General features: G+C 41.9%; 51 protein-coding genes (1 of these 51 only partly in view). 13 read left to right on the forward strand and 38 right to left on the reverse strand.

Annotation, left to right across the window (positions count from 1 at the left end; genetic code table 11):
* The 4 genes in view from thrH to thrA are tightly spaced (at most 38 nt apart) and all read right to left on the reverse strand, a layout consistent with a single transcriptional unit that may run on beyond the window.
* Positions 1-574: the 5' portion of a bifunctional phosphoserine phosphatase/homoserine phosphotransferase ThrH gene (thrH, locus tag VK179_03850; protein ID HLO57848.1), read on the reverse strand. It extends 38 nt beyond the left edge of the window; the window shows 574 of its 612 coding nt (coding positions 1-574); it begins with the start codon at positions 572-574; its stop codon lies off the left edge, out of view.
* 38 nt (positions 575-612) lie between these two features.
* Positions 613-1,983 carry a threonine synthase gene (thrC, locus tag VK179_03855; GenBank protein ID HLO57849.1) on the reverse strand — a complete coding sequence of 457 codons (1,371 nt, stop codon included), beginning with the start codon at positions 1,981-1,983 and terminating at the stop codon, positions 613-615.
* 18 nt (positions 1,984-2,001) lie between these two features.
* On the reverse strand, positions 2,002-2,667 hold the full coding sequence (gene hxpB / locus VK179_03860; GenBank protein ID HLO57850.1) for a hexitol phosphatase HxpB: 666 nt from the start codon (positions 2,665-2,667) through the stop codon (positions 2,002-2,004).
* A 10-nt stretch (positions 2,668-2,677) separates the two neighbouring features.
* Complete coding sequence (thrA, locus tag VK179_03865) at positions 2,678-5,107, reverse strand: bifunctional aspartate kinase/homoserine dehydrogenase I (GenBank protein HLO57851.1); 2,430 nt, start codon at positions 5,105-5,107, stop codon at positions 2,678-2,680.
* A gap of 286 nt (positions 5,108-5,393) precedes the next feature.
* On the opposite strand from thrA, the gene VK179_03870 reads away from it, so the two are divergent.
* Complete coding sequence (locus VK179_03870) at positions 5,394-5,933, forward strand: hypothetical protein (protein HLO57852.1); 540 nt, start codon at positions 5,394-5,396, stop codon at positions 5,931-5,933.
* Positions 5,934-6,089: 156 nt separating this feature from the next.
* Here the strand turns inward: VK179_03870 and VK179_03875 are convergent, their stop codons facing one another.
* The 9 genes from VK179_03875 to VK179_03915 all read right to left on the reverse strand — a co-directional run bounded on the left by VK179_03875 (position 6,090) and on the right by VK179_03915 (position 13,527).
* The gene (locus tag VK179_03875; GenBank protein HLO57853.1) at positions 6,090-7,010 is read right to left on the reverse strand and encodes a TerC family protein; all 921 of its coding nucleotides are present in this window, start codon (positions 7,008-7,010) and stop codon (positions 6,090-6,092) included.
* Between the two features lie 117 nt (positions 7,011-7,127).
* A complete protein-coding gene (locus VK179_03880) occupies positions 7,128-7,703 on the reverse strand; it encodes a YdeI/OmpD-associated family protein (GenBank protein ID HLO57854.1) in 576 nt (191 codons plus the stop codon).
* A gap of 6 nt (positions 7,704-7,709) precedes the next feature.
* On the reverse strand, positions 7,710-8,270 hold the full coding sequence (locus tag VK179_03885) for a cysteine hydrolase family protein (GenBank protein ID HLO57855.1): 561 nt from the start codon (positions 8,268-8,270) through the stop codon (positions 7,710-7,712).
* Positions 8,267-8,617 (reverse strand): DUF308 domain-containing protein, encoded by a 351-nt coding sequence (locus VK179_03890; protein ID HLO57856.1) that lies wholly within the window; start codon positions 8,615-8,617, stop codon positions 8,267-8,269. The genes VK179_03885 and VK179_03890 overlap by 4 nt, the downstream gene beginning before the upstream one ends.
* A gap of 107 nt (positions 8,618-8,724) precedes the next feature.
* Positions 8,725-9,204 carry a hypothetical protein gene (locus VK179_03895; GenBank protein ID HLO57857.1) on the reverse strand — a complete coding sequence of 160 codons (480 nt, stop codon included), beginning with the start codon at positions 9,202-9,204 and terminating at the stop codon, positions 8,725-8,727.
* A 118-nt stretch (positions 9,205-9,322) separates the two neighbouring features.
* Positions 9,323-9,667: a cupin domain-containing protein gene (locus tag VK179_03900; GenBank protein HLO57858.1), complete on the reverse strand. Its 345-nt coding sequence runs from the start codon at positions 9,665-9,667 to the stop codon at positions 9,323-9,325.
* Between the two features lie 177 nt (positions 9,668-9,844).
* Positions 9,845-11,629: a DUF4139 domain-containing protein gene (locus tag VK179_03905; GenBank protein ID HLO57859.1), complete on the reverse strand. Its 1,785-nt coding sequence runs from the start codon at positions 11,627-11,629 to the stop codon at positions 9,845-9,847.
* Positions 11,630-11,721: 92 nt separating this feature from the next.
* Positions 11,722-12,906: a serine hydrolase domain-containing protein gene (locus tag VK179_03910; protein ID HLO57860.1), complete on the reverse strand. Its 1,185-nt coding sequence runs from the start codon at positions 12,904-12,906 to the stop codon at positions 11,722-11,724.
* A gap of 3 nt (positions 12,907-12,909) precedes the next feature.
* The gene (locus VK179_03915) at positions 12,910-13,527 is read right to left on the reverse strand and encodes a hypothetical protein (protein ID HLO57861.1); all 618 of its coding nucleotides are present in this window, start codon (positions 13,525-13,527) and stop codon (positions 12,910-12,912) included.
* A gap of 98 nt (positions 13,528-13,625) precedes the next feature.
* Between VK179_03915 and VK179_03920 the strand changes: the two genes are divergently transcribed.
* Together VK179_03920 and VK179_03925 are read left to right on the forward strand one after the other, a co-directional pair.
* Positions 13,626-15,068 (forward strand): alpha-L-fucosidase, encoded by a 1,443-nt coding sequence (locus tag VK179_03920; protein ID HLO57862.1) that lies wholly within the window; start codon positions 13,626-13,628, stop codon positions 15,066-15,068.
* Between the two features lie 288 nt (positions 15,069-15,356).
* Positions 15,357-17,231, forward strand: a complete 1,875-nt coding sequence (locus VK179_03925) for an ABC-F family ATP-binding cassette domain-containing protein (GenBank protein HLO57863.1) — start codon at positions 15,357-15,359, stop codon at positions 17,229-17,231.
* Between the two features lie 151 nt (positions 17,232-17,382).
* On the opposite strand, the gene murQ is transcribed toward VK179_03925, so the two are convergent.
* Complete coding sequence (gene murQ / locus VK179_03930) at positions 17,383-18,201, reverse strand: N-acetylmuramic acid 6-phosphate etherase (GenBank protein ID HLO57864.1); 819 nt, start codon at positions 18,199-18,201, stop codon at positions 17,383-17,385.
* Complete coding sequence (locus VK179_03935; protein ID HLO57865.1) at positions 18,198-19,037, reverse strand: hypothetical protein; 840 nt, start codon at positions 19,035-19,037, stop codon at positions 18,198-18,200. Before VK179_03935 ends, murQ begins: the two co-directional genes overlap by 4 nt.
* 97 nt (positions 19,038-19,134) lie before the next feature.
* On the opposite strand from VK179_03935, the gene VK179_03940 reads away from it, so the two are divergent.
* The 9 genes from VK179_03940 (at position 19,135) to VK179_03980 (ending at position 33,885) form a co-directional block, all read left to right on the forward strand.
* Positions 19,135-22,197 (forward strand): hypothetical protein, encoded by a 3,063-nt coding sequence (locus VK179_03940; GenBank protein HLO57866.1) that lies wholly within the window; start codon positions 19,135-19,137, stop codon positions 22,195-22,197.
* The gene (locus VK179_03945) at positions 22,194-23,663 is read left to right on the forward strand and encodes a glycosyltransferase family 2 protein (protein HLO57867.1); all 1,470 of its coding nucleotides are present in this window, start codon (positions 22,194-22,196) and stop codon (positions 23,661-23,663) included. Before VK179_03940 ends, VK179_03945 begins: the two co-directional genes overlap by 4 nt.
* Positions 23,664-23,691: 28 nt before the next feature.
* Positions 23,692-24,657, forward strand: coding sequence for a DUF4922 domain-containing protein (locus tag VK179_03950; protein ID HLO57868.1), 966 nt, complete (start codon positions 23,692-23,694; stop codon positions 24,655-24,657).
* Positions 24,644-25,987 (forward strand): SpoIID/LytB domain-containing protein, encoded by a 1,344-nt coding sequence (locus VK179_03955; protein HLO57869.1) that lies wholly within the window; start codon positions 24,644-24,646, stop codon positions 25,985-25,987. Before VK179_03950 ends, VK179_03955 begins: the two co-directional genes overlap by 14 nt.
* Before the next feature lie 105 nt (positions 25,988-26,092).
* The gene (locus VK179_03960) at positions 26,093-27,760 is read left to right on the forward strand and encodes a hypothetical protein (protein ID HLO57870.1); all 1,668 of its coding nucleotides are present in this window, start codon (positions 26,093-26,095) and stop codon (positions 27,758-27,760) included.
* Positions 27,757-29,280, forward strand: coding sequence for a family 10 glycosylhydrolase (locus VK179_03965; GenBank protein ID HLO57871.1), 1,524 nt, complete (start codon positions 27,757-27,759; stop codon positions 29,278-29,280). Before VK179_03960 ends, VK179_03965 begins: the two co-directional genes overlap by 4 nt.
* Positions 29,277-30,413, forward strand: a complete 1,137-nt coding sequence (locus VK179_03970) for a dipeptide epimerase (protein ID HLO57872.1) — start codon at positions 29,277-29,279, stop codon at positions 30,411-30,413. The genes VK179_03965 and VK179_03970 overlap by 4 nt, the downstream gene beginning before the upstream one ends.
* Before the next feature lie 11 nt (positions 30,414-30,424).
* The gene (locus tag VK179_03975) at positions 30,425-33,163 is read left to right on the forward strand and encodes an FAD-binding and (Fe-S)-binding domain-containing protein (protein HLO57873.1); all 2,739 of its coding nucleotides are present in this window, start codon (positions 30,425-30,427) and stop codon (positions 33,161-33,163) included.
* Positions 33,164-33,228: 65 nt separating this feature from the next.
* Positions 33,229-33,885 (forward strand): hypothetical protein, encoded by a 657-nt coding sequence (locus VK179_03980; GenBank protein ID HLO57874.1) that lies wholly within the window; start codon positions 33,229-33,231, stop codon positions 33,883-33,885.
* A gap of 65 nt (positions 33,886-33,950) precedes the next feature.
* On the opposite strand, the gene VK179_03985 is transcribed toward VK179_03980, so the two are convergent.
* From VK179_03985 to VK179_04005, 5 genes are all read right to left on the reverse strand, one after another.
* Positions 33,951-34,877 carry an NAD-dependent epimerase/dehydratase family protein gene (locus tag VK179_03985; GenBank protein HLO57875.1) on the reverse strand — a complete coding sequence of 309 codons (927 nt, stop codon included), beginning with the start codon at positions 34,875-34,877 and terminating at the stop codon, positions 33,951-33,953.
* The gene (locus VK179_03990) at positions 34,874-35,149 is read right to left on the reverse strand and encodes a helix-hairpin-helix domain-containing protein (protein HLO57876.1); all 276 of its coding nucleotides are present in this window, start codon (positions 35,147-35,149) and stop codon (positions 34,874-34,876) included. The genes VK179_03985 and VK179_03990 overlap by 4 nt, the downstream gene beginning before the upstream one ends.
* 35 nt (positions 35,150-35,184) lie before the next feature.
* A complete protein-coding gene (locus VK179_03995) occupies positions 35,185-37,509 on the reverse strand; it encodes a PAS domain S-box protein (protein HLO57877.1) in 2,325 nt (774 codons plus the stop codon).
* 176 nt (positions 37,510-37,685) lie between these two features.
* Positions 37,686-38,168 (reverse strand): GyrI-like domain-containing protein, encoded by a 483-nt coding sequence (locus VK179_04000; protein ID HLO57878.1) that lies wholly within the window; start codon positions 38,166-38,168, stop codon positions 37,686-37,688.
* A gap of 345 nt (positions 38,169-38,513) precedes the next feature.
* A complete protein-coding gene (locus VK179_04005) occupies positions 38,514-39,197 on the reverse strand; it encodes a hypothetical protein (GenBank protein HLO57879.1) in 684 nt (227 codons plus the stop codon).
* Between the two features lie 152 nt (positions 39,198-39,349).
* Between VK179_04005 and VK179_04010 the strand changes: the two genes are divergently transcribed.
* Positions 39,350-39,982, forward strand: coding sequence for an AcvB/VirJ family lysyl-phosphatidylglycerol hydrolase (locus VK179_04010; GenBank protein ID HLO57880.1), 633 nt, complete (start codon positions 39,350-39,352; stop codon positions 39,980-39,982).
* Between the two features lie 206 nt (positions 39,983-40,188).
* Here VK179_04010 and VK179_04015 read toward each other — a convergent pair whose 3' ends face one another.
* The 18 genes from VK179_04015 to VK179_04100 all read right to left on the reverse strand — a co-directional run bounded on the left by VK179_04015 (position 40,189) and on the right by VK179_04100 (position 57,289).
* On the reverse strand, positions 40,189-40,584 hold the full coding sequence (locus VK179_04015; protein HLO57881.1) for a zf-TFIIB domain-containing protein: 396 nt from the start codon (positions 40,582-40,584) through the stop codon (positions 40,189-40,191).
* 18 nt (positions 40,585-40,602) lie between these two features.
* Positions 40,603-41,034, reverse strand: a complete 432-nt coding sequence (locus tag VK179_04020; GenBank protein ID HLO57882.1) for a hypothetical protein — start codon at positions 41,032-41,034, stop codon at positions 40,603-40,605.
* Positions 41,035-41,092: 58 nt separating this feature from the next.
* The gene (locus VK179_04025) at positions 41,093-43,102 is read right to left on the reverse strand and encodes an FAD-dependent oxidoreductase (protein ID HLO57883.1); all 2,010 of its coding nucleotides are present in this window, start codon (positions 43,100-43,102) and stop codon (positions 41,093-41,095) included.
* 106 nt (positions 43,103-43,208) lie between these two features.
* A complete protein-coding gene (locus VK179_04030) occupies positions 43,209-43,886 on the reverse strand; it encodes a hypothetical protein (GenBank protein HLO57884.1) in 678 nt (225 codons plus the stop codon).
* Between the two features lie 160 nt (positions 43,887-44,046).
* On the reverse strand, positions 44,047-44,475 hold the full coding sequence (locus VK179_04035) for a hypothetical protein (protein HLO57885.1): 429 nt from the start codon (positions 44,473-44,475) through the stop codon (positions 44,047-44,049).
* A gap of 71 nt (positions 44,476-44,546) precedes the next feature.
* A complete protein-coding gene (locus tag VK179_04040) occupies positions 44,547-45,098 on the reverse strand; it encodes a YdeI/OmpD-associated family protein (protein HLO57886.1) in 552 nt (183 codons plus the stop codon).
* Between the two features lie 193 nt (positions 45,099-45,291).
* The gene (locus VK179_04045; GenBank protein HLO57887.1) at positions 45,292-45,717 is read right to left on the reverse strand and encodes a GNAT family N-acetyltransferase; all 426 of its coding nucleotides are present in this window, start codon (positions 45,715-45,717) and stop codon (positions 45,292-45,294) included.
* A 12-nt stretch (positions 45,718-45,729) separates the two neighbouring features.
* Positions 45,730-46,185: an SAM-dependent methyltransferase gene (locus VK179_04050; protein ID HLO57888.1), complete on the reverse strand. Its 456-nt coding sequence runs from the start codon at positions 46,183-46,185 to the stop codon at positions 45,730-45,732.
* Positions 46,186-46,295: 110 nt separating this feature from the next.
* Positions 46,296-46,679: a hypothetical protein gene (locus tag VK179_04055; GenBank protein HLO57889.1), complete on the reverse strand. Its 384-nt coding sequence runs from the start codon at positions 46,677-46,679 to the stop codon at positions 46,296-46,298.
* A gap of 31 nt (positions 46,680-46,710) precedes the next feature.
* Positions 46,711-48,366, reverse strand: a complete 1,656-nt coding sequence (locus VK179_04060; protein HLO57890.1) for a T9SS type A sorting domain-containing protein — start codon at positions 48,364-48,366, stop codon at positions 46,711-46,713.
* Positions 48,363-48,671, reverse strand: coding sequence for a choice-of-anchor tandem repeat GloVer-containing protein (locus VK179_04065; protein HLO57891.1), 309 nt, complete (start codon positions 48,669-48,671; stop codon positions 48,363-48,365). The genes VK179_04060 and VK179_04065 overlap by 4 nt, the downstream gene beginning before the upstream one ends.
* 240 nt (positions 48,672-48,911) lie before the next feature.
* Positions 48,912-49,346 carry a VOC family protein gene (locus VK179_04070; GenBank protein ID HLO57892.1) on the reverse strand — a complete coding sequence of 145 codons (435 nt, stop codon included), beginning with the start codon at positions 49,344-49,346 and terminating at the stop codon, positions 48,912-48,914.
* Between the two features lie 165 nt (positions 49,347-49,511).
* On the reverse strand, positions 49,512-50,681 hold the full coding sequence (locus VK179_04075) for a 6-bladed beta-propeller (protein HLO57893.1): 1,170 nt from the start codon (positions 50,679-50,681) through the stop codon (positions 49,512-49,514).
* A gap of 108 nt (positions 50,682-50,789) precedes the next feature.
* Positions 50,790-52,028, reverse strand: coding sequence for a hypothetical protein (locus VK179_04080; GenBank protein ID HLO57894.1), 1,239 nt, complete (start codon positions 52,026-52,028; stop codon positions 50,790-50,792).
* A gap of 333 nt (positions 52,029-52,361) precedes the next feature.
* Positions 52,362-52,727: a hypothetical protein gene (locus tag VK179_04085; protein ID HLO57895.1), complete on the reverse strand. Its 366-nt coding sequence runs from the start codon at positions 52,725-52,727 to the stop codon at positions 52,362-52,364.
* Between the two features lie 163 nt (positions 52,728-52,890).
* Complete coding sequence (locus VK179_04090) at positions 52,891-53,928, reverse strand: acyltransferase (protein ID HLO57896.1); 1,038 nt, start codon at positions 53,926-53,928, stop codon at positions 52,891-52,893.
* Between the two features lie 235 nt (positions 53,929-54,163).
* A complete protein-coding gene (locus tag VK179_04095; GenBank protein HLO57897.1) occupies positions 54,164-56,155 on the reverse strand; it encodes an SBBP repeat-containing protein in 1,992 nt (663 codons plus the stop codon).
* 195 nt (positions 56,156-56,350) lie between these two features.
* On the reverse strand, positions 56,351-57,289 hold the full coding sequence (locus VK179_04100) for a T9SS type A sorting domain-containing protein (GenBank protein HLO57898.1): 939 nt from the start codon (positions 57,287-57,289) through the stop codon (positions 56,351-56,353).
* Positions 57,290-57,671: the final 382 nt, after the last annotated feature.

Raw genomic sequence — 57,671 nt, forward strand, 5'->3', positions numbered from 1 at the left:
CGTATTCATGGATTACCGGAAATTCGGGGTAGTCATTGATTACATTCTGCGGAGGCCTGAACAGAACGCCCTGGTCTGCTTCCTTAAGCATGTTGATGTCGTTGTAAGAGTCGCCGAAGGCAATCACTTCGTAATTCATACCTTTAAGAGCAAGGATAGTTTCACGCTTTGCATTTTTCTGCCGCAGGTTATACCCGTTAATAATGCCGTTGCCGTCCACTTCAAGCGAATGGCAGAACAGGGTAGGCCAGTCGAGCTGTTCCATCAGCGGTTCGGCAAATTCGACAAACGTATCCGAGACCACAATGAAGCGGGTAACCCGTTTAAGCCAGTTGATCATATCGGGGGCACCATGGAGAGGCCTGATGGTGGCGATTACCCTTTGTATATCGAGCAGTGTGAGATTTTTTTCCTTAAGGATCTTAAGCCTGTGATGCATGAGTTCATCATAGTCCTTAATATCGCGGGTTGTTAACCGGAGCTCAGGTATGCCGGTTCTTTCAGCTACATTGATCCAAACCTCGGGAACCCAAACACCTTCAAGATCAGAACATACCGCGTGCAGTTTCTTCATACCGGATTATTAATAAGGGAGCGAATATAGGAAATATTTTAAAGATAACGGCTGAGTAAATACTGTTTAAAGTCCTTATAATCATTATGAATCCTGTCAAATGATTCATCAAGCTTTTCAAGATCCTTCATGGATGCGGGTAATTCCGGTTCTATGCCAAGCAGGCTACGAATTTCCTGAGGGAATTTAGCAGGATGCGCGGTTTCAAGGCTGATAGCCAGTTTGCCCGGGGCTGAATCCCGGGGATTCTGTTTAAAATAGTACTGTAATCCTCCCCAGCCTGCAGCTCCGTGAGGTTCAAGTAAAACCCTGTGATTTCTATACACATCCCGGATAGTTTGTTCCGTTTCCGCATCGGTTATGCTCACCGTAAAGATATCCCTGTGCAATGCCTCCACATCAGGCTCGGTGGTTATAGTGCCTTTTTCATCCATTACACCGCCGTACAATGAAACCACACGAGCCATGTTGCTTGGATGTCCCACGTTCATGGCACTCGATATGCAATTTCGCGAGGGAACAATGGTCTTGTACTGCCCGGTTTTCCAGTACACAGGCACTTCATCGTTTTCATTGGTTGAAATAACCAGTTTACCTATCGGTAGTCCCATTTTTTTAGCGAGCAAAGCACCCATCATATTCCCGAAATTTCCCGAGGGTACCGAAAAAATGACAGGTTCTTCCGCATTCCTCGCCAGTTGTGACCATGCATAGAAATAGTAGAACGATTGAGGCAACAGCCTGCCGATATTGATTGAATTGGCCGATGAAAGTTTCAGTGTATCAAGGTCAGGATCGGTAAAAGCCTGTTTGACAAGGGCCTGGCAATCATCGAATTTACCGTTGAGCGAAAGAATTGTAATATTCTTTCTCAGCGTGGTCATCTGCTTGCGCTGCCGGTCGGTCACTTCATTTTCAGGAAAAAGGATAACAACCTTAATATTGTCAAGGCCATAGAAGGCATTGGCAATGGCGCTTCCCGTGTCGCCTGAAGTAGCCGTAAGGATAAGCATAGTGCGGTTTTCCTTCTGAAGGAAATGCTGCATCAACCGTCCCATCATACGGGCGGCAAAATCCTTGAATGAGGCTGTAGGTCCCTGGTCGAGCCTGAGAATATATTTCCGGTCATACACCTGTTCAAGGGGAACAGGGTAATCATAGGCGTCGGTTACAATCCGTTGTATTGAATCCTTATCGATTTCATCGCTCAGCAGGTGGCTGGCTATTGTGTTGGCGATAAAGGGATACTCCTTGCCGATCATGCTGTTAAGCTGATCCGTCGAAAGCGAAGGAATATGATCAGGAATATACAGGCCTTTGTCCGGAGCCAGTCCCTTAAGCAGCGCTTCACTGAAGCTTACTTTAACGGCCTTACCATTAGTCGAAAAATAGCGGATGCTGTCAGACATAAAAATCAGATTGGAGGGCTAATTTAGTGAATTGAGGTTTTCAAAATTTTTCTCTGTAAAATCCGACAGGGAAGCAATCTTAAGATCGGCAAAATCAAAGCGGGTCGACTTAAAATCATGGCTGTCGGGTACAGTCACGAGTTTCATGCGGGCAGCCTTTGCCGAAATGGCACCGTTGAAAGAATCTTCGAAAGCCAGGCAGTGAACAGGATCAACGCCTAGTTTTTTAGCGGCACCCAGGTAAAGGGCAGGGTGGGGTTTCCCGAATTCTTCATTTTCGGCAGAGCTGATGATTTTAAAGAATTCAAAAAGGTGAAATTTTTTCAGTGCGGTGGTGATCAGCTTCAACGGAGAAGATGAAGCAACAGAAACAGGGATTTTTTTATCAACGAAAAGCTGGAGGACATCCAGGAACCCGTCTTTCAGATCGGCGCGTTCAAGGATCAGGGTCTGCATGGATTCCATGATTTCTTTATAAAGCTGAAACGAACTTTTGCCTGTCCATTTATACACACCATACCAGTGCTGTATAGTGTCCTGGGTATTCAGTCCTGTTGTCTGCCTGCACAATGCGGGCGACAGATCGACTCCGACCGATTTGAAAACTTCCATTTCAGCTTCAACCCACAAAGGTTCTGAATCAATGATGATCCCGTCGAAATCGAAAATGATTGCTTTTATCATTTGAAAAATTTTATACGTTGGCAACCCTTATAATATCAGCAAAAACTCCTGCCGCAGTCACATCGGCGCCAGCTCCGTAACCTCTGATTACCATGGGTTGTTCGTGATACCTCAGGGTGGTGATGAGAATGATGTTGTTACTGCCTTCAAGCGGATACGCCGGATGCGACATGCCCACTTCCATCAGTTCAATGGAGGCTTTGCCGTTATCGAGCATCGCTACGAATCGCAGCTTCTTGTTTTCAAGAGTAAGTTTCTTTCGTCTCTCTTCAAATACTGAATCATATTTTGAAACCGCATTCCAGAAATCATCAGGAGAACCTTCAAAACATTCTGCCGGAAGAAAGGGAATAACGTCAATGTTATTGATTTCAAGCGGGTACCCGGATTCGCGGGCCAGGATCAGCAGTTTTCGTTTCACATCAGTGCCGCTGAGGTCAATTCGCGGGTCAGGTTCGGCGAAACCGGCTTCCATAGCCATACGGATGGCCTTGCTGAGTGTGATCTTCTCACTGATTGTATTGAAAATGAAATTCAGCGTGCCTGATAGAACGGCCTCTAGCCTGAGGATTTTATCTCCACTCCGGATAAGGTCGTTAAGCGTGCTGATGATGGGCAACCCTGCACCCACATTGGTTTCATACATGAACTTTACATTCTTCTCCCGGGCTGTTCTGCGAAGCATATTGTAGGACGTGTAGGAAGAAGAGCAGGCAATTTTATTGGATGTTACAACCGATACAAATGAATTCAGCACTTTCTGATAAGTGGCTGCAATGGTTGCATCGGCTGTGCAGTCAATGAAAACACTGTTGCGAAGGTTCAGGAACTGCATTTTCTGGATGAAAAGTTCGATATCAGCCTTTTCGCCGAGCTTTTCCATTTCTTCTCGGTAACCTGAAAGGTTGATTCCTTCGGGATTAAGCAGCATCAGTTTGGAACGGCAAATGCCAATCACATTGACCTTCAGATGATGATCACGCAACAGAATCTCCTGCTGGTTCTGAATCTGCTTAAGCAGATTTCCGCCAACAGTGCCGGCTCCCACGAGGTACAGATGCAACTCACGGTAATGCGAAAGGAAGAATCCTTCGTGAATAACATTCAGCGCTTTGTTAAGGCTTTCCTTTTTAATGACTATTGAAATATTCAGCTCCGAAGAACCCTGGGCGGTGGCAATAACGCTGATACCGTTGCGGCCAAGCGATGAAAACAGGTTGGCCGAAATACCGGGAGTGTTCTTCATCTGTTCGCCGACAATGGCAATGATTGAAAGATCTTTTTCAATAACGATATTCAGTTCGTTACGGACTTTTATTTCTGTTTCGAATTCAGATTGCAGTGCTTTCCATGCCCTTGATGAATCTCCCGGGTTCAGGGCAAAAGTGATGGAATACTCGGATGATGCCTGTGTAATCAGAATAATATTGACATCGGTGCGGGCCAGGGCACTGAAAAGTCGCGCCGAAATTCCTTTTACACCAACCATCCCAGCGCCCTGCAACGTTATAAGGTCAATATCATCAATGGAAGAGATTCCCTTGATCAGTGATTTTCCTGAATCGCCGGAACTTTTCGATATAAGAGTTCCCTTTCCGGCCGGATTAAATATGTTTTTAATTACGACCTCAATATTTCCCTTGTAAACCGGGTGGATGGTGGGCGTATAAACCACTTCAGCCCCGAAATGCGAGAGTTCCATGGCTTCGGCATAACTCAGCGACTCGATAGCCAGTGCTTTCTGAACTTTTTTAGGATCAGCGGTCATGAATCCGTCGACATTGCTCCATATTTCAAGACGTTCTACTTCGAGGGCGGCTGAAATGATGGCAGCTGTATAATCGGAGCCGCCACGGCCCAGGGTGGTGGTAACATTATGTTCGCTGCTGGCAATAAAGCCAGGAACAATGCCTGTTTTCCTGTACCGGTTAAACTGGGCACGGATAAGCCGGTTTGTAAGAGGAAAATTCACATGGGCATTGCCATAGTTATCGTCGGTTTTAATAAGTCCCTTGGCATCCACAACTTCCGCATTACTTATGTAATGGCTTATTATAAACGATGACATGATTTCTCCGAAGCTGAGGATCTTATCCTGTATTTTCGGGGTTACGTCGTTTAACTGGTAAATACCGTTTATGATACTGATGAGATCTTTCAGGAGCAGGTTGATACGGCTGGCCACTTCGGAACGTACAGGTTCTTCAAATAATTCGTTGATGAGGCCTGTATGCTTCTGTTCGATATCGTTGTGGATACGGAAGAAATTTTTATCCCGGGCCGCTGCCATTTGCGAAAGCTCAAGAAGCTGGTCGGTAACACCATGCAGTGCGGAAACAACAACGATTACCGGAACGGTTTGAGATTCGATGATCTCTTTTGCCTTGCGGATATTTTCAGCAGTGTCAATAGCATATCCGCCGAATTTGAGCACTTTCATAGGTCCGATGAATTTTTGATAAGAGCCCTTAAAAGTACTACAGAAAACCAGAATAATCAAAAAAGAATGGGAGAATGGAAGAATAGAAGAGTGTAAGAATGAGTAAACCAGAGCGTTAGAGAGTTATGTAAGAGCACACATAATAATGATTTTTATCAGGTTTCGTAACTTTTAAAAGAAGATCACGTTTTAAAAGGTAAACCAAAATTAAACCTCTCAAACCCTGATACTTCTGGATTACACTATCTTCCAATTTTCATATTTACTAATTAAAACCACATCTAACATGAAAAAATCAATGTTTTTATTTGCATTACCCATGCTTGCCGTAGCCCTTTTTATCGGTTGTGAAGGTGACCAGGGCCCCCAGGGTGATCAGGGCGACCAGGGAATCCAGGGTGAACAAGGTGTCAAGGGCGATCCGGGAACAGCCAATGTAATATATTCCGAATGGGCTGTACTTGATGGTGTTTGGCGAGATACAAGTATGTTCGGCGGCAATTTTAAGGTAAATCATCTTATTGCTGCAGATCTTACACAGGATGTGATTGATAATGGCGCTGTTCTTTGTTATACCCGGTATGCAGGCAGCGTAACTCCTCTTCCGTATTCAAACCTATCCTATACGTTAGCTTTTCAGCTTGACCCTGAAAGAGTTTTGTTTACTACGTTGAAACCAGATTTGAGCGGGGGGGTTGAATTGATCAATTCGATGGAATTCCGGTATATCATCATCCCCGGTGGCACAGCAGCCACAAAGTCGGCAGTGGATTTTAATTACATGAGTTACCGGGAAGTATGTGCAATGTTTAGTATCCCTGAATAGACGAACATATAAACCTGATTAAGTCCGCCAGCAATGAGTTGGCGGATTTTTTTATTCCTGGCCTCGACAAGCTCGGCACACCCAGTTGGCTTGCCGAAGCCCGTTTACCAATAATGAAATTACACACCCAGTTGGCTTGCCGAGGCCCGAGCCGGCTCATTGAGCCTGTCGCCTCTTTATCCTCAGCGACAGCACAACACTTCCTGCAATGACAAGGGCGATGAACAAAAGTGACCACTCAATGGGTAATTTATAAACGTCTACCATCATCATTTTAATTCCTACAAAAATAAGGACAATGGCCAGCCCGTAACTTAAAAGCCAGAATCGGTGAACCACACCGGCCAGGGCAAAGTAAAGGGAACGTAATCCAAGTATGGCAAAAACATTGGAGGTATAAACAATAAATTGATCCTGGGTAATGGCAAGAATGGCAGGGATGCTGTCAACGGCAAAAATAAGGTCAGTTGTTTCAATGAAAATCAATACAAGGAACAGGGGCGTTGCCAGTCGTTTCCCCTCCCTTTTAATAAAGAATTTGTCTGCTTCAAGACTTTGTGTGACCGGAACAAACTTCTTAAAAAACTTTAAAACAGGATTTTTACCGGGATCAATCTTCGCATTATTATGATTGAACATTTTAATCCCAGTAAAAATCAGCAAGGCACCGAAAATGTAAATAGTGAAATGGAATTTTTCAAGCAACGCCACACCGGCAAAAATAAAAATCACTCTCATGATCAGGGCGCCGATAATGCCCCAGAAGAGAACCTTATGCTGGTAGGCAGGCGGTATCTGAAAGTATGAAAAGACCATAATGAACACAAAGATGTTATCCACGCTTAATGCCTTTTCAACCAGGTATCCGGTAAAGTACTCCATCGCCTGCTGCTGTCCTTTCCAGAAATAAATAATTACATTAAAGATCAGTGCCAGAAAAATCCAAACAAATGTCCAGATCAGCGCCTCTTTAACCGACACATCATGACTTTTACGATGGAAAACACCGAGGTCGAGCGACAACATCAGAACGACAAATGCGTTGAAAATAACCCAGAAAATGATTGGTGTTGTCATAAATTGCTTTCTTATAAAGCAATATTATCCCTTTTTTTGTTTAAAAACAGGGCATAAATTATTGACATTATTGTTGAACCGACGCATTTGGTTAACTTCATTGGAATAATCTAAGATTCAAATAGTTTTCAGGTTTCTTTCTGCCGTTTCTACAATTTTCTCAATCCTCTTTTGCCTGGTTTCCGGCCGCTTCGCCTGCCTGAGCCATTCAAGGACCATTCTGCGGTAGGAGGGAGAAAACGCGTTGAAGTTTTTCAATGCTGTTTTATTGCTTTCGAATAACTCCTTTAAATCATCAGGGATTACAAGGTTTAATACATCGTTAAGCGCATCCCATGTACCGGTCTCTTTTGCCAGGTCAATCATTTTTTGTCCTGCCGCGGTCATCATTCCCTGGCTAATCATTCTTTCGGCCCGCTCCTTATTGATATTGCTCCAGTTGCTTTTTGGATTTCTGGGTGAGAAGGAGAGATAAAAGCTTTCATGATCTCTTTTCTTTGCTTTGCTGTCAATCCATCCGAAACAAAGCGCTTCTTCCATGGCTTCATCAATCTTTACAGAGGGAACACCGCTCTTCTTATGATAGATTACGAGCCATACCTTGCTTTCACTCAGATGATTTTTATTGAGCCAGTTCCGCCATTCCTCCCTGTCAGCAGCACTTACTGCTTTTTTCCCTTCGAATACTTCCATACTTTTTCAGGTCAACAGATAGTTACTGGTTACCTCAATTTTTGCATAGGTTTGATTCAATGCTGCCAGGAAACTTGTCTGAACATCTGCCGCTTTGGCTTTATTGCCATTTAATTCAAGATCTTTTGTGGCACAGGCATCTCCTATGAGAGTTATTGTGAAACCAAAATCTTTTGCGGCTCTCACAGTGGCATCTACGCACATGTGTGTCATCATACCGCAGATTACCAGGTCAGTTATTTCTGATTTTCTTAAATAACCTAGCAATTCAGTCTCCCTGAAACTATTGGGGAAATGCTTCACGATTACTTTTTCCTGTGGTGCCGGTTTTACATAATCATGAATTTCAGCGCCCTTTGTTCCGGGAAGAAAAAATGTTGCGGTGGGTTTTAAGGCAATGTGTTGTACATGCAATACAGGCAGTTTATCATTCCTGAATTTTTCAAGTATCCATTTGGTATTGTTACCTGCCGTCTCTGAACCAACCAACGCCATATTACCGTTTTCAAAATAGTCATTCTGGATGTCAATCAGCAATAGGGCTGTTTTTGTATTTTCCTTGTTCATGGTTTCAGTACTGTTTTGGTTCTGGTTAGTTGGGTGTTAATTATAATAATTAAACAACAAACGATCGCAATTATTTCCATGGCTTTAAACAAAGCGGAAACGGATGCTAATTCCGGAATGCCGAATTTAATAATTGACAGGGTCATTCCGATCAACGGAATGAAAATTCCCAGGTAAACGGGGTACATTTTGCTGTTAAGCAGGAGTGCTCCGATGATACAGTACACCACTCCGAATGCCAGAATGCCGATACTGCCGGGGATTTCGGATTTATTAAAATATTCGACAAAATGTAAAACTCCTGAAAACAGCAGGAGTATAGCTGCAAGGATTCTTAGTGTTTTCATCAGGTTTATAATTGAATTTGGTCTAAACTTCTAAACTTCTAAACTTCTAAACTTCTAAACTTCCAAACTTCTGAACATCAAACCTCAAACCTCAAACCCCAAATCCTTCACTTCCCAGGCCTGTCGGCATCAATCACCTGTCTTAACCAGATAAAATAATTACTCCGGTTGTACCTGATCATTAAATCACAAATCAGCAGGTTTAATTTATAATCCGAACCATGTGCCCAGGCGAGGCTGCGTCGCAGCGAATCACCGTCAATGATCACCCAGCTGGTGTCATTAAGAACTTTTGTATTATAATATTCCCTGGTTATTGCGCCCTGCAGAATACTTGGTTTATGAGGAAATTCATACGTTTCCAAAACAGAATTCAACAGAGCGCAATCTTTCTGGCTGACCTTTCTCTTAGTGAACCGGCTTGTTCCGTCTTCATTAATCAGCATAATGCCGTTATTATCCTTTCTGTCGATGAATACGGTGTAGCCTTTATTAAAAGAAGGCCATATCTGCCATTTGAACATAAAATCCTGGCAATACAACGAATTACAGATAAAGGCGATCAGGACAGAAGTGATGAATCGCATAATCGGGTGTTGGTTTCTGTAAGCACAATTTATCAAAATTTCCGCTTTTCAAATAACTGTTTGTCAATTTTATAACCTGATGCGTCAAAACAAACCTCAAACTTCAGACCTCAAACCCTCAAACCACATCTCTTACATGATGCTCAAACTCCGCCTCCCATGCCGGGGCTGTTATGCAAACCTGCTTTAGTGAGCCTTTGTAATAAAACCGTTTGCCCGGGGGAATTAAAAGCACATCACCGGATTCCACGGCAAAGGGTTCGTCTTCAATGTACCATGTTCCTGAACCTTCAATGATATAGAAAATAAAATTGCTTTTACTGTGATAGAATTCTTCATGGTGGCCGGTCTGGGTTTCCTGGTATACTACGGCTGCTTCCGGGCATTGGTCTTTGGAATTATATACACGCATTTTCACGCCCTGTTTTTCGAATTCTATGGCCTGGTTTTTTTTTATCAGCATGGTGGGGTTGTTTTTTTTCGGTCATCTCATTGCAAGATACAAATTATTGCCTTAATCATTGCGGCTGCCTCAGAAAACACACAGCCTCTCACCCCTCGCCCTCTAAGAGCCTGTCCCGCTTTGGCGGGAAGAGAGGCTGGGGTGAGGTGTGTTGAATAATTGGCAAAGAAGCCGGTATTATTCTAAAACAACCCTTTTATCCTTCGGGTATTTCACGGAATATTTAATGATCAGTTCCTTCGATTCATTCGGATTTAGCTTGACATTCCATGATAATTTGCCGGATTCGGAATCAAGCACACCTCCTGATATTTCAAGAATTTCCACCTGGATATCTTTTTGGTTGGAAACCGGAATTTGGTCAATTACTTCGGCACTTACCGGGTAAGATTTATTATTTCGAATACTAATCTTATAACCCAATGTCTCCTTTTTATTGGAACCAATAATTCTGCTTTCAGAAAAAGCACTTACTTTTTCACGTTTGATACTGATATTATTGTCAATTCCAAATGATAATTCTAACGTATCACTGAATTCTTCAGTGTTGATTGTTGTTTGGCCCACATAAGTGTTTTCAAGGTATATGTTTGATTCCCCATTAATAAATTCTGCCTTGTACCATTCAGGTATTTTGGCAATCAAGAATACATTTTCGGCATTTGCCGGCAAAGATTGATAATCAAATTCGGCCTGAAGTTGAGATTCTTTAAAATTAACGGTAACAGGCGTGTTATTCGATTGTATGGTCTGAAGTTCATCCACTTCATATTCATTTGAGGTTTCCCTTTTTGTAATAACAACAGGAGGCGCTGAAGATTCTTCCCTGCCTTTTTTAGTTGTAACAAGTATTACACCATTAGCAGCCCTGTTTCCATATATAGCTGTAGCTGAAGCGTCTTTAAGAACCTTCATTTCGGCAATATCATCAGGACTCAGAGCAGAAATATCACTTATGGGTTCCCCATCTACCACATATAATGGACTATAATCGCGATTGTATGAATTGATTCCCCTCACTTTTACCTGTTCTGAAGTCCCCGGGGCACTATCTTCCATAACCTGAATACCGGCCACCCTTCCCTGCAATGCAAGAACTACAGGATTATAAAACTGCAGGTAATAAGGACTGAATTCAGGTATTTGCGCTGACAAATCCGTTTTTGCTGTTGACAGGGCAATCCTGACATTTTTCCAATCGACGCCGGTGTTTTGATTGATGGTTGCCTTGTAGCTCACGGCCAGTGGTTTGTCTGTGCCATTAAACCGGATATCATACGAGGGATACCAGGAGGCATTGTCGACGAGATAGGAAAACAGGATGGCTGTGTTTTTATTTTGTTTCGCATCAATTGTAAGTACAATGGTTCCCGAAGGCAAATTACCGCTTGTATTCAGGGAAATTATCTGGTTATTCAGTTTATCCAGTTCTTTTTTATAGTCTGAAATCACTCGTTGCCTTTTTAAAATTTCAAGATTAAGGAACTCCACATTATCTCCATAAAGGTTATTCAGGGTTTTAAAAGTTTCAGGATTCACGGCCTGTTCTTTTCCCGTTATGTCTTTGTTCGCATCTAAAAAATCAAGCTTTTTCTGCATGATCTTTATCCTTACTTCTTCATCCTCAATCTTATATTGAGTTTCCGTATACTCATTTTTGAGATTGGCTATTTCTGTGTTTTTATCCAGTTCATTGATGTAATCCGTTTGTTGCTGTACATTAAGAATGGTAAAGGAACCATTTCCGGTCACCCTGATGCTTTCCTTTTTTATATAAGGTGACAGACCGGTGAATTTTAGCGTCAACCTGCCTGGGGTCAGCACCAAATTGGCTTCACTTTCAATTTGTGCACCCCGGGTGTATACGGTAACTTTTTTTATTGTAGAATTCACTTCCCGTGTTTCCTGCGCATATGCTTTGCCAACGCAAAGGATAAATACTGCAAATACTATTTTTTTCATGAGAATGGATTTTATGGATAAGGTGCAGGATGCTCATAAATTCCATAAAACTGAATCCTTTTTTCCCATCCTCCAGAAAACGTATGCTATGCCTATTGTACCGATAACACGGTTTCAAATATTTTCTCCATTGCTTTTCTTGATTGCACCAGCTCATCCAGCTTTCCATAATTGCCATTAACAGCCCAGGTTATGGTTACCCCGGGTTCGGGAAAATAAACCATGGAAGCACAGTACCCGATGGCATCGCCACTATGTATATAGGCAGGACCGAATTTGGTATTGATTCTGAAAATACCGAGCCCAAAGGAAGTCTCAAACTCATTTTCATCGTTTTTTGGATTCTGCCATTTCAACATTTCCTCCATAGAGGTTTTTGAAATGATCTGTCCGTTGAAAAGTCTGGTCAGGAAAACATTCAGATCATAGGCATTAGAAATCAACCCGCCATCTGCGGTATAATAATCCCATCCGCTGTAATATGTAGAATTGATCAGGTTCTTTTTGCTGTAAAAATCAACATAACCCCGTATTATGCCTTCAGGCACCGGGTCGGGTGCGGCACAATGGGTATGGGACAGTCCTAAAGGACGAAATAATGTCGTTTCAAAAACTTCATAATAAGGTTTCCCTGTCACCTTTTCAATGATCATACCCAGCAATACGTAATTTGTATTGGAATAACGCACATCACTTCCCGGTGAAAAGTAGGGATCCTGTCCCCTGGCGTAATCAAGCAGTTCTTCAGGATGCCATATCTTTGTGAGGTTATTTAATGAAGCTGTCTGGAATTTAAGATTTTGGATATAATTGTAAATGCCGCTGGAATGCTGCAATAACTGCCGAATGGTGGATTGGCCGGAATTCTTTAAATCTTCGGTTTCTTTATCCGGAAGATACAGTGATACCGGATCATCGAGGTTGAGTTTGCCTTCTTCCTGCAATTTCAGTATGGTTACAGCAGTAAAGGTTTTTACTGTGCTGCCTACCCTGGTGACCTGGCAGGGTCTCAACTCTGCTTCAGAGGCCAGATCGGCATATCCTGCTGCACCTGACCAATAGCCGTTTGCTGAATCATGCACGGTAAGCATGATCCCCGGGATTCCCGAATGAACTATGTTTTGCAGAAGATCCTCAATATACTGGGCACGCGGATAGGCGGGATTGTTTTCTTCCAGGGGAACACGGCAATCATAATATGATGAAGGGAAGATTTCATCCTTGGTACAAGTCCAGATTACCGGAAACAAAAGTAATGCAGTCAATACCTTCTTCATGGTTCATGGGTTTTTGAACGGATACAGCTTAACACCAAGATGAACATCAGAATGTGACATTAACGGGATAAACCCCGGTGAGTAAGGATACTCAATCCATGATTTGTAAAGCACAAAAACTTCCGGGGATGAAAGATCTGATGTTTTTAAATTGTAACCTAAGCCCAGCGTAAAAGAGGGCATCAGTCGCGAATTACCTTTATCAGAGGATGGCTTATATCCATTTCCGGTAAAACCGTATTCCTGCTGGGTGTTAAAGGTGCGGAGATAACCCAAACCTAACCGGCTTTTGAAATTCAAACCAAAATTCGTTTTCACATCAAATGCCAGTTCAATATTCATATATAATCCCTGGAATAAGTTCTTGTGAAACATATAACCTACGTTTACCGTGGGATATAGGGCAAAATGTTGTCCCTGCTTCCATTGAAATTCAGTACCTGCCTGTATACCCGGGTGAACTGGTGAGTTGAAGAAGGTAGTGTAAGGAATGGATGTTGATTCATTAAAAAGTGAAATGGTTAAGGGCTGTTGGGCAAATGTGAAATTGCTGTGCAAAATGTTAAATACAAAAAGTAATACAAATAACCCCCTTTTAATCAGCCTGTTTAAAAAGTTCATGATTGTATTGTTATTCTGCATACGTCAAAATTAGGTTAATTAAATCGATTTCATGAATTTTAACTATCTTCATTACCCTCTAATTATATATATCAACCATGAAAAAAATATTGTTCTTCTGCATGGCTGTAAGCGTTGCTGTTTCCGCTTTTTCTCAAAGTTATGAATCGAAATGGGCAGCCATCGATTCGCGTAAAGCGCCTGCCTGGTTTGCCGATGCCAAGTTCGGCATCTTTATCCACTGGGGTGTGTATTCGGTACCGTCCTATTGTGCAAGAGGCTATGCCGAGTGGTATTGGAAACATTATACCGATCCCGGCCAAAAGGACGACTATGCCTCCTCCTTGAAATTTCATAACGAAACGTATGGAAAAGATTTCCAATACTTCGATTTTGCCCCCATGTTTAAAGCTGAACTTTTTAATCCCGATGAATGGGCTGATATCTTCCAGCGTTCGGGTGCAAAATATATTGTTCCCACATCGAAACACCATGACGGATTTTGCCTTTGGCCCAGCAAAGAGGCCGATGAAAGCTGGAGAAGGCCATGGAACGCGGTTTCAAACGGACCGCATCGCGACCTGATGCAGGACCTTTCAACAGCAGTCCGCAATAAAGGGTTGAAATTCGGGTTTTATTACTCGCTGTATGAATGGTACAACCCGCTCTGGCTGCAGGATAAGCAAAAATATATCTCAGATCACATGGTGCCCCAGTTCAAGGATGTGGTCAACCGCTATAAGCCATCGGTGATATTTTCGGACGGTGAATGGGAGTTGCCCGACAGTGCGTGGCACAGTGTGGAACTGCTTACCTGGCTTTTTAATGAATCGCCCGTAAAGGACGAAGTGCTTGTTGACGACCGCTGGGGCGGAAATACAAGAGGCAAACACGGCAGCTATTTTACTTCGGAATATGGTTCGGGCATGGCCCCCGGAGTGTTATGGGAAGAAAACAGGGGAATGGGGTATTCCTATGGATACAATCGCGTGGAACGACTGGCTGATTACCGCACAACCCGGGAACTTCTTGTGATGCTTTGCGATATTGTAAGCCGCGGAGGTAATTTCCTGCTTGATATCGGTCCTTCAGCCGATGGAAAAATTCCAGTTATCATGGAAGAAAGGCTGCTGCAAATGGGCGACTGGCTGAAGACAAACGGTGAGTGCATTTATGGTACACGGCCATGGAAACAAAGCTACCAGTACAGCCAGGGAAAACTCCCGGAGTACAAGGAAGCCAATTACGCATCCGACTTTGACATTAACAAGATGATCATCCCTAAGAACGACGGAACCGCCAGCGTTGAAGCCTTTTTCACAACCAAAGGAAAAACGCTGTACTGTATTCTTCCATGGTTCCCTTCACAAGGGTTCACAATTAAAGATTATACCCTTGCCCCGGGTGCAAAAATCAGCCTTATAGGGTATAGTTCCAGAATTGATTTTCAGCAGAAGGGGAAAGATCTTCTGGTTAAAATTCCTGCATTAAGTCCGTCTGAAGTACCGCCTTCCGGAATTTATGTATTAAAAGTGGAGTAATCGGGGTCGGACCAGATTATGGTTCAGTAAATCAATCTAATAAGTCCAAAAAAGAACCGTTTTTTGCTCTTAGAGGACCATTTTTGATGCCAAAAATGGTCCTCTAAGAAAATAATCGTAGCACATTCTGCTCACGAATTTATTAGAGGCTCATTTTTAGGCCTAAAAACAGGCCTCTAAGATTTAAAATTAGCTTAAATTAGAGGTTAATTGTCAATATATCAATATTTTAGTTTGGTCCGACCCCGAATAATCCTTTTTGCCTATCTTTGTGCCCTTTGAATGTTTATGAACGTTTACCTCCAGGTTGAAAATGCAAGTAAGAATTTCGGGGATATAAACCTGTTTTCAGGGATCAGTTTTACTATAAACGAGGGACAAAAAGTTGCACTCATTGCTAAAAACGGCTCAGGGAAAACCACGCTGCTGAATATTCTGAAAGGCCTCGATACCTTTGATTCCGGGGAGTACTATATAAACAGGGACATTAAAACCGGTTACCTTCAACAGGATCCACAATTCAATCCTGAACGTTCTCTCTTTGAAACTATTTATGATGCCCCGGGTGAATTATTGCTCGCAGTGAAGAATTATGAGCAGGCTCTTGCTGAACACAACCACGATAAACTGGAGGCTGCCAATGCCCAAATGGATTTTCATAACGCCTGGGATCTGGATGCCCGTATAAAGCAAATCCTAACCATCCTTAACCTGCATGATGAAAACCAGAAAGTGGGTACCCTTTCCGGCGGACAGGTAAAACGCCTGGCGCTGGCGGTGGCATTGATCAATGAGCCTCATTTCCTGATCCTCGACGAGCCTACTAACCACCTTGACCTCAATATGATCGAATGGCTCGAGGAGTACCTGATGAAATCAAGGATTACGCTTCTGATGGTCACCCACGACAGGTATTTCCTCGACCGGATATGCGACCAGATCATTGAAATCGATGAACATTCATCCTACAGCTATACCGGCAACTATTCCGCTTTCCTTCAGAAAAGGGCGGAGCGGATTCTGAACAAAGCATTAAATGCTGAAAAGGCTCAGAATTTAATGCGTAAAGAATTGGATTGGATGCGCCGTATGCCTAAGGCGCGCACTACAAAAGCAAAATACCGGATCGATGCGTTTTATGATCTGAAGGAGAAGGCCGAATATCGCAGGAAAGATTCACAGATGGAAATTGACGTGAAGTCGTCAAGGCTTGGTAATAAAATCCTGATTATGGATGAGATATCCAAGAAGTACGATGACAATGTAATTCTTGACCATTTCAGTTATAAGTTTTCAAAGGGTGAAAAAGTCGGTATCATCGGTCCGAACGGGGTAGGTAAGACCACATTTCTGAATATCATAACCGGTGCCATACAAGCCGATTCCGGTCGGCTTGATCATGGCGACACAGTTGTTTATGGCTATTATAAGCAGCAGGGCCTCACTTTCAAGGAAGGCAAAAGGGTAATCGACATTATACAGGATATTGCCGAAGTGGTTTATACAGGCAGTGACAAACAGTTTTCTGCTACCCAGTTTCTCAACCGGTTCCTGTTCAGGCCTGAAATGCAATATGTACAGGTTGAAAAACTCAGCGGGGGAGAGAAAAGGCGTCTTTACCTGATGACAGTGCTTATGCTGAATCCGAATTTCCTGATTCTTGATGAGCCTACCAACGACTTTGATATCCTTACCCTGAATGTACTTGAAGAATATTTGGCTGAATTCAAAGGCTGCCTGATCCTGGTTTCGCACGACCGGTTTTTCATGGATAAGCTGGTGGATCATCTTTTCATTTTTGAAGGAAATGGTGAAGTATATGATTTCCCCGGAAATTACAGCGAATACCGTGCATCGCAGAAAATGCAGGAAATTGAAAGCCGGAGGAATAAGGATCAGGATACGGCAAAGAAAGCAGATGTTCACGAAAATAAACCGGCAACAACTGCGACCAAAAAATTAAGCTTTAAGGAAAAGAAGGAGTTTGAAACACTTACTGCTGAAATTGAAGCGCTTGAAAAAGAAAAGCTTCAGCTTGAGAATTCATTGGGCAGCGGCAATATGAAGCCCGACGAACTCATTAAGGCATCCAACCGGATAGCAGAGGTTATAAAATTAATTGATCAGAAAACGGATCGGTGGCTGGAGTTGAGTGAAATTTGAAGTTATTACATTAACTGTCGGTCAGACGAAGTCGGAGACTTCGCCTAGCATTGCTTCGTCTTATCCAGTATCCAGCATCAACCAGAACTTCTTAAATCGTAAATCAGTGTTCGATGTTCGGTGTTGTTTTTAGTCTGTCAGCATCCAGCATCTACTTCTTCACCCCATCCAGCGCCTTCCTCACCGATCCATACTTCATCAGCAGCTCATGCGCCGTATCATAATCGAGTGAAAGCTCTTCCATGATCATCCGGGTGCCCCGTTTTACAAGCTTTTTGTTGGTGAGCTGCATGTTCACCATTTTATTGCCCTTCACTTTCCCAAGTTTAATCATCAGGGTAGTGGAGATCATATTGAGGATCATTTTCTGCGCCGTGCCTGCTTTCATGCGTGTGCTGCCTGTAACAAATTCGGGACCTGCAACCGCTTCCACCGGGCATTCTGCCGCTTTGGCAAGCAATGATCCGGGATTACAGGTAATACACCCTGTAAGGATCCCGTTTTCCCTTGCCTGCTGAACACCTCCTATCACGTAAGGAGTGGTGCCTGATGCGGCAATGCCGATCACGGAATCATCCTGGTTAATCTTGAACTGCTGAAGATCTTTCCAGGCCTGGTTCGGATCATCCTCTGCATTTTCAACAGCCCTTCGGATGGCTGTGTCGCCACCGGCAATGAGTCCGATTACCAGTTCATGAGGGACACCATACGTCGGCGGTAATTCGGAAGCATCCAGGATTCCCAGCCGGCCGCTTGTACCAGCGCCAATATAAAAAAGTCTTCCTCCGTTTTTCATTTTCTCCAGTACCCTGTCAATGAGGACCTCAATTTGTGGTAACACTTCATGAATAGCCCTGTGAATCGAAGCATCTTCACGGTTGATGCCCGTTATAAGCTCCTTTACAGTCATCTGTTCGAGATTCTGAAAATGTGAAGGCGACTCTGTGACGCTTTCCTGTGTGGTTTTCATGATTGCTGCATATGATATTCAATCAACCCGTCAACCGGACTTTCAGTAATGATTCCGGCAGTATAACCCAGTTGGAGGGCTGTTTCCTTTAAAATTCTGCTGAAATGGAAGGCAACGCCTCCTGTAAAATGAACAGGAAGTTCCCTGGCTTCAGGATATTGCCTCACATTCCTGTTGAAGAATTCGGTAAAGCTGCTGCGAACCAGGTTTTGCATATATTCATCATTGATATTGTCATGGATAAACCGGGTAAATGCGGCCAGAAAACGATTCGGGAAAGGTTTCTTATATACATGATCCATAATTTCAGCGGGCTTGTAAGAATACACAGTGTAAAATTTCTCCTTTAACGGTTCAGGCAATTGATTTTTAAGCAAATCAGCAACCAGCTTCTTTCCCATTACCGCCCCGCTGCCTTCATCGCCGAGCATAAAACCAAGCGGGGATACGTTCTTTACTATTTTTACACCGTCGTAATAACAAGAGTTCGAACCGGTTCCGATAATGCATGCAATTCCGGCCTCATGTCCGCAAAGGGCATGTGCCGCCGCCATCAGGTCAGTGTCGACAAACAGTTCGTTGCATTGAAAGTACCTGGACAATGCGGTTCTTACAGTCTGATTTACATGCTGGCTGATGCACCCTGCACCGTAAAAGAATATCGCTTCAGGCCTGATTTTTTCAGGGAAATCCTTTTGGAGTAAACTTAAAATGGTTTCATCATCCTGGTACATCGGGTTAATTCCCGGAGTATGAATCTTATTCACAGTGCCTGACTTGGTGTCGGTAATACACCATGTGGTTTTCGTTGATCCGCTGTCGGCTATGAGTATCATGTGATGCAAATATAGCAATTGTATAAACACGGGCCTGAGGGTTGTTAACAACGCAATATCATTGTGAAATAACGCCTGAATTAATAAATTTGGATTTATGCAAAAACCTAATTCACCTTCAATGAAAACCGGGTTTATAATTATTATCTTTTTTATTCTGTTTGTCCCGCTGAATGCACAGGATGTCCGTTCAGTAAGGCTTGAAAAAAAAGCCATGCGGCGCTCGGTTTTTATTCCGGGTATGTTTTCGGAATGGAAGCACACCGGTGGTGTGAATGTCGATAGCATCCGGGTTTACAAAGCGGAAAAAACAATTTACTATTTTTTCAACCCGTCAACAACCCACATACCGGTTCGCAATGAGTGGGAAACCAATTTGCGCATGCGAATTAAACAGGCGCTGGGAAAACGCTTCAATGATTACACCATTCATTTGCTTGCCCGCAACAGGGAATTGGAAGAATATATTCCGAATGCATACCGTGAAACTATACAAAACACAGATAAGAAACGCACAGCGAAGTCATACCCCGGCCCGGCACTTGTAAGACGCCTGGATCAGCCAGTTTTCCGAAACGGTCTTTCAGATCATCACATTGCGATCTGGCCAAGTCACGGTTTCTTTTTTGATCAGCAGCTCGACCGCTGGCAGTGGCAAAGAGCACGGTTATGGCAAACCGTTGAGGATATTTTTCCATGGTCCTTTACCTCGGCATACCTTGTACCCATGCTTGAAAATTCGGGTGCTGTTGTCATGCTTCCGCGCGAAAGGGATCCCCAGGTTCATGAAGTGATTGTGGACAATGACGGAAGTACAGGCCTGTCTTCGATTTCAACAACCGGTAGCTGGACCTCCAATCAATATAAAGGATTTAAATGGGCAGATATTCTCTTTTCCAATCAGAACCCGTTTCTTGACGGAACCAGCCTGTCTTCATCCTCCCATACTTCCTCGGTCACTTATATCCCTGATATTCCTGAGTCCGGCGATTATGCGGTTACAGTAAGCTATGCAAAAACAGAGGCATGTGATACCGGTGTTAGGTATACTGTTCATTACGACGGAGGATCTGAAACCTATACTGTTAACCAGTGCATGGGTACGGGGACCTGGATTTACCTCGGTACCTTCCATTTCAGGAAAGGACAGAATCAACGGATTGGTTCAGTTACCCTTACCGGATCCGTACCGGGTGCCATACTCTCAGCCGATGCAGTCCGTTTCGGCGGAGGAATGGGAAATGTAGCCCGTAAGCCGGGAGACGAGGTGATTGCAAAACAGCGTTCATCTGTCCAGGGAGTGCCCGATGTGATAGCTACTCCGGATACGTCTGTTTTTAATTATGTATTGAGCGGAAAACCACGCTGGATGGAAGGGTCGAGGTATTATCTCCAGTATGCCGGTATGCCTGACACGCTAGTTTATACCTTGAGCAACGGAAAGAACGATTACAACGATGATTATATGTCGCGCCCCGAATGGGTGAATTATCTCATCGGACCTGCACAGGCCCAGTACAGCCAAAAATATTCCTCCGGCCTTGATATTCCCCTGGATCTATCACTGGCTTTCCATACCGATGCCGGCGTTTCATGGGGAGACACCATTATTGGAACTCTTGGTATTTACAGCACTACCCGCAATGAAGGTTTTTTCCCTGACGGCCGTTCAAAAATGACAAGCCGCGACCTGACCGACCTGGTTCAGACCCAACTTGTAAATGATATCAGGAGAGAAATCAATCCCATTTGGACCCGAAGAGGAATGTGGGACAGGGAGTACTCGGAAGCCTGGAGGCCTGTGGTTCCTTCAATGCTTCTGGAATTGCTTTCACATCAGAACCTGGCCGACATGAGGATGGGACTGGATCCCCGTTTTAAATTCATTGCATCAAGGGCAATTTACAAGGGTATTCTAAGATTCCTGGCCACTGAACAGGGTTATGATGCCGTAGTTCAACCGCTGCCTCCTGACCACATGGCTGTAGAATTGATCGGTGGAAAGCAGGTCCGCATAAGCTGGCAGCCGGTTGCCGATTCTCTTGAACCTTCGGCAAATGCCGAAAGTTACAGGGTATACGTTAAAATTAACGACGGAGGTTTCGCACCGGGTGTTCCGACAGCACAAAAAAGCATGGTGTATGAGCTACCCGAGTACAATGCAGTTTACAGTTTCAGGGTTACAGCCGTGAATAAGGGTGGTGAAAGTTTTCCTTCAGAAACGATTTCAGCAGGCATCCGACCCGGTGATAACCACCCGGTTCTCATAGTAAATGGCTTTGACAGGGTAAGTGCTCCTGCATTTTTTGACAAGTATGATATGGCAGGAATAGCATCCTGGCAGGATGAAGGAGTGCCTTATAGTTATGATCTGAGCTTTACGGGCAGCCAGTATGATTTCACCAGGAATTCAGAGTGGATAAACGATGACAACCAGGGATGGGGAGCCAGTCATGCCAACATGGAAGCATCAATGATACAGGGAAATACATTTTCGAATCCTGCTGTCCATGGCAAATCGTTACTGGATGCAGGCTATTCTTTTGTTTCAGTAAGCGATGAAGTTTTCGAATCACCCCGCTTTATAAAAGCCGTGTATCCGGCTATTGATGTAATCTTCGGCGAAGAACGAGGGGTGAAATCCTTACTCTCAGATTCCGTCGCAGATTTCAGGCTGTTTACCCAGGATTTTATAAAGGCGGTTCAGGAATATACCAGTATCGGTGGCAACCTGCTCATTTCCGGCGCATATGTTGGTACCGATATGGCTGAGAACAGCGATTCAGCCGCCATTCATTTTGCCTCCGACGTCCTTCATTTTTCATGGCGTACGAATCATGCCACCACTATAGGTCTTGTTCAGGCAACTGATGCAGGTTCTTCGCTTTTGCCTTCCTCGTTTGAGTTCAATACCGGATGGGATAGTCCCGTTTACAGGGTAGAATCCCCTGACGCCATTGAACCATCAGGAAAAGGAGCTTTCAGAATATGTCGATATGCCTCAGGGAGCACCAGTGCCGGCGTTGCCTATTCAGGTAATTACAGGACAGTTATTTTAGGTTTTCCATTAGAAACAATTACAGACGAAAGGCAGAGGATGGAGGTTATAGGCCGCATTATGCAATTTCTTACATCCCAAACTGCCATAAAGAAACTATGAGTACACTTACCATTTTTATTCCTGCCGGTGAATCCGTTGATCTCAGGCAAACTATAGCCGCATTAAAAAGCACCGGCGTTGACATGCAACTATTTCTGCTATCAGGTGAACCCCTGCCGGACGAATTCTCTGAGTTTTCCCGGCTTCCGGTTACATCGATCTTGTCTACCGAAGGATTGAAAAAAATTTCGGTTCACATCAATACTCCGTATACTGTTCTCTACACAAGAAAAGAACCACTGATGCCGGGGCCGTATGTCTTTCAGCGTATGATCCAGGTAGCAGAGGCCACTTCATCGGCCTTTGTATATTCGGATTATTATGCGGTGAAAAACGGGCAGACAGTTGCGAATCCACTCATCGAATATCAGGAAGGCAGCCTCAGGGACGACTTCAATTTCGGTTCACTGCTTCTGTTTGAAACCGGTGCCTTTCTTGATGCGGTATCCGGGATGAAACATAATTACCGTTTTGCCGCGCTGTATGATCTGCGTCTTAAGCTGGCACAAAAATATAGCTTTTTCAGGGTCGCCGAATATTTGTATACCGAAACCGAAACCGATTTACGAAAATCAGGGGAGAAACAATTCGATTATGTAGATCCGAAAAACAGGGAGGTACAGATCGAGATGGAAAAAGCATGCACCGAATACCTGAAGGAAACGGGCGCATGGCTTGCTCCTGTTTTCAGGAAAATCCGTTTTGATGAGCATCCTTTTGCCATGGAAGCATCCGTAATCATTCCGGTTAAAAACAGGGTAAAAACAATTGCAGATGCTGTGAATTCTGTGCTTATGCAAAAGCCATCCTTTCCGTTTAATGTCATTATTGTTGACAACCATTCTACCGATGGTACTACGGAAATCCTGCAGTCGTTTGCAGCAAAAGATGAAAGGGTTGTTCATGTAATCCCTTCACGGAATGACCTGGGGATAGGAGGGTGCTGGAACGAAGCGGTTTTTCACCCTGCCTGCGGCAAATTCGCCATCCAGCTCGACAGCGATGACCTGTATATCGATGAAAATGTTATTGCCCGGATCATTGATGAATTTTACATTCAGAATTGTGCAATGCTTGTTGGTTCCTATAAGATGGTCAATTTTAAACTTGAGGAAATACCTCCCGGAATTATTGACCACAGGGAATGGACACCTGAAAACGGCAGGAACAATGCCTTGCGGATAAACGGACTGGGTGCACCGAGAGCTTTCTATACCCCGGTTTTGAGAAATATCAGGGTACCCAATGTCAGCTATGGAGAAGATTACGCTCTGGGAATCACGATCAGCCGTTATTACCAGGTTGGCCGTATTTATGAGCCGGTTTACCTGTGCCGCCGTTGGGAAGAGAACTCTGACGCGGCTCTTGACGTGATAAAATTAAATACATACAATTATTATAAGGATAAATTAAGGACCATTGAATTAAAAGCCCGTCAATTGTACATTCAACAGGGCCAGGTCTGAAAATCTGCATATTTTTAAAAATTCTACTTTGAAAGAAATCAATGAATTATATAGTCGGCAACTGAACGAATGGGAATTTGCACGACAGAACTATGAGGGCTTGAAGAATGTTACTATTAAGACATTTCAAATCAGCCGGCATAATTGGCATGTTCAATTTAATCCGAAGCGTATCATATCCACGGCAGCAAAAATAGATCAGAAATCGCTGAACGACAGGCCATGTTTTCTTTGTGAGAACAACCGTCCTCCTGAACAGGAAGCCTTTTCCTGGCGGGAATATGTTGTCCTGCTCAATCCTTACCCGGTATTTGACAGGCATTTTACAATTCCGACAACCAGGCATATTCCTCAACTTATCCATGGCAGGTTCAGGGATATGCTTTCACTGGCAGAAGAGCTGGATGATAGCGTTATTATTTACAATGGGCCCAAATGCGGGGCTTCAGCGCCTGATCATATGCATTTCCAGGCTATTCCCCGAAACTTATTACCCGTTGAAACCGGTTTCGATACAGCGATTCAGGAGGCTGTTTGCGGAAGTACAAGATTGTACAGGTGGGAAGATTTTTTGTCACACCCGGTCACCCTTACCAGCAATGACCCGGAAGAACTGGCCCTGATATTTGAAATGGTTTATCATTGGCTGAAAAGGTTAATAATCCAACCAGTTGGAGTCCGCCTGGACCTGACAGAGTTTGATCATGAACCCATGATAAACATGCTTGCACTTTACAATCATAACCGCTGGGTTGTACATGTTTTTCCGAGAAAGAGCCACAGACCCCGCCAATACTTTGCTGAAGAACCTGAAAAGATTTTTATCAGTCCCGGCACCATCGACATGGGAGGCGTACTGGTAATGCCCAGGGAGGAAGATTACAATAAAATATCGGCATCCGATATTATCGATATTATGGAGCAGGTTTGCATGGATGAAGAGTTCATTATAAAACTGATCAACGAAATAAAAAAAGAATATGATTCAATTTGACAGAGCTCCCGAAGTGTGTGTGGGAATCCTGACGGCAGAAGAGATCCGCCTGGAGTTTAAAGGAAACTATTACGATGACAGAAACGATCTACAGCTTTCGGGTCTGTTGACAGCGCGCAATGAAAACGGGCGAATTCTGTTACGGGGCGACTGCACCAGTTTTGTGCTGGACAAGGAAGTCTGGCTGAGGCATGAAAATGCCGGTGATACCTTCAAAGTGTTCCAGGTTTCCATTGGAATAGGCTTCCATTGGGAAACGAACGAAGAACAGGTTTTCAGAGGCGGGCTTAAAATATTGGTGAACGGGAAAGGCCTCACCATAATCAATGTGATTCCCGTTGAGGATTACCTTGTCAGCGTAATTTCTTCAGAGATGAGTGCCCATTCATCGACTGAGCTTCTTAAAGCTCATGCAGTGATATCAAGGGGATGGCTGCTCGCCCAGATTGAAAAGGGCAGGAAACTGAAGAAAAAAAACGAGGCGTACAAATCGATTTTTGAAAACGAGAATGAGCGTGTTAAATGGTATGACCGCGAGGATCATGAAGATTTCGATGTTTGTGCCGATGATCACTGCCAGCGCTACCAGGGTATAACACGGGCTGTCAGGCCCGAGGTCGATCAGGCCGTGATGGATACATGCGGCGAGGTGCTTATATCCGACAATAATCTTTGCGACACCCGTTTTTCAAAATGTTGTGGCGGGGTTACCGAAAAATTTGAAAATGTTTGGGAACCTGTCACACATCCTTACCTGCAACGCATCTATGACAACAATGGAACTTCCGCTGACACGGCCGGAGATCTGAGTGACGAGGAAAATGCACGCCGGTGGATCAAATCGAATGACGAAGCATTCTGCAATAATACCGATAGTAAAGTGCTTTCGCAGGTGTTGAATGATTATGACCAGTCGACTCATGATTTTTACCGGTGGTCGGTCACATTGAAAGGCAAAGAACTCGGTGAGCTGATCCGTAAAAAGATAAACATTGATTTCGGTGCGATAGAAGATCTTGTCCCCGTTCAGCGGGGCGCTTCAGGCCGACTGATCAAACTGAAAATAATCGGTTCAAAAAAGACAATGACTATCGGTAAAGAACTTGAGATCCGCAAGGCTTTATCTCCCAATCATCTTTACAGTTCAGCTTTTGTGGTTGACAAGCGTAAGCTTGATGATGACAACGAATTTATTCTACATGGTGCAGGCTGGGGCCATGGTGTAGGCCTCTGCCAGATCGGCGCCGCTGTTATGGGCGAGAAAGGCTATAATTATAAGGAAATTTTGAATCACTATTTCAGAGGTGCAGAATTGACAAAAGTTTATTAATTTCAAAAACCTGACAGCGTCGGAGACCTGTCAGCGTTTTTGAAATTTAATATAACGCTGACAGGTCCTTCGGACGCTGTCAGGTTATAACAAACACGAATTTTCATGTCAAAAAATCAATCCTCGATAAATCCATGGTTATGGATTCCAACCTTGTATTTGCTTCAAGGTATTCCCAACGCCATCGTTCAAACCACATCAGGCCTGATCTATACAACCATGGGAATTTCAGTGGCGGCACTGGCCTTCTGGACCAGCGTCATCTATCTTCCCTGGGCTATCAAACCGCTTTGGAGTGCTTACGTTGAGGTCATCTCAACAAAAAGAAACTGGATTATAGTTACCCAGATCCTGCTCGGGGCTCTTTTTATTGCCGCCGGCAGCGTGATGCCGCTTAAATTTTTCTTCCCTGTATCCATCAGCATATTCGCCATCATTGCATTTACATCGGCGAGTCACGATATAGCAGCCGACGGTTTCTACATGCATGCGCTCGACCAGCACAACCAGACTTTCTTTGTCGGCATCCGCAGCACATTCTATCGCATCGCCATGCTTACGGCCACCGGCTTTATCCCTTTGCTGGCAGGGTTAGTGCAGGAGAAAACAGGACTGGATCCGGTCATGATCAAAGTGGATGCGGTGCAGGTAAGCCGGTATCAGCCAATCGATGCACCGGTGCTTACTGATTCCGTTGCAACCGGCAAGCCGTATATTGTGCTTCATCCGGCTGATATTACAATACCGCTTGTACAGCCCGGGATTTCTGAGTCGGATACCGCCGTTACCTGGGTTACTCTTTCTGCACCCCCTGAAGAGGGAAAGAGAATTGTGCTCAACCTTACTTTCAAGTCAGGGAGCAAGGATATAAAACTCTCCAATAAGTCGGGCCGGTTTGAATTCACCAGTCAAAACTGGAATAAGCCGGTTAAGGTTCTTTTCAACATAAACCATAACCTTGATAAAACTACCACGGCTTCTTTCAAAGTCACTGCAGGCAATGTAGCTTTCAGCTGGACCGCATCACTTATGATGCTGGGCATCTTCCTGATTTTACTGGCAGTTTACCATAAGTTCATACTTCCAAAGCCTGTTGAAATTAAAACGGCGAATTCAGTGAATCTGAAAGTTTATGGTGAGGTGTTCATTTCATTTTTTAAGAAGCCAGGAATTGTGCCTGCTCTCCTGTTTTTCCTGCTTTATCGTTTCGGCGAGGCTCAGTCGATCAAAATAGTAACCCCGTTCCTGGTAGCATCAAGGGCATCGGGTGGTATCGGACTTACGCAGGTTCAGTTTGGCATTGCCTATGGAACCATTGGTATGATTGCCCTTACACTGGGCGGAATTCTCGGAGGGATGTATGCTTCAAAATACGGTTTGAAGAAGCTCATCTGGATCATGGCGCTGAGCATGAACTTACCTAACCTTGGACTTTTGTTTATTGCCACCACTCAACCCATGCCGGGCGATTGGTCGGTTTATGGAGCCATTGTCCTTGAACAGTTCGGCTATGGCTTCGGATTCACGGCGTACATGCTGTACATGCTGTATTTTGTGGGCGACAGTAAATATAAGGCAGCTGAGTACGCTTTCGGCACTTCATTAATGGCCATAGGCGTCATTCTGCCAGGGATGCTTTCGGGATATATGCAGGAATGGCTGGGCTATCACGGGTTCTTTGTCTATATCATGTTCTGCACGATTCCCGGCATGCTGCTGATTCCATTCCTTAAGATCAATCCTGATTTCGGTATCAAGAAAAGCAAGTCATGAAACGGTATGAGTTATCTTTTCTATTGCTGGTAAGCCTTTTCCAGCCGTTTGTTTTGCATTCTCAAACCGCTCCTATAAGGGAAATGCGTGCCGTTTGGATTGCCACTGTTGAAAACATAGACTGGCCCTCATCACAAACATTAACAACAGAACAGCAGAAGAATGAAATGATCTCGCTGCTCGATCTCGTTAAGGACTATCATCTCAACACCGTTGTTTTCCAGATAAGGCCCTGCGCGGATGCCTTTTATTCTTCATCGTTCGAACCCTGGTCGCAATGGCTTACCGGCACGCAGGGAAAGGCCCCTGACCCATTTTATGACCCTCTTGAATTTGCAATAAGCGAATGCAGGAAAAGAGGCATTGATATTCATGTATGGCTTAATCCTTACAGGGCTGTTCGAGATACATCACGGAACTTTACATCGCCGTCTCACATTACAAACACTCACCCTGAACTTTTCATTGATTATGGCTCCACGCGGTATTTTAATCCCTCCTTGCCCGAAACACGTGATCACGTATCCCGGATAGTTGCTGATATAACCCGGAGATACGACATCGATGCCATTCACATGGACGATTACTTTTATCCGTACAGGATAGCTGGTGCTCAGTTTCCCGATGACAGTTCGTTCAACCGCTATCATGGCACTTTTTTAGCGGAACAGCGCGATGACTGGCGAAGGCACAACGTGGATCTGATCATACAACAGATCCGTGACAGCATAAAAGCTATTAAACCATGGGTTGAATTCGGAATTTCACCATTCGGCGTATGGCGCAATGCGGCCCGTGATAGTACAGGTTCTGCAACGAGAGCAGGCCAGACCAATTACGACGATCTATTTGCCGATATTCTGAAATGGCAGAAAGAAGGTTGGATCGACTATGTGGTCCCACAATTATACTGGCATATCGGTTTTGAAGTAGCCGATTATGCTGTTCTGGCCAGGTGGTGGAACGACCATGCCTATGGATGTCCGCTTTACTTAGGGCAGGCGTTTTACAGGATTGATAAAAAGTCAACCACCAAAGCGTGGCGAAAAGCAATCCAGATAACCGACCAGGTTCAGCTAAACCGCCGGTTACGCAATATCAGTGGCAGCATGTTTTTCAGTGCTAAATACCTGCGGACGAATCCTCGGCATCTGAAAGAGAAATTGCTGAAAGAAGTATACCGTTACCCCGCTCTGAACCCTGTAAATAACCGGATAACTCCCATAATTCCTGCTTCTCCCGTTGTAGCACAACTGAGGACAGTAAATGATTCAATATACCTTGAATGGAGTGAGGAAGAGAATGCAAAGAATTATGTTATATATAAATTCCGGCACAGGAAAAAGCGCGATTATACCAACCCATCCAACCTGTTCTTTGTAACTTCTGAAACCTCGTTGTCTTTAAAAAGGACAATAAAAAATACTCCTCGAAGATGGTATTATGTAATAACTTCGCAAAGTAATACAAATACTGAAAGTGAACCGGTTGACTTTTCTGAATTACCTTATGGCATATGATAAATTCACGTCGGAATTTTCTGAAATCTATCGGTCTTATGGCAGGAGCTGCAAGTTTACAGTCGTTTGATTATGAAAAGTTGAAAAATCAGCCTTTCCCGGTTTCAAAAGACCCGGTTTTAAAGCTTCAATTCCAACCTTATGAGTTGCAGTTAAAACATGTTTTCACCCTGGCTGCCGGATCAAGGAAGACAACCCCTGTAATGCTTACCACGGTCAGCTGGAATGGCATCCAGGGTTTCGGTGAAGCTTCCATGCCTCCCTACCTGGGCGAATCGCACGCCACTGCCACTGAGTTTCTGTCGAAAGTAGACCTGTCACGTTTCCGCAGTCCTTTTCTCATGGAGGACATTCTTGAATATGTAGATGGTCTGGCACCGGGAAATCATGCTGCCAAAGCCTCAGTTGATATAGCTCTGCATGATCTCACCGGCAAACTCATGAGTCAGCCATGGCACAGGATATGGGGATTAAACCCTCTCCACGCACCCGATACTTCTTATACTATAGGAATTGATAATCCCGAAATGGTTGCCAATAAAACAAGGGAGGCATCTGCATTTAACATCCTTAAAGTGAAGCTTGGCGGAGGGAACGACAGGGAGATGATCCATGCTGTGCGATCGGTTACCGATGTGCCTTTAGGAGTGGATGTGAACCAGGGATGGAAAGTAAAAGAGGAAGCCCTTGAAATGATTCAATGGCTTGCCGGACAGAATGTGATTTATGTTGAACAGCCAATGCCCAAAACAATGCCCGATGACATTGCATGGATAACCGCTCAAAGCCCGATTCCTGTGATTGCTGATGAGGCAGTGCAGGTTCCGGCCGATGTTCCGAAGATGGCAGGAGTGTACAACGGCATAAATGTTAAGCTCATGAAATGCGGTGGCCTTAGAGCCGCTTTCACCATGATAAGCATGGCCCGTGCATGCGGATTGAAAGTAATGATCGGATGCATGACAGAAACCTCATGTGCCGTAAGTGCAGCATCGCAGCTTTCGCCATTGGCCGATTGGGCTGATCTCGACGGAAACCTCCTGATCAGCAATGATCCCTATAAAGGAATTCTGATTAAAAAGGGGAAAATAGTTATTCCCGGAGATGCCGGAATTGGTATTGAAAAAGTTTAGAGAGGAAGGATTTGAAAACACGTTACGCTCAAATAGCCCATGAGTTGAAGAAATCAGGATATGCTTCGCCTGTCTTCACTGATCCGCTCTATACCCTGGCAAAGGGAACAGATGCCGGGCTCTACAGGCTGATCCCAAAACTTGTGGTCCAGGTGAACAACGAACAGGAGGTCCTCCGGGTTTTGGAGTTATGCCGCCAGGCACGAGTGGCAGTGACATTTAAAGCCGGCGGTACAAGCCTTTGCGGTCAAACCATATCCGATTCTGTGCTTATAGAAACCGGTCCTTCATTTAATAAATACACAATAGGCCATAAGGGTTCTGAAATAAGCCTTCACCCCGGAATAACAGGGGGACTGGCAAACACAGTCCTGAACCGGTTTCATAAAAAAATAGGACCGAGTCCTGCTTCCATTGCCTCTGCCAAAATAGGAGGTATCATTGCCAATAATGCAAGCGGTGCCAGTTATGGAATCGCAACCAACAGCTATAATACACTGAAAGGTTTGCGGATTGTGATGGCCGATGGAAGTATTCTGGATTCACGTGATGTAATTTCGCGGAACCAGTTTGCAGCAGCACATCCGGAAATATTAAACGGACTCAAAAGGTTATCAGAAAAGGTTAAGTTTAATGAGAAACTTCATTCTTTTATCCGTCATAAGTACGTGCTGAAAAACACAACGGGATACGGGCTCAATTCGCTCATTGATTTTGACGATCCTTTGGATATGTTATGGCACCTGGCTATCGGATCCGAAGGAACGCTGGGTTTTATATCAGAAGCTACTTTCAACACGGTTGAAAGCCATCCTTTCAGTGCAGCAGCCCTTGTATTTTTGCCGGATATCCGCGAAGCATGCCGCGCCATAATTCCTCTCAGAAATTGCGAAGTAAGCGCAGCTGAGCTGATGGACCGGAATGCCCTCCGATCAGTCACCCTGAGCGGAGTCAAAGGGATAATCAGCGAACTCCCTGAAACCGCCGTAGCACTGCTAATCGACACTTCTGCACCCGATAAGGATATACTGAAGGAACAGGCCACCCAAATTACAGGTGTTCTCAAAGGAATCCGGACTCTTTACCCGGTTGAATTCATTTATGATCCGGTTGAATACTCCCGGATATGGAAGGTAAGGAAAGGGTTGTTCACTTCAGCTGCCGCCACAAGGCCTCCCGGCACAGCGTGCCTGATTGAAGATGTGGCCTTCAGCGCGGAAGTCCTGGGTGATGCTGTAGTTACCTTAAGACAGCTTATCAGCGATTTCAATTACGCCGGCTCGGTCATGTGGGGTCACCTGCTCGACGGGAATGTGCATTTTGTGATTATGCCTGATTTCAGAAAGCCTGATGAAGTTGAGAAATACAGGCAATTCATGGAAAAACTGGCTGACCTGGTGGTGAATGATTTTGACGGCAGTCTGAAAGCCGAGCACGGTACCGGCAGGAATATGGCCCCGTTTGTTGAAAAGGAATGGGGCCCCGGTTTATATGGCGTCATGAAAAATATTAAAAAAATTCTTGATCCCTCAAACATGCTTAATCCCGGGGTGATCCTGAACTATGATCCTGCTATCCATATTAAAAACATCAAGCTATTCCCGGTTGTCCACGAAACAATCGATCAGTGTATTGAATGCGGATTCTGTGAAAACGACTGTCCTTCAAAAAACCTGACATTGACTCCACGACAGCGGATTGTCGCTTACCGTGAAATTTCATCTGGCCATCCATTGAATTCCCGGCTCATGGCAAAAGCATTTAAGTACAACGGGGAGCAAACCTGTGCAACCGATGGTTTATGCGGACTGGCATGCCCGGTTGAGATCAACACGGGTAAACTGATCAAGGATCTGCGGTTTAACTCCCACGGTGCGCTTGCCAACTTTACAGCCGACACAGTTTCAAAACATATAGCATTTGCTTCCTCCTTAGTTCGCAGTGCGCTTAATGCAGCGGCTTTATTTCATATTCCGCTTCTGAAGGGACTTATGCCTCATGGCAGGCATAAGATCAGCCATAAATCAAAGGAATCGGAATTAAAGGTTGTGTATTTCCCGACCTGCATTAACCGGAGCATGGGTAAATCTTCGGATTACGGCCGAGATCAATTGGCACTGGTGGAGAAAACAATCAACCTTCTGGAAAAGGCAGGGTATGAAGTGATTCTCCCCGCAGGACTTGATAATCTTTGTTGCGGTATGGCCTTTGAAAGTAAAGGCTTTTTCAGCCAGGCTAAAAAGAAAGCGGATGAACTTGAGAAGGCTTTACTTGAGGCAAGCAGGGGCGGCCAAATCCCGGTTTATTGTGATATGAGTCCCTGTTTGTTTCACATGAAAGAAACGCTGTCACCAAAACTGAAAATGTATGAACCGGTGCAGTTCATTCTTGAATTCCTGGTGCCACGATTGACTTTTTCTAAATTGTCCAAAAGAGTTGCCATCCACAGCACATGCAGCACCATAAAAATGGGCATTGGACCGGAATTAGTGAAGCTGGCCTCAATGTGCTGCATCGAGGGAGTTGTGCCTGACGATATTGGTTGCTGCGGTTGGGCAGGCGACAGGGGATTTACAAAGCCCGAACTCAATAAATCGGCTTTGAGTACATTAAGGATAAAAATCCCTGAGGATATTAAAGAAGGTTACAGCACAAGCAGGACCTGTGAAATCGGGCTCTCTCTCCACAGCGGAATCACCTACAAATCGATAGTTTACCTGGTGGATGAAGCCACCACGCCATTATACTGACAAAACAGTGCAACCCCTGCGCAAAACCGTTGTCTTTTAAAGTAAACTATCCAAAATTTCAGCATATGAAAAAGTTAAATCTTATAATAGCACTTTTGCTTGTAGCCATGTATTCACAGGCACAATCTGTCGAGGATTTATTTGAACGAAGCGATGTTTCGGTGACGTATCTGGGCATTGATTTTTCACACGTTAAGCTTATCGGCAATTTTGCTGAATTTGCCGATGCCGGCCGGAAAAATGTGATGGAAATACGGGATATCTATTTTCCGAAATGGAACATGGTAGTGGTGAATGAGCGGGAAAAATTTGACCTGGCTGGGATGTTAAGAAAAAGCGACATTTATTATGACACTGATATAATGAGTGTTGTGAATTCCCAGACCCGGCTTGACGAGATGGAAGCGATGAATACAGTTAAATTTTCCGATGAGGACATTGCATCCTTTATATCGCAGTACGATCTCTCGGGCAAAGTGGGCATTGGTATTGTATTCATTGCCGAGTGCCTCAACAAGAGCGCTGAAGACGCCATCTTTCATTTCGTTGCATTTGATATGAAAAACGGTAACCTGCTGTTTCACCGCCGTTTACATGGCGATCCGAACGGTATTGGACTCAGGAATTACTGGGTCAACTCGCTCTACCGCATCATCAATAACATAAAGTTCTTTTATTTTGATGAGTGGAGGGTGACGGCGCTACTTCGTAGCTATTCGTGAATCCATGATCGTCATATCATTGGGTGATCCTTAAAAAGGTGTTCTTACTATTAATGACGTACTTTTTATTTCCTCAAAAATTCAATCGTTTCCCTTATACCATCTGCATAGGATTTCGGAGTGAAGGCATACCGGGTATTGAACTTGGTGGAGTCAAAATAGTAGGGATATTGATTTTGGTAAAGCATTTCGTTGATTTCAGCTATTGTACGGTCAAAAATACTGCCTATCCTTACCATTGTTTTGGATAACACCATATGTTTTGGGGCTACACCGAGTTCTTTTGCCGTCATTTCAATGAATGTTTTGCCATCAGGTGCTGGGTTACTGGTAGGCATATGCCACACCTGGTTAAATGAAATCGGATCATTTGCCAGCAGATACAGGGCATCGGCACAATCGGCAGTGTAGGTGTAGGAGTGAGGTACATGATCATTCACAAGCCATTGGGCTTTCTTGCCGTTCATCAGGTTGTTAAACACCATAATCCAGGGAACACTCGATTTAGTTGACCATGGTCCGTACAAATCAGCAGCCCGTGCGATGATGGCTGTAATATTCTTCTTAACAATTTCTTCTTCGAGCATCCTGGCTATTTTAGCCCTCACTTCGCCTTTCTTACTGCATGGATTTATTGGTGTGGTTTCGGTCATTTTACCTTCCACTTTACCATACATGTACACATTGTCAAAAAAGATCAGCCTGGATCCTGCTTTTTTACAGGCATCAATGACGTTCCGCATGATTTTGGGCCATTCCTCGCGCCATACGCGGATATCATATTTAAGTCCGGCACAAAGGTATGTTACATCCGAATGAGCCACGCTCTCAGCCGTTTCGTCATAATTGGTGATATCTGCTTTTACAGTTTCAGCACCACTGATTGAAAAACCGCTGCGGGACACCAACCGAAGGTTTTCGCCCTTTTCAATCAGTTTAAAGGCCAGGGCATTTCCAATGGATCCACCGGCACCGAGAATTGTGTGTTTCATATTTTCCAGTTCCACCATTTAAGTTTTTCTTTATCCTGAAGATCCGCCGGGGTTTCCGCAAAGTAGACAGCACAGCGGAAAACATAAAGCAGGCAGCGGTCCTGTGTCATACCAGCCAGTTGATTCGATTGATCATATAACACTTCCGGATCCCTGCCTTTTAAATCAGAGACATTCCGGATTCCGATATCCCATAAATCGTTTGCGATGGATTTGCCCACTCCGGGTATAACCCTCAGGGCTTTTAAGGCCTGTGATTTGTCTGCCGGCATTTTTAGCCTAAAGTTAGGCCATTTTAACCTATTTTTTAACCTGATACAGGTATTTCAGGTAAGGTGAATGTAAAAGTTGAGCCTGTATTAATTTTGCTTTCTATGATGAACTTTCCCTTATTCTGAGTAATGAAGTTCCTGCAGAGTTTCAAACCCAGTCCTGATCCTTTTTCATTGGCAGTGCCTGACGTACTGTAAAATACATTTTCTGACAGGATTTTTGAAATGTTTTCATCTGAAATTCCGGTTCCGGTATCACTTATTTTGACTTCAACAGTATGATTGGTTTTTTCAAGCTCAATGCGAATTGACCCGTTTCTACCGGTGAATTTGAGTGCATTTGAAAGCAGGTTGCGGATCACCAGTTTAACCATATCCTCATCGGCAAAGGCGCTGTATGAATCAGTGAATTCGGATACAAGGGAAATTCCTTTCTGCCCTGCACGGAATTTTATACTCGTCAGATTTTCATCAATTATGGTGTTCAGGTTGATGGATTTCGGCTTGAACTGAATGCGTTCACTGTTAAACCGGGCCCAGTTCAGCAGGTTTTCAAGTAACTGAAAAGTATTCTCTGTAAGTTCTTTTTGTGAATGCAGAAAATTATAAAGGGTCTCATCATCCATTCCTCCCTTTTCAGTTACCATTTCTGAAATTTGCATCATGGTTCCGATAGGACCCCGCAGATCATGGGCTATAATCGAAAAAAGCTTATCCTTTGTCACATTCAGATTCCGCAGTTCCTCTTCAATCGCCTTCTGATTGCTTATATCTATGTGAGTGCCTATTGCCCGTTTCGGTTTTCCGTTTTCATCGAATTCAATTACCTTTCCTTTATCGATCACCCATTTCCAATCACCAGTTTTGGTAAGTAAACGATGGGTCGACTGGTAAAATTCAGTTTTGCCGTGTAAATGCCGGTTAAGGGTTTTAAGCACAGAAGGCAGATCATCGGGATGCAAAAGTTCTTTCCATGATTTTACACTTGGTTCTATTTCATAATGAGAATAGCCCAGCATGTTGCACCAGATCTCGCTATAATAGACATCACCGGTCTGTATATTCCAATCCCACAAACCGGCCTCGGTGTTTTCAAGTGCCAGCTTCTGACGAATCTCACTTTCAGTCAATTGTTTCTGGAAGGTCTGTCTTTCAAATGAGTTGGAGATAATACCCGCAATAGTTCTGAGTAATTCCACTTCTTCCTCTTCCCATTCCTTATCGTGTTCACATTCATCGAATCCGATAAAGCCAAAAAAGCGGTTCTGCACAAAAAGAGGAAAGACAAGAATTGATTTTATACCCTGTGGTTCAAGAGCAGCAACCAAATCGGCAGGCAGTTCTTTAATATGAGTGGAGAATACCTTGCCGTTTTCATTCAGAATTTTCTTCCATGAAGGGACAAGTTCATAGGGCATCTGAAATCCCTCGATTTGCCCTTTCAAACCGGGTTTGCACCATTCAAACGTATTGCAGGTCTGAAGTCCGTCCGGTAGGTCCTGAAAAATATACACTCGACTGACGCCAGTATGTTCCCCCAAAAGCTGCAATGTATTCCTGATTTTTTCACAGAAACGATCAAGTGAAAGAAAATTCTGGGAAATGTCGGCCAGGAGCCTTTGCTGCTCGAGATTCCTTTTAAGTTTTCTTTCTGATAAAACAAGGGATGAAATATCAATGGCCGATGTCAGAAGGTATTGATAGGTCTGAATCTGGATACGGGTGATTGAAAAGAGGCAATGTAAAGGCCGGCCGTCCTTTGTCCGGACAATGACGTGCTCATTTTCAATTACTGAGTTTTGCCTTGATTTTTCAGCAAGCTTTTCCCTCTGTTTGTAATCATAAAAAAGATTCAGTTCCTTTGAATTCCGCCCAATAATTTCTGATTTTTCAAAGCCCAGTACATTCAGGAAAACCTTGTTAACGTTAACAAAGATTCCGGATTCAATTTCTGAAACGGCCATGAGAGCCTGGCTGTTATCAAACACGCTGAAGAACTTTTCTTCAGAAAGGGCAATATCCGACATATTTCGGCTTATGCCTATCAGCACCTGTTCATCATTCCAGTGACCATGATATATTTTGGTTTCTACAGGAATATGCTTACCTGATTTGGATAACAACGGAAGAGGGCACTTTTCTGCAAGTCCTGCCAGCATCTGACCTACAATTTCAGCGGCCTTTTCCCTGTATTCGGACGGATGAACAAGTAAAACGCTTTTCCCTTTGAGATCAATGTTATCATAACCCAGGAATATGTTGACGGCTTTGTTGACTTCCAGGATATTACCCTTCAGGTCAAGGATAAATAGAAAGTCGTGTATGGCATTGAAAAGGTTTTTAAAATTTTCTGAATCCATGCTCCGCAATCTTTTGAATATAAGTATATACAACTTCACTTCTTTCTGAATTCCCAGAAGAAATCCTTTGTCAGAGATGGGTAAAAATGGTGCTAAAACTCAGATCAACAGGTTGTACGGAAATGATCCCGATTTATTTACAGTTTAGGTCAATTAATTTTAACTATTAGTCAACTTTAAACCTTCTTCACAATTGGAATCCAGATATCTTCCTCAGATGCCGGATCATTATTTTTATATTTATCGCCAAGTACCTCAAAATGCGGACGGTTATCCAACACATACCCTGAAGCAGGAAGCCATGTCGTATAAATATATGAAAAAATGCTGCTGTCACTGCTCAGTCCTTTGTAATGAAAAACGGCATAAAGTCCTCCGTGCAATTCGAAGAATTCAAAACCAGCGGGTAACGGCCCTTTTTCTGTAACCTCGACAAGTGCAAGCTTGTCAAAATTCCTGGCCGGATTAAAATGGACAAAATACAGTGGGTCGTATATTTGAAGTGAATATAGAAGCGATGAAGCCCTGTTAGTAATCCCGGATATATGGGGCATAAATCCGGCCCATAACTCACCGGTGCGGTTATTCGCAAAACTCATCGTAAGGCGTTTCCCGGCCATGAGTTTGGGTAAGATTGTTTTTATAATGGGCTCAATCATAAAATTAATGTTTCAGCAATCCAACATCAGCATCCAGCATCAACTTCTTAAATCAGAAATCGGTGTTCGGTGTTCGGTGTTTTTGTAAGTCTGTTAGTCTGTAGTCTGTTAGTCTGTTAGTAAAACTTCTTAATTCTTAAATTGGTGTTCGGTGTTCGGTGTTATTTCTGGGACCTTAGGGACTCTAGGGACTCTAGGGACTCCAAGGTCCTCCAGCCTGCCTGCCGGCAGGCAGATATCCAACATCCAGTATCCAGTATCCAACATCCAGTATCTGCTTCGGCAAGCTCAGTCATGCCAGTATCCAGCATCCAGTATCCAGTATCCAGCATCCAGTATCCAGTATCAGTATTTAAAATACGTGTAATTCTTCACATCCCTTCCACAGAAAATGGTATCGGTAATTCGCTTTATTTCTCCCTGGCGGAATAGTTCCCAATGAACAAGTGTTTGTTTTTCGGCATATACTTTAGTTTTAATGGCCGATTCAATATTTCCACCGATCCATCGGAGTTCTACTTCGTTCGAATTGCCATGGTGACCATAATTGTTTATTCTGTAGGGATACAGTTTTCGTCCGTCAATTCCATCGGATTCCCAGGTTACATACAGCGTGTCGTTATAAGTTGTCCGGCTTCTCCTTTCAATAGCAATGGTGAAATCGGTAAGTTTTGTCAGGGAAAATGTAAGAAATTTTCCATATCTCTTAAGATCGGTCAATCCCAGGGTATTGCCCGAAAAACCATAAACTGTATCACCGACAACACTGAAATTATACAGGTAAATATCTTTGTGCCTGTTCAGCAAGTGTTTGAAGTGCCCGGTGCTATCGGTCAGAAATTCGTCAGTGCTCACCGCAATCAGCCTGTTTTTGCCCTGTACAAGTTCCTGCACCACAACCTTGCGGTTGGGTACATTTTCATGCGTCTTTTCATCCACCACATTTCCTTCAAGCTCAAATTTTCCGGGATTGATGCAACTGCAAAACACAAGGCTTATGAATATAAGCTGCCATGTATTCCGATTCATAGGCCTGATTCAGATTTGAGTGTTAAAAACAACGTAAGTTAAAATTTATTTTGGACAACCCTGGCGGAACCAGCTTGTTTCTTTATTAAAACTAAATTTAACGTGTTTTTAAATCAAAATGTATGAGGGAATTGCCTGTAATAATTTCTATATTGATCTCCTTGCAAGGATTTACTCAAACCACATTGCCTCTTGTTGAATCTCCTGTTACAGCCAAACACAATACAATGGTCATTTTTTTCAGTGGTGACGGGGGATGGAGGGAACTTGACCAGGCAGTGACAGCTTACCTGAACTCAAAAAATATCCCTGTTGTCGGGGTGAACACGAAAAAGTATTTGTGGGAAGAAAAAAAGCCGGCTGAAATCGCTGACGATATTCAAACGCTGATTAAAAAATACGGAACCCTTTGGAAAGCTTCAAATGTCGTTCTCTTGGGCTATTCAATGGGCGCTGAAATTCTACCCCATTCAGTAAATGAACTGGAACCGGCTTATGCAGAAAAGATAAAAGATATGATTTTAATTGCCCCTGCACAGAATGCATGCTATGAAATAAAGCTGATATTTTATGCCTATGATACAAATGAAGGAGAGCCCATCATCGATCAGCTTAAAAAACTAAAAATTAAAAATGCATACTGCATTTGTGATGATCATAAAATATCCCTGTGCAAATCGGGACTTGACGGAGTAATCGACCATACCGAGCTTACCGGCGGTCATCATTTTGACGGGGATTATGATGTACTGTGCGGTGTGATAGGGAAGAGGCTGAATTTGTGAAGAAAGGTTAATAGGCTAATAGGCTATTAGGCTATTAGGCTATTAGACTGTTAGTCTGTTAGTATTTCATAGATTTCAAACAACCTTGAAACAACCTTGAAACAACCTTGAAACAACTTTGAAACAACTTTGAAACAACCTTGAAACAACTTTGAAACAACTTTGAAACAACCTTGAAACTTCTTTACTCCTGAACTCCTGAACTTCTAAACCTCTTCAGAGACCAGCCACTTAAAAAACTTTCCGATCACAAAAACCCAGTTCTCTTCGCGGATGGCTTCAATTTCGCCCGTATCAAGCCAGATTCCTTTGCACTGTGTGCATAAGTCAATAATAACATGGTTATCCCTCCAGTGTTGAAGCTTCTGCAACGGCTCTGTATTACTGCATGAAGGACATATTACAGGTTGCAACTGCACTTTTTGAGAGGGAATTTTCCGGATCTCATAAAAAGTAGGTTCGATCGTTTTTTCAAGTCTTTCCATTTCACCCTTGTCGAGCCAAATACCTCCGCACGACTCACAGTAATCGATATTCAGAAAGTACTTGAAGTCGAGGATAGTTTTATTTTTCAGTTCAACGGTACATCGCGGGCAGTTCATGGTTGCTAATAAATCGGGTTAAACCAGCTTTTTATAATCTGCATCATTGAATTCGCTTTCATCAAATGTAAGGTGCAGAAAACTATTACAGGCAGCCAATGTAGTAAATACTCCGATAATGTGTCTGAAATAGGGATCTTTTTTAATAAGCATTGACATGGTAGTCTGTTTTGGCTTATCCGTAAGAATAGCCCATCGGAATCCCGTTTTTTGATCTGATAACTGCAACATGGGTATCAGGGTCTGCAATTCATTCACGGAAAGTCCCGGATCTGCGTTCACAGCGTTTGTGAGGGCTTTATGGACGTGTATGAAATCCGGATCAGAAGATTCAGAAAAAAAAACATCCCGCAGGTCTTCTAAACGTACATGATTTTCAATTACATCAACCAGAAGATTGCGGTCCTGATAAATTTTATACCGGATACTGGCTTTTTGAAATTCTGACATGAAAATAATGGTTAACTAAAGTTAAGATTATTTTCGTAATAATCAAATGGTGAGTGTATTATCTGTTCCGCATCATTTGCATAATTCCGCCTCCGTTTTTAACACGTGAATAACCATTCTGATTCAGAAACTGCATAGCGTAGGAAGAACGGGCGCCCGATGCACAATAAACTATAATTTCCCGCGTGAGGTCGCCCACTTCAGAGAGCCGGTGGGGCAGGGTATCCAGGGGAATATTCACCGCTCCCGGGTAGGCGCCTGATCTGAATTCCTGGGGGGTGCGGACGTCAATTATAAGGGCTTCGTTTGATTCTACAGGGATATCGGTTTTTGATCCCTTGCTGATTTCTTCATCATTTTTTTTCTCTTTCGCCAAAGATTTTGAATCAACGGGTAAAAGATCAATTCTGACTTTATTAAAACCTGCTGCACGGGCGTATCGTTGTAGTGAAATGTGTCCGCCTGAAATATTATACACCTGATTAAAACCGGCCCCGTTTAGCATCCGTAAAGCCTGGTGTCCCTTCTTGCCTGATTCATCATAAACAATAAAAATACGGTCGGCCGGCAATTTATCCAGGTTTGATGAAAGCAGTTCAAGCGGAATATTGACCGCTCCCCCGATGTGCGATTTTTTAAAAGCAAAAACATCACGGACATCAATGAAGACGACATTTTTATCCGTAAGGAACGAATCAAGTTCCGATACGCTAATGGCCGGACTGAATCCCGATATCCTGTTTTCGGCCGCATAAGCCGCCATATTGAGGGCATCGTTTGCAGTACCGATCGGTGGAGCGTAGGCAAAATCCACATCAGCCAGGTCGCTCACAGTTAATTTCGAAGCAACGGCTGTCGCCAGGACATCCAGTCGCTTATCGGCACCTTTGTACCCTGCTGTCTGTCCGCCAAGTATAATACCTGTTTTCCTGTCATACACCAGCATAACCGTTACATTTTCAGCACCCGGGTAATAAGAGGTATGATGTTCCTTGTGAACAACAACTGCCTCAGCATCAAATCCTGACTTTAATGCCTGTTTAAGCGATAATCCTGTAATGCCTGCCACCGCTTCAAACACGCGTACAACCGATGTGCCCTGGGCTCCTTTGTACGTATGCTTGCCTCCCAGAACATTTTCAGCAGCAATTCTTCCCTGTCGGTTTGCGGGACCTGCAAGCGGGATTCTGACTTTGCGGTTATTGACACGGTGCTCAATTTCGATCATGTCACCGGCTGCGTAAATAAAAGGATCGCTGGTTTGCAGGAAAGAATTCACAAGCAGCCCTCCTGATTCACCGGTTTCGAGTCCTGATTCCTTTGCCAGTTGAAGAGTGGGCTTTACGCCGATCGACATCAACACCATGTCGGCCTGTATTTCAATGCCGTTGTCAAGATAAACCGATTTGCCTGTAATTTCCTTAACAGCTGATTGAGTATGGATTTCAACACCATATGATTGCAGCTCGGTTTCAAGGAAACCGGCAATCTCCGCATCCATGACACTCATTACATGAGGCATCATTTCGGCAATATGAACCCTGAGGTCTTTTTTTACAAGGGCTTCAGCCATTTCAAGTCCGATAAATCCACCACCTGCTATTACAGCTTTCTGCGGTTTTTTCTCTTCCATGAAACGATGGATTTTATCCATATCTTCGAGCGTCCACAGTGAAAAAACATGGTGCAGTGAGGCACCCGGGATTTCCGGAGTAACCGGCCTGCCGCCCTGGGCAAGGATGAGTTTGGTATATTCAAAAGTTTTCTGTTCCCCGGTGCGGGTATCTGTTGTTCTTACGGTTTTAGCTTTCCTGTCGATTGATGAAACCAGGGTGTGGGTATGAACTTCCACATCATATTGTTCTTTAAAACTTTCGGGACTCTGGAGGATCAGTTTGGAACGGTTTTTTATGTCACCGCCTATATAATAGGGCAATCCGCAGTTGGCAAATGAAATATCCGGTCCTGCTTCAAGCATGGTGATTTTTGCAGTTGATGAGATTCTGCGTGCTTTGGCTGCTGCAGTGGCTCCGGCAGCAACACCTCCTATGATAACTATCTTTTCCATAAAATTATTTTATGTTGCAAAGGTAGTGGCATGCTTTCATAAAAAAACGCAGTCGCCCCCGGCCCGGGACAACTGCGTTATTGAGATAGGACAAGTTTTTTATTGTTTAATACTTGAAATAGGTGTAATTATCCACGTTGCGATTACAGATAATGGTATCATTTATTTCATTGATTTGTCCCTCACGGAAAAGTCTCCAGCGAATGATAGTTTTTTTATCAGCATACACTTTGGTCTCAATGACCGATTCTATTTTCCCACCGATCCATCTGAATTCCATACTGTCACAATTGCCGGTTTCCGTGTAGTTTTTAATCTTATAGGGATATATGGTTTTCCCGTTAATTCCGTTGGATTCCCAGGTAAAATAAAGCGTATCGGTTAAATTGGTAATATCTTTTCGTTCTATTATAAATGTCAGGCCGGTAAGCTTGCGAACACCAAGAGTCACCTGATTCCTGTTCAGGTAAAAGTCACGGCAACTCAGCCTGTAGTTGGAAAATCCATACAGTGAATCACCCACAACGTAAAAATCATAGAAAACCCGTCCGTCCGGGTTAAGAGTATAGTTGAAGTGGCCTGCGTAATCGGTTCTCAACAGGTTTGTGCGGACAGGAACAAGTTTATGGTCTGTTTCAATCAAATCATGAACTATTATTTCCTGGTTCGGAACCGCCTCGCGGGTAAGTTCATCCACAACCCTGCCTTCGACATGATTATCCACAGGGTCAAAGCAACCGGCAGATAGCAGGAGTATGGATCCGGCTATGAAGATTGGTTTCAAGGTTGAAAATGGTTTCTGTTCAGATGTTACACAGAGAACCACTGAGGAGGCACAAAGAACCACTGAGAGAAGTTTCCCTCTCTGTGAAACTCTGTGATACCTCTGTGAAACCCTGTGAAAATAAGTTGTAATATTACACAACCCTCGATGCGAAGCAATTTTACACGATTTTGTAGTCAGAATCGCTGAATTCTGTTTCTTCGAAATTAATGTCCAGAAAATGGGTGCATGCTTCAAGCGTCGTAAAAACGCCGACTGTATTGGCAAAGGAAGGAGCTTCTTTAATAAGCATTGAAAAAGCGGTTTGAAACGGTTCATCAGTCAGTATGGCCCATCGCAGGTTTGAATCATGTTTTTCTGATTCCACAAGGGTGACATAATGCTGCATTTCTTCAAGTGTAACCAGAGGTTTGGCAAGAATTACATTGGACAGTATTTTAGTAACTGTATTAATTTTTTCATCTGATATTTCACTCAGAAAAAGTCTTTTGAGATCAGCAAGTGCAATTTCCTTTTCAAGGATATCAACAAGCAAATTCCGGTCCTCGTAAATCTTGTATCGTATGCTGGCATTTGAACTTTTTTTCATGTAAACGTATGGCTTTAAACTGAATTGCCCAATCACAGGCCAAATATACTGTTTTTCATTTCGGGCAACACTTAAAACAATCTCTTTTTATCGCTGCTTGCTTCAATCAGTTTTGATAACCGGTTCTGCCGGGTGGTTTCTGTTTTAGCGCTGAGGATCCAATGAATGACTGTCCGGCGGTAAGAGGGAGCCTGCAGGTTGAAGAAATCCCATGCCGCAGTTTCTTTCTTAAACTGCGATTCCATTTCCGGTGTCAGTTGTCCGGGCTTATTCTCAAAACTATAAATTCCTGATTTTTCAGGTTTTCTTTTATTGAATGCATCCAGTCCTTCGGGGGTCATCAGTCCTTTTTGTGTGAGTTCCTCAACTTTTTTTATATTGATAGAGCTCCATACGCTGTTCGGATTGCGTGGGGTAAACCGGATGCTGTAGGAAACATCATCAATGGATCGGCGTATGCCGTCAATCCATCCGAAACAAAGTGCCTGGTCCACCGATTCACTCCATGTCATGGAAGGTTTCCCGGTTTTTGTTTTGTAAAAACCCACAACCAGCTCCTTTTTGGTTTTATAATGGTTTTGGAGCCATTCCCTGAATTCGTCTCGATTTTTGAAAAAGATCATTTCTTGTTGTTTTGGTCTCTATCGTCTCTATAGTCCCTATGGTCCCTGAAAATTCAAACGGCGAATCTTTAATAAAGTACTACCTGTGCTGGCAGATTGCTTCACCCCGTAGGAACCGGGGTTCGCAATGACGGCTGTTTCAAACGGCGAAGCCTTCAAACAGCGAAGCTTTCAAACGGCGAAGCCATCCAAACTACCGATCCGGTCTGTTATGTCTGATTTCCATCCAGTTTTCTGGTTGCGCTATGGGTTTAAATCCCACTTTGGAATACACTCCATGAGCGTCTTTGGTTAATAAAACCCATTGATATACATCCTTTAATTCCGGGTGTTTAAGGATAAAACTGATCATTGCCTGTCCGATGCCTTTTTTACGGTATCGTGTATCAACCACCACATCCATGATATAGGCAAAACGAGTCTTGTCAGATATTACCCGTGAATACCCGATCTGCTCATTATTCGCATCAAATGCTCCCACAATCAACGCCGAATTCTGTGCTCCCTGCATGACCTCCGCTTTGCCGATTCCCGGGCTCCACCAAACATCCTTCAGCATCAGGGTCACCTTTTCAAAATCCATTTCGTTGTAGCTGTATTTCAAAGTAAATTCTGTCATTGTTTAAATTTTTCACCAGTAATTTTTCATTATATCACTTGACCAGTTGGGTTGTTTTACATCTCCTTTCGGAAGATATTCGTTAAATACCGGTTTAATGTCAATAACCGGGGTTCCGTCAATTGCATCAAGATTTTTAACAATTAACTTTCGACCATCGCGGTAAATCAAATTTACAATTGTGGTTCCGATATGATTTGGCCTGTCCTTTTTTCTCTGGGCGAAGATACCGACTTTAGGATAAGCTTTGTTTTCCCTTGGATGTTCACTCCCGACAAATGTTTTTGATGATTTATTAAAATAAAAGATTATCTCTAGATGGGAGAATTCTTCGATCCCATCCAGGCATTCATCAGGTAAGTCATCAGCCAGTAAAAAAGTGGATTCAACCGACGACCAGTTGTCATCAATCGGATCAGTCCTGTCATTTTTGACAAAACCTATGGGTTTAATAACAATTCTTCCCATAATCTGAATTCTCTACCAAAATGTCGCCCCTGATGAATGAATGAAAAATGAAGAATGAATGAAAAATGAACATTACTTCATTACTTCATTACTTCATTACTTCATTACTCCTATTTCTTTACTTTTTTGACATCCAGGGGCAACGATCCGCCGTTCTGCGACCAGGTTCCGGTAATGGTGGAATCGTTCACCACAGTTCCGTCATACTGCCCGTTGATATCCGGTGCTTTAATGATAATTTTCTGTCCTTCCACGATAACGGGTCCGGCCGGTATGCCCGATGCACCCTGGTCGGGACTATCCAGGGTAACTGTAAGACTGTCCGGCTGTACAAGAGTCAGGTTAAAAACAACCCGCAATTCCATTCCCTCCGGTGAGAGTTTGCCCATCCAGGATCCGGGTAGAATGGTATTTTTAACCTTGTCCTGGGCATTCAGGGCACCAGATGTCGATAGGGCAACAATAGCAAGTAAGCAAAATATTGATTTTTTCATTTTATAGGGTATTGATTACCAGTAAATATAATTATTCTCTCACAATCTTTTCTGAAATGATTTCTATCCCTTTTTGAATATGCAGGATATAAAGGCCACTTTTAAGGCCGGAAATATTTACGGGTTCATTTTCCTGTAATCGAACTTTTTCATAGGCTATTTTCCCAAACATATCCGTTATCCATAGCCTGTCTATCTCACCCGATCTAAAATCCAAAAACTTTAAACTGATACTGTTTTTGAAGGGATTGGGATAAATAAGCACCTCCTGCTCATGTTTCTCAATGCTAACAGGGGCAGCAGGTTCATCCGAAAGATTCAGAACAAATATATCACTTGCCCCGTCGCATTCTAAATGAACATTATCAAACCAGCTATTTGAACTGTACATTCCTGTTATGTAAAGATTGTTTTCATAACATGTCAATCCAAAACCGATATCATTCATAGGACTATCGCCACCGTATGATTTGAACCATTCGAAATTCCCATCGGGGTCCATTTTGAATACAAAAATATCATGATAAAAGGGAACAGTGCTGTAATAAAAGGTAGAGCCCCACTTAATTACTCCCCTGAAATTGCCTGTAATATAAATATCATTTTCATTGTTGATTGAAAGATCAAAGCAATCGGAATACAAACTGCAGGTTGTGCTTTTCAACCATATCAAACTACCATCACTGTTAAATTTTGCAATAAAAACATCATCGGGTCCATTGTAATTTCCCCCGTTGGTGACAGAATCGTTGTTAAAACTTACTGCTTTTCTGTACCAACCGCACATTATAACATCGCCTTCACTGTCGACAGCAATAGCTTTACCATCACTTAAACCAATTCCTCCGCCACCGACAGCCCACAAAAACTCTCCCGTTGTCGCGTCGATTTTTGAAATGAAAGCCTGCAGATTTCCTGAAGATGTCAATAAATGACTGTCAAAATAAACAGAATCCCACATGAAACCTGTGAGATACAAATTTTCCGAATCATAACAGGCGATGTCATTCCCATAGTTATTGGCATTGCCTTTTGCCGATTTTGCCCAGATAACCTCGCCGTCAGTATTCAATTTTACGATGAAAAGATCTGAGCGCGCAGAGGGCCCTTCAAGCAAAAACCTGCCAAATTTTAAATCTTCCAGGTAGTAACCGGTTATATAGATATTACCTGCGGAATCAGATGCAATGGCGTTTGTCGCGTTTTGACCTTCTCCGGTAAAGGCCTGAGACCATAAGATCTGACCACTGGTGTCGAGTTTCACCAGGAATATATCATAGTTCCCCGGATTACTCGTGAAAACAGAGTCTTCGATTTTAAGGGTATCACGGAAATTACCTGTAAGAAAGAGATTTTGTGATTTGTCGGTACAAATGCCTCCGCTCCAATCTCCTTGTTTACCTCCGAAGTTTTTAATCCATTGTACTTTTCCTGACGGGTTTAATTTTACCAGGAAAATTTCTTTATCACCATTTGATTTTATTTTTAGGCCATCAATTTGGAATGAATCGGCAAACTCACCGGACACATAGATATTTCCCCCGGAATCTGTAATTATATGACGGCCTGATTCAACACCGTAGTATTCCCCGGTACTTCCAAAATGAGAGATCCATTGGATATTTTCCTGGCCGGATAGTTCAGTCAGCATAAGTCCCAGCCATACTGTAAGTAACAGGGATTTCATTGTTCTCTTCTGCTAAAGCATATCAATGAACCCATAGGCCTTGACCCGTTTTCTGTCCCATTAAAATCCAGCTTTTTGATATAGACATTCGTTGAGGGATCCCATTCAAAGAGAATACCAAGGTTGTACAGTCCTCCTTCACGGGTCATTCCATAAAACTTGCCGTTATTGGCGAGACAAAGATCAGAACACGGACGTTTTCCCTCATTCTGAATTTCAAAATTTTTGATTATTTTAAGTTTTCCGCTATCCCTGTTAAGATTGAAAACACAACCACTGTTATATTTTCCACCTTCAGAAGTCATCCCATAGAATTCAGGAGATTGTCCAATTTAAGGTAAGTGGCATGCAATGAATAAGCAAACCAAAAGGAGGGCTATCCGTTTCGTTTTCATGGGTGTCAGGGTGTTGTTTGCAACAAGATAGTGAATCAAACAACCCGGTGATAAAGAAATTGATAAGGGGCTATCAATCTGTGACAGGAAAGCGACAGAAATAGATAACCCCTGGCTTAGGGGAATTGGGAAGAGCTCCTATATGCTTGATTATCCTTTGTTTTTGGAATCAAATTCCACCATCCACTCAATACCGAATTTATCCCTGAACATTCCGAAATAGGTACCCCAGGGACTTTGCTCCATGGGCATTTCCGCCTGTACACCCTTTGAAAGTCCGTTAAATATTTTATCAGCTTCTTCCTTGCTTTCGGTCCCTATAAAAATCTTGCTCCGGGTTTCATTTTCATTATGCTTTCCCAGTTGCTCCGGAGTGTCGCTTCCCATTAACACATTGTGTTTGCCAATGGGCAAAGCGATATGCATAATTTTTTCCGCTTCCTTTGGATTGTTGGGGGCGCCTTCAAAATTCATATCCTTGAAGCGAACGAGTGAAGTAAATTCACCACCAAAGACAGATTTGTAATGTGTAAATGCTTCTTCCGCATTTCCGTTAAAATGAATGTAGGGATTAATCGATGCCATGTTTTTTATTTTTTCAGTGGTTGATTGGAAGGGATAACGTTTCAGGGTAATAATGGTTGACTGGTTTGAATTATTTTGTCTGCCGTATTACACATTCGGCACCATCCGTTGACCACAAAAGCGCATGTCAAGTTTGAATACATTTAGCTTTGTTTTCTGCCTGTTTTACTTTAGATAACCAATAATGATTATGGGATTTGAATTTTCATTTATAATAGATGCGATTTGTTTAATTTGGTCATTGTTGATATGATCAGCAGCCAATGCCTGATTTTTAAAATCATAGGCATATGTAAAATCAATCAGAACCCTGTCATCATGATAATATCCAAGCTTTGGCCAAAAAGGCAGACCACCCAAATCATTGGTGAATTTACCGTGATCTAATTTAAAAGTATTCCCTTTCTTTTTGTCATATACAAAATTTATAGTTGAATCGGAATACATTCCCTGAATCAATCCAATTAAAATTAAATCCTTTGTTTCACCTAATTCTTTGATTCTGTATTTCTGATTGGCGTCTCCAAAATCTGTCTGTGGATTCCAAACCGGATCTGGTTCCATGGCCAGGTTCCCTATGTTAAAAATAGCATAAGGAACCAATTTATTGTTGATTAAGGAATAAAGTGTATCCACCCCATGCTCTTTAAATCGGATTGTATTTTCAAACTTATACAAGGGAGATTTAACGATAGCGAAATTGTTCGTTCTTTTATGGTAATTTTTAAATGTTTTAACGATCTCTCCATTCTTATCCATTATATAAAGACTTAGATCGCATGATGAAGGTTCTTTAGGGGTATTTGGTACGTTGCAGGCTAATTTTGCAGAATCGGTAGTAAAGAAATTAAAAGAAGGATATTTCATTCTGAAGGACCTGACATAATTTCCATTAAAGCTAAAAACATGAAATTTATCGATTAAATCCAGGGTATAGATTAATTTTTGCCTGTCATCAATACAAAAATGCAAAACATTTAAGTATTCACCCGGGCCTCGTCCCTGCCTGCCTATTTTGCTGATAAACTTACCTTTCCTGTCAAATTTATATATACACTCAAAATCGCTGATAAACATGAACGAATCGGAAAGCATTATTTTGTCGACCTTTTTTAGAAGACAATCGGGTGAAGTTTCCAACCTGATGTATTCCACACGCTCAACCAGATCGCTCATGTTGTATGAAGATACATGTTCCATAGCGCTACCGATATCAACCAGGTAAGGAGTCGAATTCTTTATCCCGTTATCCGGTGTGGTAGAATTCTTTTTACAGGAATTTAAAAAGTAGATAATAAAAATGGCAGTTAAAATCATGTAAATTTCTGTATACATGATTCTCGGATTTGTTTTTGTTATCATTGTTATTTTTTTAGATGGGTTTTAACGCTGGTCTTCTATGCCATCCGGGACAAATAGTGGCAAAGCCCCTTGCAATAAGACTTAGAAACTATAAAATATATATAATCCTAAATCAAAAATATTATCGAAATAATCATTCGAAGGAATATAAACATCACCGGTCAGCCCGATTCCGATTGAGTTATTTATATTTATTATATAGTTACTGCCTAAACTAAGACTCAATCCGGCAATGACGGGCACCTCCGAAGTATACGTTTTTTTACTGTAAGATTCGTTGTCTTTAAAAATTTCCCGAGTTGAATGGATCTTGTTATTCAGGCATATTTTGGCTTTTAAACCCACTTCAGCGAATGGACGAATACGACCGTATGAAAAGTTATACAGGACTGATAATGGTACATTAATCGACGAAAGATTCATTTCAGTCCGGTTCTGTAAGGTATAATTTGAATTATCCGATTCAAAATCTTCACGACCTGTCAGGATCACCATATCTATATTACTGAGATCACATTGTTTCAGATAGATTTGTTGGTCGGCTCTTTCATAGATCAGGCTAAATTTCAAATCAATAATGTTTGATGGGAGTTTTCGCTGGATTGAAATACCAATAAAATTATTAAGAACTGACCGGGTGCTTTTATTCATTTTATGGTAACTAAAAAAGGGTTCATAGGCGATAGGATCATTACCGATTATTTGCTTACTCACCGAGGTTCCGATAAAGAGGCTAATAACATTTCTGTTTCTTGTTTTGAAATTTTTATCGGTAACAGGAGAATCTCCATTATACTTTGCCATAAATGTGATTATTTCATTATTGTCAAAGTTCAGACGTTCTATACCGGGATAGTAACTGGTATCGGATACACATTCTTTCAGCTGAATCTTATATGATTCATTATTCTGTATGTATCTTTTGCCGTTCAATTCAATTATCTTTTCTCCTCCAGAAAGCTTGGTGACTTGTCCCAAATTACTTTTGACGTATAAATTATCTTTATAAGAATACAGATTTGATTTACCTTTCGTTATGAGGTTGAAAAAGGTCATTTTACCATTATATTCCAGAGAATAAAAAGTCATATTATTACCAATACAGTATTGTTTTATTTGATCCGGTTTGAAGAATAAAACCTTCTTTGAATTCTGAGGGATAAAATTACAGCGATTTGAATTTCTTGTACCAATATATTCCTGGTTTCCTTTAATCGTATCACTGTTGCTTTTTATAATATAACCTTCGTACGAAGTTATTTGTGCAAATATTGAATTACATATAAGTAACACAAATGTAAAAGTCAGGGAGTATTTCATAAAAATTTGTTTGAAAATGTAAAGCTGTAAACCGGTGATTCTGGTTTCGGCAAGTGATTTAGCTTCATTAAAGTTGTAGATGAATTTTCAGCTAATTATTAATATAATTCTTTAATTCTGTAGTACCATCCATATTGATTCCACTATAAGAAGATCGTATAATTCCAATGTGTTTTTGAAATACATAAGCGTCATGCAGGCCGATAACATAACCCGGATTAATTGTTAATGTAATTTCTTGTGCAGTATCATTAGAAGTTTTATGTTGATTAAATCGGATTATGGCTTCGCCGTAATGAGCATTATTAACAGTATCTCACCAGCTGGTATCATTTAACTCTGTAAATAATAAGTCGATAACATAGTGTAAATAAAAACAGAATTACTATCAATGACCAACGATACTTTATTATATTGGGTGTTATAATAATTCTGGCCAAATTTTTTAGCAACAATATGTCTTATTAATTTTCCCGGGCCCGGAGTAATGGAATCCATTGTCGTATCGCAATAACTTTCATCAATACTGTCAATTACATCATCATATAGACAAAAGATCTTTTTATATATCCAGGTATCATTTGTATCCAACGGGAAATAGGAATTGCCATAAAGATCTGTTATGTAATCGTTTAAAATAATTGGGCTATTTTCCGGTTTTTCACAGGAGAATAAAACCGGAAGTAACCCTAATACCATAAATCTAAGTTTTTTCATAATGACCTTTGCTATGATCGGTTGTTTTTATGAATGGGTCTAAAATCCGGATCGTGATACTTATTTTTCCATTTAGTATCCCCGGCCCATGGATTGATAAATCGATTCGTGAGGTCAGAATTGTGTGACTCTTTGCTGTGCAAAGTTATTTCCTTTTATATATAATATCTCTTAAACCCAGAAATGGTTTTTCAATAGCATATGACATTGTTACACCTAATGATATGGAAACAATCAAAAACAGTATGAAATAATATTGCTGATTGCAATCCATCAATCTGACAATCTTTTCAGACATCAGATGCCACAAGTAAATAGAATATGAATGAATCCCAATGAAACAAATTATCATAAAAGGAATTTTGGTTATTGGCAAAAATATCTGATTACTGATCTTGAAGGCATTTAGACTGAATAAAACTAATAAACCAAAACCTAAATTGACTGTGGTGAGTCCTATGGTATTCATAAAATAGCTTCCTCCTGAAAAAAAGAAGACAGGACTAATCAAGATGGACGCAAACACAAAAAACCAATATTTGCATTTAGAAAATAATTTGTAGAAGTCGGTAAAGTAATATAAATACGAAGTTAATACTCCAATCAAAATCCCATCCATTCTCAAATGTGTCGCTGTGAATGAGAAAAAAAGCTTATCTCTGTTTTGATAGGATATATAGAATCTCATCAAAAACGAAAGGATAAGCATGCAAATCAAAAAATAACCAATGAACTTTTTGTTTTCAATGAGCTTTGTCCTTATACAAATCAAAATAAACAAAGCCAATCCAATATAGAAATGCTCCTCAATAGCCAAAGACCAAGTATGATGCCAAATACCTCTTCTATAACTTTGAAGATAAAATATCTCATTTAATACTTGACTCAAACTATAAAAGCCTTTAGTTTGGATATAGTTTAAAACGATAGTAATAAAAATAAAAAAGTAAAAGGGTGGATAAATCTTAAATCCTCTCCTTACTAAAAATCTAGTTATATCAACTTTCTGATAATCTAAATACTCCTTAAATACGAGACCTGCAACTAAAAATCCACTTAAAACAAAAAATAAATCAACACCGATCCAACCAATATCAGATATAATATTACCACTACTAGCATGTCGAAATATTACCAGTATAACAGCTATTCCTCTCAAAAAATCTAATCCTTTTATGCGCATTTAATTAATTTAAGTAACAGTAAATCCCGCACAACCGGGCATTGCATATGACCTGATGTTGTGAACAGCATTATTACTACCGCCGTATCGCAGTGGAGGAGGGGTTGGGTTAACCACTTATGGAGAGCAAACAATCCCGGCATAGGACCAGAGGGCTCATGTGACTCTGCTGAAAAAATTTGTACATGGATGGTATGGAGTCGTGCTCACCATACCAAGTGTCGGGTTATTGTTTCTACTGTTTTAGTATTTTCTTAGTAATATTTAATCCATCCCCAAAAATGTTTATTATGTATATTCCTTTTGAATAGCCACTAAAATCTAACTTGTCTGTTACAAGACCATTTTGAATATTTAGTTTCCTATTGATGATATTTGAACCATTTAGGTTATATACTCTTATATATAATACAGCATTAGAATTAATTCGCATTACTAAATTTATTGCACCATCAATTGTTGGATTCGGAAATAATAATAGGTCTTCTTTTTTCAGAAACTTCTCAATTGAACTTTGAACTATTGTTGTGTCAATCCATTTTACGCAGTCGCCTTCTTTAATATTTACACTAAATGTTCCTATAGTATCTACCAACATATAATTTTTATTTCCATTTTGTATAGAATCACCATTTAAGTACCATTGATATTTGAAATAATCTCCCTGATTAACTAATAATGTATCATTTGAGAGATTAAGAAAAGTATTTGGCAGTTTTGAAAAATGAATAATTACTTCTTTACTCCAGCTTTCAACTCCATTTATGGTTTGTGTAACATATAAGGTATCTGTTTCAACCAGTTCATTATTAAAGGTATTTCCTTCATAAAGCAATTCTTTCAGGAATTTATCACCATACCATCTAATATTCGTACCAATAGCTGATATTTCATCAAATTGTTCTCCTGAACATATAAAATTTAATCTTTCAACCTTAGGTCTGCTGGGTCGCAAATTGGTAGTTGAATTAGTTTTTAGTTTTGCTATACCAACAGATGAAGGCCAATCATCAATTCCATCTCCAATGAAGTTTATTATCTGAGAATACCCAACAATATATGCATTACCAAAATTATCAATACCAAGGCCATGACCATATTCACTAACTGAGGTTTGGTATAGCTTATTAAACTGCAAGTCTCCATTCCTGTCATATTTCTCTACATAAAAATCCATTTCTGTTCCACCATAGTTTCCGAAGGATTCACCAATCAGATAAATATTGTCGTCTGAATCTGTAATAATATCCCTGGGAGATCCTGTACCTCCATGATATGTATTTATAATTTTTGCCCATTCAATATTTCCATCAAAATCATACTGCGCTATTAACGGACTACCATCATTTCCTCCTGCAGTTTTCGTGATAACTATGCCATTTCCAAAATCCATTTCAGAAGTTGAAACGACAGTACTAATTAGAATACCATTTCTATTCAAAGTTATTTGTGGTATTGAATTAGTTTTTCCTATCGGTGTTTTTGCCCATTGAACAATACCAATAGATGAGATTTTTGTTACAAATGTTTGTTCTCCCCACTGCCAATTATTTTCAATTTTAATATCATCAATCATTAACGAATCACATTCGAAAGAGCCTGTTAAATATATTGTTCCCATGCAATCCACAGCAATATCATTGCCCTGACATCCATTTGAATTACAACCCATAAATCGTTTAGTCCAAATAGGTACCCCATAAAAATCGATCTTTGCAACAAAAGTGTTGCCTCCATTTTTACCTGTAATATAAACATTATCGAACTGGTCAATAGCAACATCATTTCCTTGTCCGTAATACTCTTTGTTGAAATCACAAAACCATAACTCGTTGCCTGTTGAATCATATTTTGAAACGAAAATTTTTCCATTTCTTCCACCTGTCAAATAAATGTTTTTATCATCATCTATACATACTCCAATACCATAATCATATGTACTACCTGTTTCAATATGTTTTAACCATTCAATATTGTGCGCAGAATCCATACGGCATAAAAATATGTCAGAATAATAATCGTCATCAGTGTATAATGAAAAAGTGTCTAATCTTAAGCCTAATTCGTAATAACCAGCGATAACAACATTACCTTCATGGTCAACAGCGATATCAGTGTCCTCACTATATTGAGGGTTTCCGGAGGCTTTTATTCCCCATACCCAATTTTGAGACCAGGCTTCTGTTGTAAATAAAATCAAAAATGCTATAAATAAAATGTTTTTCATATGTAGTAATGTTCTATTTAGTATCACGCAATCTCCGCTGTTATAAGCTGTTGCCATTTCAAGCGCTTTCAGCTTGTCCGCCCTGCACTGCCCCCGGCAATAGACGTCAGCAAAAGCATCATTGTCTTTTATTCCAATATTCCATGAGTCTGTCTGTCTTTTAAAATGGCATACTGTTGTTAGGAACCGTGTTTATTAAATTATGATTTTGAAGGGAAAACCATCTATTTGAAAAATGTAAATACCACTATTAAGGTTGTATAGTGGAATTTGATAATCAGTGTTTTCAGGAGTAAATTGTCCAACCAAATATCCACAAACATTATAAATTAGTACAGTCTTAATAATACTTTCGCTGCTAATATAAAGTATTTTTCCTCTTAATGGATTTGGATATAATCTGATCTTATTAAATTCATTGTCTTCCAATTTGTTTATCGGGCCTGAATAATTACAATCAAGTCCCAATTTATTGTAGTATTTGACTTCATCATTTTGTTTAAAACATAACAAATTATAATCTCCGTATGCATAATTCAATAATCCTTTATTAGACCCAATCCCTTCAATCCATTCAACAGTATCTTTTTCAGGATTATCTTCAATCCAATTAACACGAAAGTCCAAAAATTTAATTCGAAGTCTTTTAATACCCATATATACAACACTATCAATATCTATAACCTGTGAGCTGTATAAGGTATCTTTAATAATTTTATCACCCTCAGGCAAATGATATATTCTTTCATATGTTGAGTTGAAAACGGAATCTTTTTTAATTGTAAAATCATAAAGTAAAACTTCTGTTGAATCATCTAAATATGATAAAAGACTAAATATCTTTTTATGGTTTTCTTCCTCACGTAGGAATCCGGAAATATAGCTTTCAGAACTCGAATCATTATTCCGTTTAGTTGTTTCAATTACTTTGTTGTATACTTTACCATTGATTAAAGTATCACCTCCTATCCTGCAATTAAAATTTTGATAAAGTTTCCCTTCACAATTTGTACTTTTTTTGCATGTAGGCACCAATACTTCCAAATAGTTCCATGAATTATTTGTATCAATTATCTGACAATTTCCTTCAAAACTAAAGAGTAGTAAAAATAGTAAAGACCTGATTGTTTTCATGATGTTTAGGTTGTAGATGACTGCAAAAAGGGCTAACGCTCCCGACGGTATACGCTGTTGCCGTTTGGGAGTGCTTACTGGTCGGGTGAAGCCAACGCACAAACATTAGCACCCCGCACGGCCGGGCAATTGCGTATGACCAGCTGTTGTGAACAGTTTTATTATTATTTAATGAAAAATACAGCAGCAATTACCGCTAATACAAATGCACTTATTAAAACATATGAAATTATATGTCCGAAATTTAGCGTCCAACCTAATGATGGTAATCTTTTCGGTACTAAAATTCGTGGATCTTTACGATTAACATAAAACGTTCCCTTCCAATTGAAGGGATTATTACTCATTGAATAGAGTATCTCCTTTTCAAGTTTTAGACTCA

The sequence above is a fragment of the Bacteroidales bacterium genome (genome assembly GCA_035299085.1).
GTDB lineage: Bacteria > Bacteroidota > Bacteroidia > Bacteroidales > UBA10428 > UBA5072.

Coding starts and splice junctions, on each gene's coding strand:
- thrC (HLO57849.1), bottom strand. CDS start 1,983: ATGTCTGACAGCATCCGCTATTTTTCGACTAATGGTAAGGCCGTTAAA.
- hxpB (HLO57850.1), bottom strand. CDS start 2,667: ATGATAAAAGCAATCATTTTCGATTTCGACGGGATCATCATTGATTCA.
- thrA (HLO57851.1), bottom strand. CDS start 5,107: ATGAAAGTGCTCAAATTCGGCGGATATGCTATTGACACTGCTGAAAAT.
- VK179_03870 (HLO57852.1), top strand. CDS start 5,394: ATGAAAAAATCAATGTTTTTATTTGCATTACCCATGCTTGCCGTAGCC.
- VK179_03875 (HLO57853.1), bottom strand. CDS start 7,010: ATGACAACACCAATCATTTTCTGGGTTATTTTCAACGCATTTGTCGTT.
- VK179_03880 (HLO57854.1), bottom strand. CDS start 7,703: ATGGAAGTATTCGAAGGGAAAAAAGCAGTAAGTGCTGCTGACAGGGAG.
- VK179_03885 (HLO57855.1), bottom strand. CDS start 8,270: ATGAACAAGGAAAATACAAAAACAGCCCTATTGCTGATTGACATCCAG.
- VK179_03890 (HLO57856.1), bottom strand. CDS start 8,617: ATGAAAACACTAAGAATCCTTGCAGCTATACTCCTGCTGTTTTCAGGA.
- VK179_03895 (HLO57857.1), bottom strand. CDS start 9,204: ATGCGATTCATCACTTCTGTCCTGATCGCCTTTATCTGTAATTCGTTG.
- VK179_03900 (HLO57858.1), bottom strand. CDS start 9,667: ATGCTGATAAAAAAAAACCAGGCCATAGAATTCGAAAAACAGGGCGTG.
- VK179_03905 (HLO57859.1), bottom strand. CDS start 11,629: ATGAAAAAAATAGTATTTGCAGTATTTATCCTTTGCGTTGGCAAAGCA.
- VK179_03910 (HLO57860.1), bottom strand. CDS start 12,906: ATGAAGAAGGTATTGACTGCATTACTTTTGTTTCCGGTAATCTGGACT.
- VK179_03915 (HLO57861.1), bottom strand. CDS start 13,527: ATGAACTTTTTAAACAGGCTGATTAAAAGGGGGTTATTTGTATTACTT.
- VK179_03920 (HLO57862.1), top strand. CDS start 13,626: ATGAAAAAAATATTGTTCTTCTGCATGGCTGTAAGCGTTGCTGTTTCC.
- VK179_03925 (HLO57863.1), top strand. CDS start 15,357: ATGAACGTTTACCTCCAGGTTGAAAATGCAAGTAAGAATTTCGGGGAT.
- murQ (HLO57864.1), bottom strand. CDS start 18,201: ATGAAAACCACACAGGAAAGCGTCACAGAGTCGCCTTCACATTTTCAG.
- VK179_03935 (HLO57865.1), bottom strand. CDS start 19,037: ATGATACTCATAGCCGACAGCGGATCAACGAAAACCACATGGTGTATT.
- VK179_03940 (HLO57866.1), top strand. CDS start 19,135: ATGCAAAAACCTAATTCACCTTCAATGAAAACCGGGTTTATAATTATT.
- VK179_03945 (HLO57867.1), top strand. CDS start 22,194: ATGAGTACACTTACCATTTTTATTCCTGCCGGTGAATCCGTTGATCTC.
- VK179_03955 (HLO57869.1), top strand. CDS start 24,644: ATGATTCAATTTGACAGAGCTCCCGAAGTGTGTGTGGGAATCCTGACG.
- VK179_03960 (HLO57870.1), top strand. CDS start 26,093: ATGTCAAAAAATCAATCCTCGATAAATCCATGGTTATGGATTCCAACC.
- VK179_03965 (HLO57871.1), top strand. CDS start 27,757: ATGAAACGGTATGAGTTATCTTTTCTATTGCTGGTAAGCCTTTTCCAG.
- VK179_03970 (HLO57872.1), top strand. CDS start 29,277: ATGATAAATTCACGTCGGAATTTTCTGAAATCTATCGGTCTTATGGCA.
- VK179_03980 (HLO57874.1), top strand. CDS start 33,229: ATGAAAAAGTTAAATCTTATAATAGCACTTTTGCTTGTAGCCATGTAT.
- VK179_03985 (HLO57875.1), bottom strand. CDS start 34,877: ATGAAACACACAATTCTCGGTGCCGGTGGATCCATTGGAAATGCCCTG.
- VK179_03990 (HLO57876.1), bottom strand. CDS start 35,149: ATGCCGGCAGACAAATCACAGGCCTTAAAAGCCCTGAGGGTTATACCC.
- VK179_03995 (HLO57877.1), bottom strand. CDS start 37,509: ATGGATTCAGAAAATTTTAAAAACCTTTTCAATGCCATACACGACTTT.
- VK179_04000 (HLO57878.1), bottom strand. CDS start 38,168: ATGATTGAGCCCATTATAAAAACAATCTTACCCAAACTCATGGCCGGG.
- VK179_04005 (HLO57879.1), bottom strand. CDS start 39,197: ATGAATCGGAATACATGGCAGCTTATATTCATAAGCCTTGTGTTTTGC.
- VK179_04015 (HLO57881.1), bottom strand. CDS start 40,584: ATGAACTGCCCGCGATGTACCGTTGAACTGAAAAATAAAACTATCCTC.
- VK179_04020 (HLO57882.1), bottom strand. CDS start 41,034: ATGTCAGAATTTCAAAAAGCCAGTATCCGGTATAAAATTTATCAGGAC.
- VK179_04025 (HLO57883.1), bottom strand. CDS start 43,102: ATGGAAAAGATAGTTATCATAGGAGGTGTTGCTGCCGGAGCCACTGCA.
- VK179_04035 (HLO57885.1), bottom strand. CDS start 44,475: ATGAAAAAAAGTTCAAATGCCAGCATACGATACAAGATTTACGAGGAC.
- VK179_04040 (HLO57886.1), bottom strand. CDS start 45,098: ATGATCTTTTTCAAAAATCGAGACGAATTCAGGGAATGGCTCCAAAAC.
- VK179_04045 (HLO57887.1), bottom strand. CDS start 45,717: ATGACAGAATTTACTTTGAAATACAGCTACAACGAAATGGATTTTGAA.
- VK179_04050 (HLO57888.1), bottom strand. CDS start 46,185: ATGGGAAGAATTGTTATTAAACCCATAGGTTTTGTCAAAAATGACAGG.
- VK179_04055 (HLO57889.1), bottom strand. CDS start 46,679: ATGAAAAAATCAATATTTTGCTTACTTGCTATTGTTGCCCTATCGACA.
- VK179_04060 (HLO57890.1), bottom strand. CDS start 48,366: ATGAAATCCCTGTTACTTACAGTATGGCTGGGACTTATGCTGACTGAA.
- VK179_04065 (HLO57891.1), bottom strand. CDS start 48,671: ATGACTTCTGAAGGTGGAAAATATAACAGTGGTTGTGTTTTCAATCTT.
- VK179_04070 (HLO57892.1), bottom strand. CDS start 49,346: ATGGCATCGATTAATCCCTACATTCATTTTAACGGAAATGCGGAAGAA.
- VK179_04075 (HLO57893.1), bottom strand. CDS start 50,681: ATGTATACAGAAATTTACATGATTTTAACTGCCATTTTTATTATCTAC.
- VK179_04080 (HLO57894.1), bottom strand. CDS start 52,028: ATGAAATACTCCCTGACTTTTACATTTGTGTTACTTATATGTAATTCA.
- VK179_04085 (HLO57895.1), bottom strand. CDS start 52,727: ATGGTATTAGGGTTACTTCCGGTTTTATTCTCCTGTGAAAAACCGGAA.
- VK179_04090 (HLO57896.1), bottom strand. CDS start 53,928: ATGCGCATAAAAGGATTAGATTTTTTGAGAGGAATAGCTGTTATACTG.
- VK179_04095 (HLO57897.1), bottom strand. CDS start 56,155: ATGAAAAACATTTTATTTATAGCATTTTTGATTTTATTTACAACAGAA.
- VK179_04100 (HLO57898.1), bottom strand. CDS start 57,289: ATGAAAACAATCAGGTCTTTACTATTTTTACTACTCTTTAGTTTTGAA.